61 protein-coding genes, 1 tRNA gene and 1 riboswitch (2 of these 63 running past the window's edge) are annotated in these 53,441 nt (G+C 58.8%); of the genes, 30 read left to right on the forward strand and 32 right to left on the reverse strand.

Annotation, left to right across the window (positions count from 1 at the left end; translation table 11 throughout):
- The 5 genes from ribB to ACR0M9_RS10825 all read left to right on the forward strand — a co-directional run.
- On the forward strand, positions 1 to 11 hold the end of the coding sequence (gene ribB / locus ACR0M9_RS10805; protein WP_267365297.1) for a 3,4-dihydroxy-2-butanone-4-phosphate synthase. 1,111 nt of this gene lie to the left of the window's left edge; the window shows 11 of its 1,122 coding nt (coding positions 1,112–1,122); its start codon lies beyond the left edge, outside the window; the stop codon is at positions 9 to 11.
- Between the two features lie 2 nt (positions 12 to 13).
- A complete protein-coding gene (locus ACR0M9_RS10810; protein ID WP_209504307.1) occupies positions 14 to 565 on the forward strand; it encodes a 6,7-dimethyl-8-ribityllumazine synthase in 552 nt (183 codons plus the stop codon).
- The gene (nusB, locus tag ACR0M9_RS10815; protein WP_480481565.1) at positions 562 to 1,044 is read left to right on the forward strand and encodes a transcription antitermination factor NusB; all 483 of its coding nucleotides are present in this window, start codon (positions 562 to 564) and stop codon (positions 1,042 to 1,044) included. The genes ACR0M9_RS10810 and nusB overlap by 4 nt, the downstream gene beginning before the upstream one ends.
- A gap of 59 nt (positions 1,045 to 1,103) precedes the next feature.
- Complete coding sequence (locus ACR0M9_RS10820; RefSeq protein ID WP_480481563.1) at positions 1,104 to 1,409, forward strand: hypothetical protein; 306 nt, start codon at positions 1,104 to 1,106, stop codon at positions 1,407 to 1,409.
- A gap of 265 nt (positions 1,410 to 1,674) precedes the next feature.
- Positions 1,675 to 2,841 carry an adenylate/guanylate cyclase domain-containing protein gene (locus tag ACR0M9_RS10825; RefSeq protein ID WP_480492680.1) on the forward strand — a complete coding sequence of 389 codons (1,167 nt, stop codon included), beginning with the start codon at positions 1,675 to 1,677 and terminating at the stop codon, positions 2,839 to 2,841.
- Between the two features lie 387 nt (positions 2,842 to 3,228).
- Here the strand turns inward: ACR0M9_RS10825 and ACR0M9_RS10830 are convergent, their stop codons facing one another.
- Both ACR0M9_RS10830 and ACR0M9_RS10835 read right to left on the reverse strand, forming a co-directional pair.
- On the reverse strand, positions 3,229 to 3,654 hold the full coding sequence (locus ACR0M9_RS10830) for an SRPBCC family protein (protein WP_480537534.1): 426 nt from the start codon (positions 3,652 to 3,654) through the stop codon (positions 3,229 to 3,231).
- Entirely contained in the window at positions 3,651 to 3,971 is a 321-nt protein-coding gene (locus ACR0M9_RS10835; protein ID WP_209504303.1) for an ArsR/SmtB family transcription factor, read from the reverse strand. The genes ACR0M9_RS10830 and ACR0M9_RS10835 overlap by 4 nt, the downstream gene beginning before the upstream one ends.
- Before the next feature lie 114 nt (positions 3,972 to 4,085).
- Between ACR0M9_RS10835 and ACR0M9_RS10840 the strand changes: the two genes are divergently transcribed.
- Entirely contained in the window at positions 4,086 to 4,517 is a 432-nt protein-coding gene (locus ACR0M9_RS10840) for an MmcB family DNA repair protein (protein ID WP_209504302.1), read from the forward strand.
- Positions 4,518 to 4,521: 4 nt separating this feature from the next.
- On the opposite strand, the gene ACR0M9_RS10845 is transcribed toward ACR0M9_RS10840, so the two are convergent.
- Complete coding sequence (locus tag ACR0M9_RS10845) at positions 4,522 to 4,710, reverse strand: DUF6324 family protein (RefSeq protein WP_117869403.1); 189 nt, start codon at positions 4,708 to 4,710, stop codon at positions 4,522 to 4,524.
- Positions 4,711 to 4,787: 77 nt separating this feature from the next.
- Here ACR0M9_RS10845 and ACR0M9_RS10850 point away from each other — a divergent pair, with 77 nt between their 5' ends.
- Positions 4,788 to 5,270 (forward strand): GNAT family N-acetyltransferase, encoded by a 483-nt coding sequence (locus ACR0M9_RS10850; RefSeq protein ID WP_480537535.1) that lies wholly within the window; start codon positions 4,788 to 4,790, stop codon positions 5,268 to 5,270.
- A gap of 48 nt (positions 5,271 to 5,318) precedes the next feature.
- Positions 5,319 to 5,395: transfer RNA gene (locus ACR0M9_RS10855), tRNA-His, on the forward strand.
- A gap of 92 nt (positions 5,396 to 5,487) precedes the next feature.
- On the opposite strand, the gene ACR0M9_RS10860 is transcribed toward ACR0M9_RS10855, so the two are convergent.
- From ACR0M9_RS10860 to secG, 11 genes are all read right to left on the reverse strand, one after another.
- The gene (locus tag ACR0M9_RS10860) at positions 5,488 to 6,294 is read right to left on the reverse strand and encodes an ABC transporter permease (RefSeq protein ID WP_480773567.1); all 807 of its coding nucleotides are present in this window, start codon (positions 6,292 to 6,294) and stop codon (positions 5,488 to 5,490) included.
- Positions 6,295 to 6,385: 91 nt separating this feature from the next.
- Positions 6,386 to 7,273: an ABC transporter permease gene (locus ACR0M9_RS10865; RefSeq protein WP_480481688.1), complete on the reverse strand. Its 888-nt coding sequence runs from the start codon at positions 7,271 to 7,273 to the stop codon at positions 6,386 to 6,388.
- 79 nt (positions 7,274 to 7,352) lie between these two features.
- Entirely contained in the window at positions 7,353 to 8,102 is a 750-nt protein-coding gene (locus ACR0M9_RS10870) for a transporter substrate-binding domain-containing protein (RefSeq protein WP_267365285.1), read from the reverse strand.
- Between the two features lie 34 nt (positions 8,103 to 8,136).
- Positions 8,137 to 8,913, reverse strand: coding sequence for an ABC transporter ATP-binding protein (locus ACR0M9_RS10875; protein WP_267365283.1), 777 nt, complete (start codon positions 8,911 to 8,913; stop codon positions 8,137 to 8,139).
- 128 nt (positions 8,914 to 9,041) lie between these two features.
- Complete coding sequence (locus ACR0M9_RS10880; RefSeq protein ID WP_480481552.1) at positions 9,042 to 9,791, reverse strand: phosphate/phosphite/phosphonate ABC transporter substrate-binding protein; 750 nt, start codon at positions 9,789 to 9,791, stop codon at positions 9,042 to 9,044.
- Positions 9,788 to 10,225, reverse strand: a complete 438-nt coding sequence (locus tag ACR0M9_RS10885; RefSeq protein WP_209504296.1) for a tellurite resistance TerB family protein — start codon at positions 10,223 to 10,225, stop codon at positions 9,788 to 9,790. Before ACR0M9_RS10885 ends, ACR0M9_RS10880 begins: the two co-directional genes overlap by 4 nt.
- Positions 10,226 to 10,245: 20 nt before the next feature.
- Positions 10,246 to 10,695, reverse strand: a complete 450-nt coding sequence (locus tag ACR0M9_RS10890; RefSeq protein ID WP_209504295.1) for a tellurite resistance TerB family protein — start codon at positions 10,693 to 10,695, stop codon at positions 10,246 to 10,248.
- Between the two features lie 180 nt (positions 10,696 to 10,875).
- On the reverse strand, positions 10,876 to 11,646 hold the full coding sequence (locus ACR0M9_RS10895; protein WP_480481550.1) for an isocitrate lyase/PEP mutase family protein: 771 nt from the start codon (positions 11,644 to 11,646) through the stop codon (positions 10,876 to 10,878).
- Between the two features lie 160 nt (positions 11,647 to 11,806).
- Positions 11,807 to 12,289, reverse strand: coding sequence for a bacterioferritin (locus tag ACR0M9_RS10900; RefSeq protein WP_267365948.1), 483 nt, complete (start codon positions 12,287 to 12,289; stop codon positions 11,807 to 11,809).
- A 112-nt stretch (positions 12,290 to 12,401) separates the two neighbouring features.
- Complete coding sequence (locus tag ACR0M9_RS10905) at positions 12,402 to 14,045, reverse strand: CTP synthase (RefSeq protein WP_480481546.1); 1,644 nt, start codon at positions 14,043 to 14,045, stop codon at positions 12,402 to 12,404.
- 160 nt (positions 14,046 to 14,205) lie between these two features.
- Complete coding sequence (secG, locus tag ACR0M9_RS10910; RefSeq protein ID WP_480773610.1) at positions 14,206 to 14,565, reverse strand: preprotein translocase subunit SecG; 360 nt, start codon at positions 14,563 to 14,565, stop codon at positions 14,206 to 14,208.
- Between the two features lie 150 nt (positions 14,566 to 14,715).
- Between secG and nthA the strand changes: the two genes are divergently transcribed.
- The 5 genes from nthA to ACR0M9_RS10935 all read left to right on the forward strand — a co-directional run bounded on the left by nthA (position 14,716) and on the right by ACR0M9_RS10935 (position 18,086).
- The gene (gene nthA / locus ACR0M9_RS10915; protein WP_480481542.1) at positions 14,716 to 15,330 is read left to right on the forward strand and encodes a nitrile hydratase subunit alpha; all 615 of its coding nucleotides are present in this window, start codon (positions 14,716 to 14,718) and stop codon (positions 15,328 to 15,330) included.
- Positions 15,327 to 16,004 (forward strand): nitrile hydratase subunit beta, encoded by a 678-nt coding sequence (gene nthB / locus ACR0M9_RS10920; RefSeq protein WP_480481540.1) that lies wholly within the window; start codon positions 15,327 to 15,329, stop codon positions 16,002 to 16,004. Before nthA ends, nthB begins: the two co-directional genes overlap by 4 nt.
- Positions 16,001 to 16,330, forward strand: coding sequence for a nitrile hydratase accessory protein (locus ACR0M9_RS10925; protein ID WP_480486048.1), 330 nt, complete (start codon positions 16,001 to 16,003; stop codon positions 16,328 to 16,330). The genes nthB and ACR0M9_RS10925 overlap by 4 nt, the downstream gene beginning before the upstream one ends.
- 224 nt (positions 16,331 to 16,554) lie before the next feature.
- Positions 16,555 to 17,850 (forward strand): adenylosuccinate synthase, encoded by a 1,296-nt coding sequence (locus tag ACR0M9_RS10930; protein WP_209504287.1) that lies wholly within the window; start codon positions 16,555 to 16,557, stop codon positions 17,848 to 17,850.
- A complete protein-coding gene (locus ACR0M9_RS10935; RefSeq protein WP_480481534.1) occupies positions 17,850 to 18,086 on the forward strand; it encodes a DUF2842 domain-containing protein in 237 nt (78 codons plus the stop codon). The genes ACR0M9_RS10930 and ACR0M9_RS10935 overlap by 1 nt, the downstream gene beginning before the upstream one ends.
- 200 nt (positions 18,087 to 18,286) lie before the next feature.
- Here the strand turns inward: ACR0M9_RS10935 and ACR0M9_RS10940 are convergent, their stop codons facing one another.
- Positions 18,287 to 19,906, reverse strand: a complete 1,620-nt coding sequence (locus ACR0M9_RS10940; protein WP_480773568.1) for an RNA polymerase sigma factor — start codon at positions 19,904 to 19,906, stop codon at positions 18,287 to 18,289.
- A 207-nt stretch (positions 19,907 to 20,113) separates the two neighbouring features.
- On the opposite strand from ACR0M9_RS10940, the gene ACR0M9_RS10945 reads away from it, so the two are divergent.
- A complete protein-coding gene (locus tag ACR0M9_RS10945) occupies positions 20,114 to 20,821 on the forward strand; it encodes a thiamine diphosphokinase (protein WP_480583555.1) in 708 nt (235 codons plus the stop codon).
- Here ACR0M9_RS10945 and ACR0M9_RS10950 read toward each other — a convergent pair.
- Genes ACR0M9_RS10950 through ACR0M9_RS10965 form a run of 4 tightly spaced genes read right to left on the reverse strand, consistent with a single transcriptional unit; the run spans position 20,766 to position 24,239 of the window.
- On the reverse strand, positions 20,766 to 21,680 hold the full coding sequence (locus tag ACR0M9_RS10950; protein WP_480773569.1) for a DMT family transporter: 915 nt from the start codon (positions 21,678 to 21,680) through the stop codon (positions 20,766 to 20,768). The genes ACR0M9_RS10945 and ACR0M9_RS10950 overlap by 56 nt on opposite strands.
- A gap of 45 nt (positions 21,681 to 21,725) precedes the next feature.
- Positions 21,726 to 22,142, reverse strand: a complete 417-nt coding sequence (locus ACR0M9_RS10955) for a GFA family protein (RefSeq protein WP_480773570.1) — start codon at positions 22,140 to 22,142, stop codon at positions 21,726 to 21,728.
- A gap of 20 nt (positions 22,143 to 22,162) precedes the next feature.
- Positions 22,163 to 23,536 (reverse strand): L-serine ammonia-lyase, encoded by a 1,374-nt coding sequence (locus tag ACR0M9_RS10960; protein ID WP_480493463.1) that lies wholly within the window; start codon positions 23,534 to 23,536, stop codon positions 22,163 to 22,165.
- A 1-nt stretch (position 23,537) separates the two neighbouring features.
- Entirely contained in the window at positions 23,538 to 24,239 is a 702-nt protein-coding gene (locus ACR0M9_RS10965; protein WP_480773571.1) for a glutathione S-transferase family protein, read from the reverse strand.
- 167 nt (positions 24,240 to 24,406) lie between these two features.
- Here ACR0M9_RS10965 and rpiA point away from each other — a divergent pair, with 167 nt between their 5' ends.
- The 6 genes from rpiA (at position 24,407) to ACR0M9_RS10995 (ending at position 30,608) form a co-directional block, all read left to right on the forward strand.
- Entirely contained in the window at positions 24,407 to 25,195 is a 789-nt protein-coding gene (rpiA, locus tag ACR0M9_RS10970; RefSeq protein WP_209504279.1) for a ribose-5-phosphate isomerase RpiA, read from the forward strand.
- A gap of 124 nt (positions 25,196 to 25,319) precedes the next feature.
- Positions 25,320 to 26,678 (forward strand): glutathione-disulfide reductase, encoded by a 1,359-nt coding sequence (gene gor / locus ACR0M9_RS10975; RefSeq protein ID WP_480773611.1) that lies wholly within the window; start codon positions 25,320 to 25,322, stop codon positions 26,676 to 26,678.
- A 72-nt stretch (positions 26,679 to 26,750) separates the two neighbouring features.
- Positions 26,751 to 27,893, forward strand: a complete 1,143-nt coding sequence (gene hflK, locus ACR0M9_RS10980; RefSeq protein WP_480773572.1) for an FtsH protease activity modulator HflK — start codon at positions 26,751 to 26,753, stop codon at positions 27,891 to 27,893.
- 3 nt (positions 27,894 to 27,896) lie between these two features.
- Positions 27,897 to 28,793 (forward strand): protease modulator HflC, encoded by an 897-nt coding sequence (gene hflC / locus ACR0M9_RS10985; RefSeq protein ID WP_480773573.1) that lies wholly within the window; start codon positions 27,897 to 27,899, stop codon positions 28,791 to 28,793.
- On the forward strand, positions 28,793 to 28,987 hold the full coding sequence (locus ACR0M9_RS10990; protein ID WP_267363999.1) for a DUF2065 domain-containing protein: 195 nt from the start codon (positions 28,793 to 28,795) through the stop codon (positions 28,985 to 28,987). The genes hflC and ACR0M9_RS10990 overlap by 1 nt, the downstream gene beginning before the upstream one ends.
- A 127-nt stretch (positions 28,988 to 29,114) precedes the next feature.
- A complete protein-coding gene (locus ACR0M9_RS10995) occupies positions 29,115 to 30,608 on the forward strand; it encodes a DegQ family serine endoprotease (protein ID WP_480583571.1) in 1,494 nt (497 codons plus the stop codon).
- Positions 30,609 to 30,826: 218 nt separating this feature from the next.
- On the opposite strand, the gene ACR0M9_RS11000 is transcribed toward ACR0M9_RS10995, so the two are convergent.
- The 5 genes from ACR0M9_RS11000 to ACR0M9_RS11020 all read right to left on the reverse strand — a co-directional run bounded on the left by ACR0M9_RS11000 (position 30,827) and on the right by ACR0M9_RS11020 (position 35,062).
- Complete coding sequence (locus ACR0M9_RS11000; RefSeq protein WP_480773574.1) at positions 30,827 to 31,495, reverse strand: Crp/Fnr family transcriptional regulator; 669 nt, start codon at positions 31,493 to 31,495, stop codon at positions 30,827 to 30,829.
- Between the two features lie 114 nt (positions 31,496 to 31,609).
- On the reverse strand, positions 31,610 to 32,215 hold the full coding sequence (locus ACR0M9_RS11005) for an inner membrane-spanning protein YciB (protein ID WP_267363984.1): 606 nt from the start codon (positions 32,213 to 32,215) through the stop codon (positions 31,610 to 31,612).
- Positions 32,216 to 32,231: 16 nt separating this feature from the next.
- Complete coding sequence (locus ACR0M9_RS11010; protein ID WP_480476492.1) at positions 32,232 to 33,134, reverse strand: EamA family transporter; 903 nt, start codon at positions 33,132 to 33,134, stop codon at positions 32,232 to 32,234.
- Positions 33,135 to 33,222: 88 nt separating this feature from the next.
- A complete protein-coding gene (ftsY, locus tag ACR0M9_RS11015; RefSeq protein WP_480773575.1) occupies positions 33,223 to 34,365 on the reverse strand; it encodes a signal recognition particle-docking protein FtsY in 1,143 nt (380 codons plus the stop codon).
- A 58-nt stretch (positions 34,366 to 34,423) separates the two neighbouring features.
- Positions 34,424 to 35,062, reverse strand: coding sequence for a lysoplasmalogenase family protein (locus tag ACR0M9_RS11020; protein WP_480773576.1), 639 nt, complete (start codon positions 35,060 to 35,062; stop codon positions 34,424 to 34,426).
- Positions 35,063 to 35,202: 140 nt separating this feature from the next.
- Here ACR0M9_RS11020 and ACR0M9_RS11025 point away from each other — a divergent pair, with 140 nt between their 5' ends.
- Complete coding sequence (locus ACR0M9_RS11025; protein WP_480773577.1) at positions 35,203 to 35,598, forward strand: hypothetical protein; 396 nt, start codon at positions 35,203 to 35,205, stop codon at positions 35,596 to 35,598.
- Here the strand turns inward: ACR0M9_RS11025 and ACR0M9_RS11030 are convergent, their stop codons facing one another.
- A complete protein-coding gene (locus ACR0M9_RS11030) occupies positions 35,599 to 36,240 on the reverse strand; it encodes a glutathione S-transferase family protein (RefSeq protein ID WP_480773578.1) in 642 nt (213 codons plus the stop codon).
- A 3-nt stretch (positions 36,241 to 36,243) separates the two neighbouring features.
- Entirely contained in the window at positions 36,244 to 37,728 is a 1,485-nt protein-coding gene (xseA, locus tag ACR0M9_RS11035; protein WP_480773579.1) for an exodeoxyribonuclease VII large subunit, read from the reverse strand.
- A gap of 76 nt (positions 37,729 to 37,804) precedes the next feature.
- Here xseA and purD point away from each other — a divergent pair, with 76 nt between their 5' ends.
- Entirely contained in the window at positions 37,805 to 39,073 is a 1,269-nt protein-coding gene (gene purD / locus ACR0M9_RS11040) for a phosphoribosylamine--glycine ligase (protein ID WP_480773580.1), read from the forward strand.
- A gap of 136 nt (positions 39,074 to 39,209) precedes the next feature.
- Here the strand turns inward: purD and ACR0M9_RS11045 are convergent, their stop codons facing one another.
- The gene (locus ACR0M9_RS11045; protein WP_480486025.1) at positions 39,210 to 39,953 is read right to left on the reverse strand and encodes an FG-GAP repeat domain-containing protein; all 744 of its coding nucleotides are present in this window, start codon (positions 39,951 to 39,953) and stop codon (positions 39,210 to 39,212) included.
- The gene (locus tag ACR0M9_RS11050; RefSeq protein ID WP_209504265.1) at positions 39,953 to 40,276 is read right to left on the reverse strand and encodes a 2Fe-2S iron-sulfur cluster-binding protein; all 324 of its coding nucleotides are present in this window, start codon (positions 40,274 to 40,276) and stop codon (positions 39,953 to 39,955) included. The genes ACR0M9_RS11045 and ACR0M9_RS11050 overlap by 1 nt, the downstream gene beginning before the upstream one ends.
- A gap of 127 nt (positions 40,277 to 40,403) precedes the next feature.
- Here ACR0M9_RS11050 and ACR0M9_RS11055 point away from each other — a divergent pair, with 127 nt between their 5' ends.
- Together ACR0M9_RS11055 and ACR0M9_RS11060 are read left to right on the forward strand one after the other, a co-directional pair.
- Positions 40,404 to 40,775 (forward strand): OB-fold nucleic acid binding domain-containing protein, encoded by a 372-nt coding sequence (locus tag ACR0M9_RS11055; protein ID WP_480486023.1) that lies wholly within the window; start codon positions 40,404 to 40,406, stop codon positions 40,773 to 40,775.
- A gap of 241 nt (positions 40,776 to 41,016) precedes the next feature.
- Positions 41,017 to 41,514 carry a hypothetical protein gene (locus tag ACR0M9_RS11060; protein ID WP_480773581.1) on the forward strand — a complete coding sequence of 166 codons (498 nt, stop codon included), beginning with the start codon at positions 41,017 to 41,019 and terminating at the stop codon, positions 41,512 to 41,514.
- Positions 41,515 to 41,726: 212 nt separating this feature from the next.
- On the opposite strand, the gene ACR0M9_RS11065 is transcribed toward ACR0M9_RS11060, so the two are convergent.
- Positions 41,727 to 42,743: an alpha/beta hydrolase family protein gene (locus ACR0M9_RS11065; protein WP_480773582.1), complete on the reverse strand. Its 1,017-nt coding sequence runs from the start codon at positions 42,741 to 42,743 to the stop codon at positions 41,727 to 41,729.
- A gap of 142 nt (positions 42,744 to 42,885) precedes the next feature.
- Positions 42,886 to 43,584 (reverse strand): glutathione S-transferase N-terminal domain-containing protein, encoded by a 699-nt coding sequence (locus ACR0M9_RS11070; RefSeq protein WP_480773583.1) that lies wholly within the window; start codon positions 43,582 to 43,584, stop codon positions 42,886 to 42,888.
- Positions 43,585 to 43,707: 123 nt separating this feature from the next.
- Positions 43,708 to 43,785: riboswitch (SAM riboswitch) on the forward strand.
- 60 nt (positions 43,786 to 43,845) lie between these two features.
- On the opposite strand from ACR0M9_RS11070, the gene metZ reads away from it, so the two are divergent.
- The 5 genes from metZ to ACR0M9_RS11095 all read left to right on the forward strand — a co-directional run bounded on the left by metZ (position 43,846) and on the right by ACR0M9_RS11095 (position 50,389).
- Positions 43,846 to 45,036: an O-succinylhomoserine sulfhydrylase gene (gene metZ, locus ACR0M9_RS11075; protein WP_480773584.1), complete on the forward strand. Its 1,191-nt coding sequence runs from the start codon at positions 43,846 to 43,848 to the stop codon at positions 45,034 to 45,036.
- Between the two features lie 245 nt (positions 45,037 to 45,281).
- On the forward strand, positions 45,282 to 46,385 hold the full coding sequence (folE2, locus tag ACR0M9_RS11080; protein ID WP_480481445.1) for a GTP cyclohydrolase FolE2: 1,104 nt from the start codon (positions 45,282 to 45,284) through the stop codon (positions 46,383 to 46,385).
- A 283-nt stretch (positions 46,386 to 46,668) separates the two neighbouring features.
- Complete coding sequence (locus tag ACR0M9_RS11085) at positions 46,669 to 47,307, forward strand: hypothetical protein (RefSeq protein ID WP_480773585.1); 639 nt, start codon at positions 46,669 to 46,671, stop codon at positions 47,305 to 47,307.
- Positions 47,308 to 47,366: 59 nt separating this feature from the next.
- Entirely contained in the window at positions 47,367 to 48,815 is a 1,449-nt protein-coding gene (locus tag ACR0M9_RS11090; RefSeq protein WP_480773586.1) for a TrkH family potassium uptake protein, read from the forward strand.
- Positions 48,815 to 50,389 carry a thiamine pyrophosphate-binding protein gene (locus tag ACR0M9_RS11095; protein WP_480773587.1) on the forward strand — a complete coding sequence of 525 codons (1,575 nt, stop codon included), beginning with the start codon at positions 48,815 to 48,817 and terminating at the stop codon, positions 50,387 to 50,389. Before ACR0M9_RS11090 ends, ACR0M9_RS11095 begins: the two co-directional genes overlap by 1 nt.
- 70 nt (positions 50,390 to 50,459) lie before the next feature.
- Here the strand turns inward: ACR0M9_RS11095 and ACR0M9_RS11100 are convergent, their stop codons facing one another.
- Complete coding sequence (locus ACR0M9_RS11100; RefSeq protein WP_480773588.1) at positions 50,460 to 52,199, reverse strand: serine protease; 1,740 nt, start codon at positions 52,197 to 52,199, stop codon at positions 50,460 to 50,462.
- 207 nt (positions 52,200 to 52,406) lie between these two features.
- Between ACR0M9_RS11100 and ACR0M9_RS11105 the strand changes: the two genes are divergently transcribed.
- The gene (locus ACR0M9_RS11105) at positions 52,407 to 53,339 is read left to right on the forward strand and encodes a glycine--tRNA ligase subunit alpha (RefSeq protein ID WP_267363360.1); all 933 of its coding nucleotides are present in this window, start codon (positions 52,407 to 52,409) and stop codon (positions 53,337 to 53,339) included.
- Positions 53,340 to 53,344: 5 nt separating this feature from the next.
- Here the strand turns inward: ACR0M9_RS11105 and ACR0M9_RS11110 are convergent, their stop codons facing one another.
- On the reverse strand, positions 53,345 to 53,441 hold the final stretch of the coding sequence (locus ACR0M9_RS11110) for a MarC family protein (protein ID WP_480773589.1). It continues 536 nt past the right edge of the window; only the last 97 of its 633 coding nucleotides appear in the window; its start codon lies beyond the right edge, outside the window; its stop codon occupies positions 53,345 to 53,347.

Raw genomic sequence — 53,441 nt, forward strand, 5'->3', positions numbered from 1 at the left:
AGGAAGACTGATCATGGCTGCTCAAGACGAACATGGCGTTCTGCCGACACCGACATTTGACAAGCCGGTCAAGCTGCTGATCGTGGCGGCGCCGTTTTATCGTGCGATTGCCGATAACCTGATCACGGGCGCGAAGGCCGAAATCGAAGCCGCGGGCGGAACCTGCGAAGTGGTCGAGGTGCCCGGCGCGCTGGAAATCCCGACCGCCATCGCAATGGCCGACCGTCAGTGCAACTTTGATGGCTACGTCGCGCTGGGCTGCGTCATTCGCGGCGAGACCACGCATTACGAAACCGTTTGCAATGACTCCAGCCGGGCCATCCAGTTGATGGGCCTGCAGGGCCTGTGCATCGGCAATGGCATTCTGACTGTGGAAAACGACGCGCAGGCCGAAGTCCGCGCGAACCCGAAAAAGATGAATAAAGGGGGTGGGGCTGCTGCTGCGGCCTTGCATCTGATCGCGCTCAGCCGTAAGTGGGGCTCTTCCAAAAAGGGCGTTGGTTTCAAACCGCCGTCCGAGTCCATCCTCGTGGCGGGCGACAGCAACGGACCCTCGACAGCATGACCAAGACAGACGCGCCGAAACCGGCCAACCAGAAACGCCTGATGAAATCCGCCGCCCGGCTTTATGCCGTGCAGGCGCTGTTCCAGATGGAACAGTCCGGGCAAACGACCGAAGCTGTCGTGAATGAGTTTCTGGATCACCGTTTTGGCGCTGTCTATGAGGGTGAGGAAATGTTGGACGGTGATATCAGTGTCTTCCGCTCGTTGGTCGACAATGCGGTGAACTATCAGGCGGCCATCGACCAGATGACGGACCGTGCGCTGGTCGCCAAATGGCCGATCGCTCGGATTGACCCGACCTTGCGGGCGCTGTTCCGTGCGGCTGGGGCAGAGCTGACCCAAAGCGACACGCCGCCAAAGGTTGTCATCACTGAATTTGTTGACGTTGCGCGTGCGTTTTTCCCGGAAGGCAAAGAGCCGAAATTCGTCAATGCTGTGCTGGATCATATGGCCCGCGAGGCACAGCCCGAGGCATTCTGACGCCTTTACGAGAACCAGATATGCGCTAACTTGAATGTCATAGCGCAAAGAGGTTCGCCATGCCCAAACTGATCCGCCTTTATATCACGCAAGTTGCCTGGGGCTTTGTCATTTCGGCTGTGTTTGTCGGCGTCCTGTTGGCGCTGAATGTCGCAAACCTGCGCCATCTGATAACCAGTTCGGAAATCGGTCTTATCGCTTTGGTGATGATCTGGTTCATGAACGGCATTGTCTTTGCCGGTGTCCAGTTCGCCTACAAGATCATGAGCATGGCAGAAAAGCCGCAAGGCCCGCGCCGGGGAACACCGGTTTTAGATGATTTGAAACCAGTTGCGATCAAGCAAGAGGCGAGTGTTTCACGCTAATTTTGATGCCAGGCTTTATCACACCAAGCCTCTTATGGGTTCTCTGGCATATCGTGAGATGGTTGCGCCGACATTGACTGTTGCAGCTTCAAAGCAGATGCAGCCGCTGTCACGTTTGTATGCGGTTGATTTCAGCCTATCGCGGATATTCAGAATGGCGTATCTGGGGCCTTGGTCTGAACATATTCCTTCAATATAGCGCTTTGAATAACCTGCTAATAGGAAGGGACTTTGATCATCTTGTCCAAGCGACTAGTTTGACAACATGGCCTCCGTACCACAATTAACCGACTGGATGATTACCGAAGGACGCCGCTCAGGCGACCCCGTGAAAGTAGTTTCTCATTTCTGCTCGTCATTAGTTGACGAAGGCGTTCCACTCTGGCGAGTCAATATTGGTCAGCGGTTCGCCAATCCGTTACTTATTGCATGGGGGATAGTCTGGACCCCTGACCGGACCGACAGCTACGACGTAACTCATGAAACGATGTCGACAGACGGGTATGTTGGCAGCTCATTTGAGTACATTCTGGAGCACAGAAAGCCACTTCATAAAAGTCTGCGACAACTTGATCCAAGGACCGAGCATTCATCGTATCTTGAATTCGCTGAGTCGGGTGGCACAGACTACTATGCCACCCTTATGTATTATGGTGATGGATCTCTGCACGGATGTACATTTGTTACACAGGACCCAGACGGTTTTTCACCGCAACATCTGGAATTGATTGAGGAAGCTCTGCCTGCTCTATCGTCCGCCTTGGAACCCGTCACAATGCGCAAGTCAGCCAAGGGGCTTCTACGAACATATCTTGGTGATGGGCCCTCTGATGCGGTTTGGAATGGGCGGATCAAGCGGGGCGAACGAACGACAGTTGATGCAGTTGTCATGTTTTCTGATTTGCGAGGTTTCACGGCTCTTTCGGAAGCCGCTCCCGAGGTGGATGTTTTTGACGCGCTGAGCGGTTACTTTGATCTGGTTGTGCAATCCGTAGAAGAGAACGGCGGCGATGTTCTCAAGTTTATGGGTGACGGTATTCTCTCGATCTTCACCATCGCAACTCAGGTTGACCACGCCGACCGATGCCGAAAGGCTGCGCAAGCCGCACAAAGTGTATTGGCCGGTTTGACGACGCTCAACAGTCGCCGCGTTGAGGCTAATAAGTCGTCTTTGGATGTAGGAATCGGGATCAATGTTGGGCAAGTCAGCTATGGCAATATCGGCAGTCCGGGAAGGCTTGATTTCACGGTTCTCGGGGGCGCAGTGAATGTTGCCAGTCGCATAGAAGGTCTAACCAAGTCTATCGGTCACAGAGTGTTGGTAACATCAGCGATTGCTGGGACCTCACCTGATCTGTTTTTGCCTTGTGGGGTTCACGAAGTTCGTGGCCTTGCTAATCCAATCGAATTGTTTTCTCTCATCGAAGGATAGCCTTGAACCAGTTTGCATGAATATTCTTGGGGCCAGGGAATGGGTGCTATGTTTCAACAGGAAGGCTGGTACACTAAGTTAGCATTGCTTTTGGAAGAATTGGGCTATCAGAGCGGATTAATTTGATCTGCATGGCATCCAGGCGTGTAAAGACCGACGTTGGTGGTGCTCTGAGCCAATTCAGCAATGTGGCGGGACCACCAAACAACCGTGTGGTTTGATTCCCGAGGACCTGTATATACAGGTGGGCGCCAGGTAATCAGGCCAGGACCTGAACAGAGCCAGCCCCCTCGGAATTGCTTAAGGCCACCAGAATGCTACCTGTCACAAGAAGGGCAGAACCCGCCACGCGCTTAAGTAGGGCGTCTGACGGGTTCGCACAAGGGGTCAGGCATCAACAGTTTCGTGCAATGCCGTGCGCATCTTGCCAAAGTGCTCGTCCCAACCCTTGTCCAGCGCCAGGATCAGGCCAAAGGCATCGGCCCCCTGCGGCAGGCCTTCATGCCGCAGGTCAAGGCGCGTCCCGCCTGCGACGGGTTCCAGGGTCCACTTGACGACGCTCACCGCGTCGCCCATCGGTTTTACGGTGAACGTGTATTCCAGATATTTGGGAGGGTTGGCAACGCGAACCTCACCCCAGATCAACAGTTCGCCGCTTGTTGTGCCAAACATCTCCAGCTTTTGACCCGCGGTCAGAGGATGTTTCGGTTTGTGGAACCATTCCGCCAGGCGATCCGGGTCTGTAAGATAAGCCCATACCGTTTCCGGTTCGGCCCTCAGAAAGATCGATTTCTTCAGAACTGCATCGGTCATTTCGATTTCCTTTCAACAGCTTCCTTGAGAGAGTTGAGGCGATCGTCCCAGAACTGGTCAAAATACCTGAGCCAGTCCAGAACGGGGGCCATCCCCTGTGGTTCAAGACGGTTAATGCGTTCGCGGCCACGGGTTTCGACGGTGATCAAGCCGCCGTCGGATAGCACGGTCAGATGCTTTTTGACCGCGGCCCGAGTCATGTCGAACTGGTCTGTCAACTGCCCGATGGTCATGTCCTGAGACGAGAGCAATTGTACAATGTCCCTACGTGTGGGATCGGCCAGCGCACGGAACGCGTTTTGAGTTCGGTTATCCATAAGCAACTCCAGAAGAGATACCATTTGGTATCGTATTAATATGATGCCAAATGGTATTATGTCAAGCGCGATGGAGCACTTTACTTTTGTTCACCAATTGTTCACATTTGGGGTATGTTGTTAGATTTGCAGCCCGGACAGAAACTGGCGCGTGGCGTCGCACGCCACCTTGCCGCGCATGGTTTTGTTTCTGTTGAAGAATTCGTTCCGGCACGTGGTTTGCGTGTCGATGTGATGGGGCTGGGTCCCAAAGGTGAGATTTGGGTGATCGAATGCAAATCCAGCCGTGCCGATTATCAATCGGATGCCAAATGGCAGGGCTATCTGGAATGGTGTGACCGATTCTTCTGGGCCGTGGATACCGAGTTTCCGACCGATCTGTTGCCTGACGAAACGGGCTTGATCATTGCTGACGCCTATGATGCCGAGATCGTGCGCATGGCGCCCGAGGACAAGCTTGCCCCGGCGCGGCGCAAGAAGATGATCCAGAAATTTGCGACAGATGCAGCACGCCGACTGCATGCGCTGCGCGATCCGCGCTTGTAAAAGCTCAGCCTTTGACGGCGAGGGCGGCCTGTATTGCGGCGCGGATCTCGTCGGCGATTTCTTCGGCTTCCTCGGGGTCGAAATCCATCGGAATCTCGATGCCGTCGGCTTCGATGAACAAGCGTACCATCCCCTGATCGGTCGGACCGATTTGCAGGTTGGCCTGAATATCGCGTTCGGTATTGATGCCCATCGATGCCTCCGAGACTGAGCATTCGTGCTAGCGCGCACGGGGTTGAGAATCAAGTCACCTTTGCGGTCAGATAAGACATGGATAAAGTGGTTCTCAGAACGTTTCGCCCCGATGATGCCGCGTGGCTGGTCGAACAGCACGGGTTACTCTATGCGCGCGACGAAGGATTTGATGACAGCTTTGCCCCATTGGTTGCGCGCATCCTTGAGGAGTTCATTGCCAACAATGACCCGTCCTTTGAAAAAGGCTGGATTGTTGAACGGGCTGGGCAAAGATTGGGTAGCATCTTCTGCGTGCGTGTTGACCAGACAACCGCCAAACTACGCCTCTTCCTGCTTGTCCCCGAAGCGCGCGGACTTGGGTTGGGGAAACGGCTGTTACAGACCTGTACAGACTTCGCACGCGAGGCTGGATATCGGGAAATGGTTTTGTGGACCCATGAAAGTCATACGGCTGCCCGCGCGCTTTACAGGGCGTTTGGCTGGGAACTGATCGACAGCAAACCGGTGCATTCCTTTGGCGTCGATCTTGTCGAACAAAGCTGGAGAATTAGGCTTTAATCCTCTTGCATTCCCCCGGCGCGTTCGGTACATCGCCCCTCACAAAGTGCCGCCTTAGCTCAGTTGGTTAGAGCGCTGGATTGTGGATCCAGAGGTCCCCTGTTCAAGCCAGGGAGGCGGTACCATTCCCCCCAAATCGACTGTCCGTGTTCGCATCACCAAGCGTATTACAAGCGTAGTGTAGGCTTGAACGCCGGAATTTACGGCGCGCTGTCCTTTAGCGCGCCAGGTTCAGTTTGAACCGCATTTTTGCCCGTTTGGCGGTGGGCAGGTGGCGGTTCAGGCGTTTGTTGATCAGGCCAAATCCCCCGACAATCACCAATGTCAGCAGGATGAAATAGAACGCCAGAATTGGATAGGGGATGAAGGGGTTGAACGTTTTGTCCGCGAAATAGCTGGCGTAATAGAGCGCGTCGCCACGTTGTTGCCAGGCCGGAAAGGCCGAGAAGAAGACCAGCGTGGTGGCATGGAACAGAAAGATCGCTTCGTTCGTATAGGCCGGCCAGGCCAGACGCAGCATGGTGGGCCAGACGATCCGCCGAAACCGCGACCAGCCGGACATGCCATAGGCATCTGCCGCTTCGATATCTCCCTTGGGGATCGAGCGCAGGGCACCGTAAAAAATCTCACCCGAATAGGCTGAGGTGTTCAGGAACAGCACGATCAGCGCCCCCAGCCAGGCCGAGGTGAAGGCGTCGAACATCGGATATGTTTTCTTCAGCGACAGGAAGAAGAAATAGGCAAAGAAGAACTGGATAAAGAGAGGCGAGCCCCGGAACAGAAAGATGAACCATTCGGCAGGTTTGCGCAGCCATTTGTTGGTCGAGGCTTTGCCGACGGCCAGCGCGGTGGCCAGAAAGAACCCGGTCGCCAGCGCCATGACGCCGAAATAGATGTTCCAGATCATGCCCGAGCCGATCAGGGTGAACTGTTCGCACAGGGTGAAATCGGTTTTAGGCAGCAGGCGCTCGCCAAAGCCAAGCGACCGCAGGCCGTAATCCTGAATGGTCTGGATGCAACTCATGATCGGGCTCCTTGGAAAGGAGATTGCGGGCGCGAGAGAGATTGCTGTGCAATCGCGTGCGGCACCCGGTTGCGGTCTTGAACGCGGATCATCATGCCGTGGTCTCCTTGCGCAGAAGCTCTCCGCCGGAAGTGGCCTGTCCGTGGGACAATCGCCGCATCAGTTTTTCAAGCCCAAGTTCCGAGAAACGGGTCATGCCAAGGTAAAAGATCAGCAGGAACAGGAAATACCACATGCGCCAGTCGCCATGCGGGTATTGCGTGAATTTCGAGGTTTTGGTGCCGCCCAGTTCGCGCGCCCAATACACGATATCTTCGACGCCCAGCAGGAAGAGCAGGGGTGTCGCCTTGATCAGCACCATCCACAGATTGGACAGGCCGGGCAGCGCGTAAACCCACATCTGAGGTACGAGGATTTTCCAGAAGGTCTGGCGGCGATTCATGCCATAAGCTTCGGCCGTTTCCAGTTGCGCATGTGGTACGGCGCGCATTCCGCCGAACAGGACATTGGCCGCGAAAGCACCAAAAACGATAGAGAAGGTGATGACCGCAAGGAAAAACCCATAGGTTTCATGCACCCATTCAGGCGCGGTTCCAAGTGGCAGCTTGGCGGCCTGACAAACGAGGAAGTCATTGCCCTGGCGGATTGGGTCGGTCCAGTCCGGGCACAATATCTTATGCCGCGTCCACTCAAACGCCTGATCCAACGCGATGACGAAGAACAGGAAAAACGCAATGTCGGGCACGCCGCGCACAATCGCGATATATCCTTTGCCCAACCAGCTGAGGGGCGGGAAATGCGAGCGCGCCGCCATGGCTCCAGCAAACCCGAAGCCAAGAGCGACGGGCGCGGTCACAGCCAGCAAGGCCAAAACCTTGATGAAAGACAGGTAGAACGACCAGTGGACGCCATTGGTCAGGTAGCATGAAAACCAGCGGAACGTGCCCAGCGTGTCAGGATCAGCGCAGTACGAGAACATATGGCGTCTTTCCAACGTCTGTTCCGGCTAGGCCGGAAGCGGCCCGGCGCCAAAGCACCGGACCGGGATTGGTCAGGTCTTAGTTGGTGACGACCGAACCGTCAGTACCGTATGTGGCGGTGCCCTCACCGAACCACTTGATCAGCATCTCGTTCAGCGTGCCGTCAGCTTTCATCGAAGTGATGGCTTCGTCGAATTTGCCGCGCAGTTCACCGTCGCTTTCACGCAGGCCCATGCCGACACCGCCGCCCAGCGGAACCGGATCGCCGATAAAGACCAGCTCACCGCCCGATTCCTCGACCAGCGGCACCAGATAGTCGCGGTCGGCCAGAACGGCATCGGCTTCACCGTTACGGACGGCTGCAATGGTTTCTTCCGGGGTCGCGAATTCGACCAGGGTTGCACCGGATTCGGCAACGTGGCCTGCCTGGATCGTGGCGGTTTGCGCAGCAACGACACCGCCGGTTACGTCTGCCGAGTCAGAGGTCGCGACATAGGCCGACGCGGTCGGCGGGTAATAGTCTTGGGTAAAGTCGATGACCTCATCACGTTCGGCTGTGATCGACATACCGGCAATGATGGTGTCGTAGTTGCCCGAGACCAGGTTCGGAATGATCGAATCCCAGTCGTTCTTGACCCATTCACACTCCAGGTTAGCGCGTTTGCACAGCTCGTCGCCGACTTCACGCTCGAACCCGTCGATTTCACCTGCATCGTTGATGAAGTTGTACGGAGGGTAGGCGCCCTCGGTGCCCATGCGGACCGTGTCGGCCATCGCGATACCAGCAGTCAGCGCCAGGGCTGCAGTGGACAGAATCAGGTTTTTCATTGGTTACTCCCCAGTTTTGGTTCTGTTCTTGAAGTTAAGCCGCTTGAGTAGCGGAGAGAAAGCCCCGAAGCCGTTCGGATTCGGGTGATGTAAAGATATCTTCGGGCAAACCTTCTTCCTCGATCAGGCCCTGATGAAGAAATACCACGTGGCTCGAGATATCTGCCGCCATTTTCATGTCATGGGTCACGATGATCATGGTGCGCCCTTCTGCGGCCAGATCCTTGATCACCTTGATCACTTCCTGTTCAAGTTCGGGATCCAGCGCCGAGGTCGGTTCGTCGAACAACAGCGCCTGCGGTTCCATGCACAGCCCCCGCGCGATCGCGGCACGCTGTTGCTGACCGCCGGACAATTGCGCCGGATAGGCGTCGCATTTGTCGCCAATCCCAACTTTCTCAAGGTATTTGCGCGCGCTGTCTTCCACTTCGGCCTTGTCGCGGCCCAGAACGGTCACGGGGGCTTCCATCACATTTTGCAGGATGGTCATATGCGCCCACAGATTGAACTGCTGAAACACCATCGACAGGTTGGTGCGGATGCGCAGAACCTGCTTGGGGTCCGCGGGGCGGCGCCCATGGCTATCGCCCGACCATTTGACAGGTTCGCCTTTGAACAGGATTTCACCCTGCTGGCTGTCTTCCAACAGATTGCAGCAGCGCAGCAAAGTTGATTTTCCTGACCCCGACGACCCGATCAGCGAGACTACGTCGCCGCCATGCGCTGTGATATCCACCCCCTTCAACACTTCCAGATTGCCGAAGCTTTTGTGAAGGTTTTTGATTTCGATGACGGGAGCGATTTCTGTCACGGGCAGTCCAGTAGTTTGTGGTGTTGGTGCGGTAATAGGGCCGAAAAATTTGCTCAATGCAATGCGCAATTCGCAAATTCAGGGTCGGAAACAGCCAAAATGACCAAATGCACCGGACAATTTGGTCATCAGATTATCCGCTGTGCGCATGGCGGTGGCGGGGTCGGTACGGACAGGTACTCCTCCGCCGGGATGTCGATCAGCCCCTGAATATGCAGCGTTTTGCGGTCGTGTTCGGCAAGGCCGACTATTGCGGTTCGAACTGCGTCTGCGACCAGATCCGCGTTTTGGTCGGGTCCAGTAATATAGGGCAGGGTTGGTGTAGGAGAGGTTTTTGCCAATTCGCGCAGGCTTTTGCCCAGATCGGTATGTTCCTGCAACATCATCCAGGTCAATGCATCCAGCGCGGCGAAATCTGCCTTCCCGTCCGAGACCGCCTGCGCTGACAGCGCGTGACCGCCTGTTTCCAACAACGACGCAGGATTCAGGTTCTCTCGGGATAGATGCGTGATCGGTGCTGCCCAGCCGGATTGAGACAGCGCTTCGTTATACGCGAAGATACCGTCAGTCATGCCCGCCAGCGTGCGGTTGTCGTCGCGCCGCGCCACAAAGACCGAGCAATAATGCCCGGCAGGACAACCGGGCAGGCCGTAATCCGGGGTGCCCACCAGTTGAACCCGACCATGCAAGCGTGTGCGATAGGGCATTCCACAGGTCTGCGCCAGCACCAGTTCGGGATCAAGCCAGACCTGCCAAACATCGGTGTCTCGGGTCAGCTGTTCTGGCCCGCATCCCAAATGCGCACGAATCAACCCCCAGAACCGATCATTGGCGGCCTGAACCTCGGGCATGTCATACATGCCAAGCATGGCGATCAAGATTTAGCGGCCTTTTGCCGGGCCAAAGCCGAATCCACGTCGCTGACCCCTAGTAAGCTGACAACCAGACGCAGCAGCGAGTCCTCCTCACCCGTACGGTGGCCATCAGCCAGCGCCACCGACCACAGCGCCTGAACCACCGCCAGCCGGTTTTCATAAGCGACAGCTTCTTTGATGGCACGGGTAAAACGGACCGTGTCGGGGGCCTCGGCCTCAAGATCTTCGGCGCGGGCGCGCAAAGCCGCGCTTTCGAACGGGGACAAACCGTATCGTTCAGCCGAGATGCGGTCGATGCGCGCCATCTCAGAATCAGAATAATCGTTGTCAGATCGTGCCAGACGCACCAGCAGGGCCGTCAGGGCCAGGCGGGCATCATCTTCGACAAGCGGGTCGGGCTTGGGCTGTGTGAGCCTGGAAAGAAAGTCGCTGAACATGGGTAAGATATAGCGGGCGCTTAACTCACATCCAAGCGGCTTTGGACGCGCTCGCGCGCTGCCTGACTGTCATTATAGCTCAGGCCCATGGCAATGCGGGCTTCTTCGACGATCTTTATCTCGCCCTCGTCCGAACTGCCATCTGCCAGAACGATTTCCCACAACGCGTCAAGGGCTGCCAGCCGCTCTTTTAGGTCCGTGGTTTCCCGGATCAGTTTGCCGAACGTATCAGTTTCCGGTGCCGCAGCATGGAGCTTTTCGCAGGTGGCCCGAACCTTGGCCGCCTCAATCGCGTTATGCTGGTAAAGACGAGCCAGTATCTTGTCGATCAGACTGATCTCTTCCAGCTTATAATCGCGATCTGCCTGCGCGACGCGCACCATCAGAGCACCCAGAGCAAGTTCTGCATCCGGGTCCGGCAATTGTTCATGATGAGGCGGTCTGAGCGCCTTAAAGAACCTTTTCAACATAACAAACACCTAGACGACAGGTCGTGATCGGCCAAGCACGAAATGCCGGTCTTGCTATAGTATTGCGTGTGTCCCGCGCTGAACCAGAGCTGCGCGGCACCGGGTACACACCGGCCAACAATCAATCATTGCCCAATATCCATGAGTTTCAATTTGTCCTTAAGAAACAAAGGCCTGCGTTTACCAGGTCAGCGCCTCTTTGGTTGCGTTCTGCAACCAGGCCAGCATCTGGCGATAGGGGACCGGGCCGTAGCTGATCCGCGCGACCCCGAGCTTTGCCAGAGTGGCCGTATCCGGCGTGCCGGGCAGGGCGATGATATTGACCGGCAACGTGGTGGATTCGCAAAGCCGGGCGATCAGGGCTTCGTTCTTTAGCCCGGGGGCAAAGAATCCGCTGGCGCCTGCGTCAGCATAGGCATTGGCACGGGCAATGGCCTCATCCAGCATCGTGTCGTCATGGGTGTCCGCTGCGGCCTTCAGGAAGATATCTGTGCGCGCATTGACATAGCCGGGAATGCTTGCGCGCGCGCAAGCGTCGCACATCGCTTCAACGCGTTTGGCCTGAGTGGCGATATCGTAGAGACCGTCACCACCGATGATCTGGTCTTCAAAGTTGAACCCGACAACACCGCAGTCAAGTGCGCGCCGAACGTTTTGCGCGATCCCTTGCGGGTCTTCGGCATAAGCCCCCTCGAAATCCAGTGTTACCGGCAAATCAATCGCCGCAACGATGCGGCGTACATTGTCCAACGCGGCCTCAAGTGGAATGTTCTGCCCGTCGCCATAGCCCTGCGCCATGGCAACAGGGGCACTGCCGGTCGCGATGGCCTGGGCACCAGCGTCCCGAACGGCGCCAGCGCTGCCAGCGTCCCAGATATTGAACAGAATGACAGGATCGCCCTTCTTGTGAAGGCTGGTAAAGGTCACGGCTTTCTGGGACTGGCTGGTCATCGGAACTCTCCTGTTGTCACGTATCCTACAGCTAACGCTGAGAAAATGACCCGGCCAGAGTTTTTGCACCCAGCCAGGTCAATTTAAGGTGACGGCACAGGCACAGATTGCGTCAGCTTCGCAAAGCACCTGTGACATCCACCGGTTTGAAACCAAGGTCTCAGGCGTCGCCCGCAGCGCCAGAGACGAATTTCGCGCTAAACGCAGATTCGCCCAGACGTTGCAGAAGGCTCAGCTGTGTCTCCAGCCAGGCTTTATGACCTTCTTCTTCCATCAGGATGCGTTCGAACAGTGTACGCGAACCAACATCACCAACTTCGGCCGCCTGTTGCGCTGCATTGGTGTAGAAGTCGACGGCCTCACTCTCGTCTTTGAGATCAGAGGCGAACATCTCTTCCAGCGTGCCCGCTGCGGCTGGGCTTTTCTGAAACGCAAGCTCGGGGGTTCCACCCAGAAACAGGATACGTTCGATAAAGGCGTCAGAATGCACCAACTCTTCCTGCATCTCGCCCCGCATTTTCTCGGCCAGAATATCAAGGCCCCAGTCGTCCAGAACATGCGCGTGCAACTGGTATTGGTGCGCGGCAGTAAGCTCCATATGAAGCGCTTGCTGAAGGTTGGTGATCGTTGTTGCGTTGCTCATCGGAAATCTCCTGAAACCGTGAAATGCAAAAGCAGAAAACCTGCCTCTCCACACAGTTAAGAGGTCAGCCCCCACGAAACAACGTGGGGTGACAGTCCGACACAGTCAGGGATCAAACCAGGCGCGAGGTGTCTTTCGCGGCCCGCACAAATTCGCGAAACAGCGGATGCGGGTCAAACGGCTTGGACTTCAATTCCGGATGGTACTGAACGCCAATGAACCACGGGTGATCCGCCCATTCCACGATTTCGGGCAGACGTCCGTCCGGCGACATGCCCGAAAACTTCAGGCCCGCTTTTTCAAGCTTGTCGCGATACTTGATGTCCACCTCATAGCGGTGGCGGTGACGTTCCTCGATCTGCGTGCCGCCATAAACCTCGGCCACTTTGGATCCATCCGCCAATACTGCGTTGTAAGCCCCAAGGCGCATTGTGCCGCCCTTGTCGTCGCCGACCTTGCGCTCGACCTTGTGGTTGCCCTGTACCCACTCCTTGAGGTGATAGACCACCGGTTCAAACCGTTTCTTCCCGGCCTCATGGTCGAATTCCTCGGACCCGGCTTCGGCGATTCCCGCAGCGTTCCGCGCAGCCTCGATCACCGCCATCTGCATGCCAAGACAAATGCCCAGATAGGGAACCTTGTGCTCGCGCGCATATTGCGCCGCCTTGATCTTGCCTTCGGTGCCACGCTCGCCAAACCCACCGGGGACAAGGATGGCGTGGAAGCCTTCCAGATACGGGGCCGCGTCTTCGGTGTCGAAAACCTCGGCATCCACCCACTCGATCTTGACCTTCACGCGGTTGGCCATACCGCCATGGGTCAGCGCCTCGGCAATCGACTTATAGGCGTCCTCAAGCTGCGTATATTTGCCGACAATGGCCACTTTCACTTCGCCCTCGGCGTTGTGGATGCGGTCGCTCACATCTTCCCATTTGGCCAGATCGGGCTTGGGAGCGGGGCTGATCTGGAAGGCATCCAGAACGGCCTGATCCAGCCCCTCGCGGTGATAGGCCAGCGGCGCGTCGTAAATGGTGGACAGGTCCTGTGCCGCGATCACGCTGTCTGGGCGCACGTTACAGAACAGGGCCAGCTTTTCCCGTTCCTTGGTCGGGATCGGCCCTTCGGACCGGCAGACCAGAATATCGGGGGCCAGACCGATCGAACGCAGTTCTTTCACCGAGTGCTGGGTCGGCTTGGTTTTCAACTCACCCGAGGCCTTGATGTAAGGCAGCAGCGTCAGGTGCATGAAAATGCACTGCCCGCGCGGCTTGTCCTGACTGAACTGGCGGATGGCTTCAAAGAAGGGCAGGCCTTCGATATCGCCCACAGTGCCGCCAATCTCGCACAGCATGAAATCAACCTCATCCTCGCCTATGGCGATGAAATCCTTGATCTCGTTTGTGACGTGCGGGATCACCTGAATGGTCTTGCCAAGGTAATCGCCACGGCGTTCTTTCTCGAGCACGTTCGAATAGATCCGCCCGGAACTGACCGAGTCGGTCTTGCGGGCAGCCACGCCGGTGAACCGTTCGTAATGGCCCAGGTCCAGATCGGTCTCGGCACCATCATCGGTGACAAACACTTCGCCATGCTCAAAGGGCGACATCGTACCAGGATCGACGTTCAGATAGGGGTCCAGCTTGCGCAGACGCACCGAATAACCGCGGGCCTGCAACAAAGCGCCCAAAGCTGCCGAAGCCAGCCCTTTGCCCAAGGACGAAACCACACCACCGGTGATGAAAATAAAACGTGCCATAGTTTTTCGGCTGCTCCCGTGAGACGTCAAAATCAGCTGCCCGGCGGCTCCGAAAAACCGCTGCATCACGGGACTTCACGTATAAAGGATTCGCGCCAAAAGCGCAAGAGAACCGCAAGATGCTGTTGCAGTCCTCTCTCAGGTTTCTAGGTTTTGTGGATCAATCCGCCTGCGGGATCAGCGGCGCGTTGTCGTCCTGTGCCGGCGGCAGAAGATCATCAACCGACGGAATCGCCGGTGTGGTTTCTTCTGTCGAAGCTGGCGCTGGAACACCCAGACGGTCGATTACCGAGCTGCCCGAAGATTTCTGAGCCGCAAGAATGGTCAGCGTGATCGAGGTGACGATGAAACAGGCCGCCAGAATCCAGGTCACCTTGCCCAATGCCGTCGCTGCTGCGCGACCAGCCATGGCACCGCCACCACCCATACCCAGGCCGCCGCCTTCGGACCGCTGCATCAGGACAACGGCGATCAGGCCCAGAGCCAGAAGAAGATGGATGATGAGAACGACGTTTTCCATGGTGGTCCTGTACAGCGTGGCGTGTATCGCGTGGTACTTATGCAAGTTTGCCAGCGGGGGCAAGTCAGGAGTTGGCATCAACTTCTTTGATGTATCCCATCACGTCAAAGGGACTGGACAGTGTGTCGATTTGTGACGCAGGCTGCGGCCATGCCACATGACGATCACGACCACCCGCATGCCCTGTTACCACCTGAACCCGCATTGCGCGTCAAAGCGCTCGAGACGATTTTAACCCGCAAAGGGCTGATCGATCCGGCGGCTCTGGATGAGATTATTGACACTTATCAGAACAGGATCGGGCCGCAAAACGGCGCGCGCGTTGTTGCCAAAGCCTGGAGCGACCCTGCCTTCAAAGCTGCCCTGCTTGAAGACGCCACTCCGGTCGTGGCCGACCTTGGCTATTATGGCCGCCAGGGTGAACATATGGTAGTGGTTGAGAACACACCGGACCGGCACAATATGGTCGTCTGCACGCTGTGCAGCTGTTACCCTTGGCCGCTGCTGGGCATACCGCCCGGATGGTACAAATCCGACGCCTACCGCGCCCGCGCAGTGCGAGAACCGCGCAAGGTGCTGGCCGAATTCGGCGTCACCTTGCCCCAAGACACATCTGTACGGGTTTGGGATTCGACAGCCGAGGTTCGCTATCTCGTCTTGCCCATGCGCCCTGTAGGCACAGACGGGATGAGCGAAGAGGGGCTTGCCGCGCTTGTGACGCGCGACAGCATGATTGGCACGGGCCTTCCAAGGGTGCCCGCATGACCCGCGTTCACGATATGGGAGGCCGTTTCGGTGATGGTCCGATAAACCCCGAGACAGAGGATGCGCCGGTCTTTGCCGAAGACTGGCACGCCCGCGCTCTTGCGGTGACACTTGCATCTGGTTTTCTGGGGCAGTGGAACATCGACGTTTCGCGCCACGCGCGCGAACGCCTGTCCCCGAAGGATTACACCCGGTTTTCCTATTATGAGAAATGGATATCCGGTCTGACCGATCTGCTGGTCGAAAAGGGTGTTCTGACATTGGATGATCTGCGTGGCGTGAGCGGCGACGAACCGCACCCCTTGGCGGACAGAGCACTCAAGGCGGAAGCGGTGTCCGCTGCGCTGGCCAAAGGCGGGCCTGCGGACAGGCCTTCCAATGTCGCGGCGCTGTATTCTGTGGGGCAAGAGGTTGTCACGGTCCGACCGGCGGCAAATCGCCTCGTGGATGGAGGTCACACGCGCCTGCCTGTCTATGCATCCGGTGCCAGGGGCCGAATCCTGCGCCTGCACGGAACCCATGTTCTGCCCGATTCCAATGCGCATGGGTTGGGTGAGGCGCCAGAGCCGATTTATGCAGTGGTCTTTGCGGCATCAGAACTCTGGGCCGCCCCCGAACATCCCGCTGACCAGGTGGTTCTGGACCTCTGGCAAAGCTACCTGCAACCGGAATGAACGACTGCATCACATACGGAGCCCCCGAGCCGGTTTTTGCTGAGCCCTGGCACGCTCAGGTCTTTGCCGTCACAGTCGCGCTGAACGAGGCCGGGCGGTTCGAATGGGCGGATTGGGCGGCGCGTTTTTCAGCGACATTGAAACGCAACGGGCTTGCCCGGGAACTGGATGGCGGTGACGATTACTTCCACGCATGGCTGGAAACGCTTGAGGCATTGCTGGCCGAACAGGGCGCTGCCATGCCGAAGGATGTGCTTGATCTGCGTAAGGCCTGGGAAGAGGCTTACCTGACCACTCCGCACGGACAACCTGTCCACTTGCGATGACAGGGTAGGGGGGCTCTGCCCCCGCCGCCCGTTCCGGGCGCCTCCCCCGGGATATTTAAAGCCAGGTGAAGTAGGGGATCCGCTCTTCATCTGGCTACAAATATCCCCGCCGGAGGCATCGCGCGCCTGCGCGATTTTCCTCTGCGGCGAAATATCGGTTTCCCTGCCGTTTTTGCCCCGCTATATGAGCCGGGTTTGATCACTCAGCACGAAAAGGACCGGATATGGCCAACGTGGTTGTTGTCGGCGCCCAATGGGGCGACGAAGGAAAAGGCAAGATTGTCGACTGGCTCAGCGAAAGGGCGGACGTAATCGCGCGTTTTCAGGGCGGTCACAATGCCGGTCATACGCTGGTGATCGACGGCGAGGTCTATAAGCTGCACGCGCTTCCTTCGGGTGTGGTACGCGGCGGCAAGTTGAGCGTTATTGGCAATGGGGTGGTTCTGGACCCCTGGCATCTGGTCAATGAGATCGCAACCATCCGGGCGCAGGGTGTTGAGATTACGCCCGACACGCTGATGATTGCCGAAAACACGCCGTTGATTCTGCCGATTCACGGCGAGTTGGATCGTGCGCGCGAGGAAGCTGCGAGCAAAGGCACCAAGATCGGAACAACCGGTCGTGGAATTGGCCCGGCCTATGAAGACAAGGTTGGGCGGCGTTCCGTTCGCGTTGCCGATCTGGCGGACGAAGCCACGCTGGAGGCCCGCGTGGACCGCGCATTGCAACATCACGATCCGTTGCGCAAGGGTCTGGGTATCGAACCGGTTGACCGCGACGCGCTGATTGCCCAGCTCAAAGAGATCGCGCAACAAATTCTGCCGTTTGCGGCACCTGTCTGGAAAGTGCTGAACGAAAAGCGCAAGGCCGGGAAACGCATCCTGTTTGAAGGGGCGCAGGGCGCGCTGCTGGATATCGATTTTGGCACCTATCCCTTTGTGACGTCGTCGAACGTGATTGCGGGGCAGGCGGCAACCGGTGTTGGAATCGGACCGGGCTCGATCAATTTCGTGCTTGGCATTGTTAAGGCCTATACCACCCGCGTTGGAGAAGGGCCGTTCCCGACCGAGTTGGAAGACGCAGACGGTCAGCGTCTGGGTGAACGCGGGCACGAATTCGGCACGACAACAGGCCGCAAGCGCCGCTGCGGCTGGTTCGACGCCTGTCTGGTGCGCCAGACCTGCGCCACCAGCGGCGTGAACGGCATTTCGCTGACAAAGCTGGATGTTCTGGACGGGTTTGAGACCCTTAAGATCTGCACCGGGTATGAGCTGGATGGCGAGCGTTTGGATTACCTTCCAACCGCAGCTGATCAGCAAGCCCGCTGTACCCCGATTTATGAAGAAATGCCGGGGTGGAGCGAATCGACCGAAGGCGCGCGCAGCTGGGCCGATTTACCTGCAAATGCGATCAAATATGTACGTCGGGTCGAAGAACTGATCGAATGCCCGGTGGCACTTTTGTCCACCAGCCCGGAGCGGGATGACACCATTCTGGTGACAGACCCCTTTGCCGACTGATGAGCGAAAAACAGAAGACAGGGTTGAGTTACAAGGCACGCCGGCGCTGGTCGCTGGTGATCCTTGTGCTTGGCCTTCCGCTGTACATCATCGCTGTTGTGACGATCGTGAACTTGCTGGGGCGTCCTCCGATCTGGATTGAGTTGCTGGTCTATATCGTGCTGGGCATCCTTTGGGCCCTGCCGTTCAAGTTTGTGTTTCGCGGCGTCGGTAAAGAAGACCCCGATCAGTCCTAGCGCTCGTCAGGTACGTGTAAATGACCGGGCCTGCTGAGCACTGCGCAGGATTACGCGCGGTCCTCGGAGGTATATTGTCGGCTGTCTGGTATCAGTCGAAACGCTCGGGCTTTGTCATTCAGGGCAGGCGTATGGTCCAATGGCAAAAAGCAAAAAGGCCGGGGGCAAACCCGGCCTTGCTTGGAAACCTTGTGGCGTGATCAGCCTACGGCACGCTCGTCATCGGGGCGAAAACCGATCAGGTTGGACGCCGCGAAACGCCCACCTCCGGCTTTCTCGATTTTACCATCGCGCAGCAACTGTCCAAAAGAACGCAGGCTTTCTTCGCGATTGAACTCGTCCTGTTTCAGTGAACGCACCTTGTTCATCAGCTGCGGGCGCGAAAACTGCTCCTGACCTTCGATGAAGGACAGATATGCGGCAGCCGCTTCCAGAAGATCAGGCAGCGATTGCGCACCCTGTTCCTGTGCAAACTGTGCGAAACCGCCTTCCTCCGATCCGGTTGCGTCCTGGTCTGCGGTGACACGACGTGGCGAGACCGGGCTTGCGGATGTTCCGTGTTCATCCACCCGCTGCTCGGCCACCAGCTTGAGCGGCGCTGGAGCTTCCGGTGCCGGACGCATGCTGGTTACCTTGATTTCGGGTCGCCGTGGGCTGACCACGGATGCCAGATCGCCGCGATATTCCCGGTCGGCCGCCTCTTCCGAGCGTGCCTGACCGTCGCGGTCGGCTTCGGTGGCTGCGACGGCGGTGCGCAAGTGCGAATAGGTTTCGCGCGCATCGCTGCTGCTGGGGTCATCCATATGCTCGCCGGTCTTTGCCATCAGGCGCGACATATCCTGATCGGGATCCGCATCGTCCGCCAGTTTTTGGCTCGAACGACCGGACAGGTGCTGTTCGATCTCGGAAATTTCGGTCAGCAGGTGCATTTCGTCGTCTGCCGTCAAAACACCCTGCGCCAGGTCTTCCTCGACCGGTTCGTCGTCGGATTCAATTGCTACGTCTTCTACGTTGAGGATGTTGGGGGCATCCTCTTCGTCGAAATCGTCTTCGGCAACGTCTGCAAGATCAGCGAACAGAGGCTCGGCGGCGGTCTGATCCGCCACCGGTGTGTCTTCGATCTCGTCGATTTGCAAGGGCTGGGGGGTCAGGGGCGCCTGCAGGTCAACGTCTTCTTCGATCTGAGTTTCAGCAACTTCGGGGATCAGCGCATCAGCTGTCTCAGCCGCTTGCGGTTCTTCAGCTTCCTGATCCTGCATCTCGTCAATCGCAGGTGCCGCAGGCACTTCGGTTTCCTGGGCTTCAGGCTCTGTGGGCTCGGCAAAGTCTTCCGCGCTGAGCGCACCGGCCTCAAACGCGGCGGCCACTGCATCTACCGGGGGGGCGGTATTGGCCAACAGCGGTGAGTCTTCGTCTTCGGAATACTCGGCCGCGGGCACATCGGAATGAGAGACGACTGCGCGAATGCGTTGCAGTTTCGCCGCGATGCTGTCAGCGGCCGGGGGTGGGGTGTCCGCGACAGGTTCCGCTTCGGCGAACCCGGTCTGCGCAGGGGCCGGTTGTGGCTGAACGTGAGCGGGAGTTTCGGCAACATTGATCGTGGCCGTGTGCGGGGCCGGCTCTTCAGCAGCGACAGGGGTTTCGGTTGTCTGAGTGGCGCGCAGCAACAGGCCGGATTCGTTCTGACGGGCTTCGACGCGCTGCGACGCATCGCGCCGGGCGATGCGGGTCAGCATTTCGGCATCAGGTTGCGGGGGTTCCGAGCCGAAGTAACGATCATCCGCTGCGAGATCGCGGAAATATTCGGCGATGGCTTTCATCGTTTCAAAGGAATCATCGAATCCTTCCAAAGTGCAGGAGAAGGTTCCATATGAAACGGTTAGTACCTTGTTATTCTGTACCATCAGACGCACGTCCTTTACAAACTACGAGAGCCCACTTACCCGGAATCGGGAGCACACGAAGGCTCTGAACTTTATGCATGAACCTATCATTTTGTGGTCTTAATGTGTCCAAATCCGGGAAAAATGGCCAATCTTAGGGAAATCGAGCCAATTGTACGCTCTGCCGATCCAATTGGGCTGTTCGGAGGGGGATTTATCGGATCTGGAGACCTGAATCTGGTGCTGAATCGCGTCAATTCGGTCGTTGCCGCCGATGGCGGAGCGGACGTTTTGACAGAATCAGGCCGGATTCCCGATGCGGTGATTGGTGACTTCGATTCGCTGAGCAAAGCGACGCAAGCGAAAATTCCCGCGGATCGCCTGTTTGCCATCCGCGAACAGGACAGCACCGATTTCGACAAGGCTCTTCGCAATCTGCACGCTCCGCTGGTTCTTGGGGCCGGGTTTCTTGGCGGGCGACTTGATCATCAACTGGCCGTTCTGAACGTTCTGGTCCGGCGGCAGGATCAGGCCTGCATATTGCTGGGCGAACGTGAACTGGTTTTTCACGCGCCGCCAGAGATCAAGCTGCCGGTTGCACCCGGCGATGTGGTCTCGCTGTTTCCGATGCAGCCCGTGACGGGGCGCAGTACCGGGCTGGAATGGCCGATTGACGATCTGGCCTTTCGACCGGACGGGCAGGTGGGGACATCCAACCGCGCATTGGCGCCTGTCGAGCTGAAGATGGACGGGCCGGGCCTGTTGGTGATGATCCCGCGCGCAGCGCTTGATCCGCTTATGCAGGTGTTTCTGTCGGGGCGGACCGGGCGCTGGCCCGCTCGCGCAGAATGACATACAGGCCTGCGGCAATGGTTATGACGATGCCAACCGCAGCCAATCCATCGGGCAGGTCGTTGAAAATCACCCATCCGATCAGGGTTGCAACCGGGATTTCCAGGTATTGCATCGGGGCCAGAGTGGCAGACGGCGCATAGCGCAGCGACCACGTCATCAACAGATGCGCGACCGTACCCAACACCCCGATCGCAATCAGCAGCCAGTTCAGATCGCTGGATGGCAGGGTCATCGAGAGCTCCGGAATGTTCATTTGCGTGCCAATCAGAAGGACCGGAGCCAGAAGGACTGTCGCAAATACGCCGGACACAGCCTGCAACGACACCGGGTCGGTCTCTTTCGCGACTTGCCGGGTGACCAGCATGAACAAGGCAAAGACTACGGCAACGATCAGTGGCAGCAACGCAGGTGCACCTACCTCGGCAAAGCTGGGTTGAATGACCAGTAACGTGCCAATGAACCCGACGATGCAGGCGGCAAGACGGCGGGAACCGACCTCTTCCTCCAGAACATATTTGCCCAGCAGCAGCATGATGAATGGCATGACGAAGGCAATAGCAACGGCATCCGCCAATGGCAGGAATTGCAGCGCGCTGAACATGGCTGAAATGCCGATGATATGCAGCAGCGTCCGTAGCAGGGTCAGCCGCAGGATGCGTCCGCGCATCCGCCAGGGTCGCCCGGTCACCGCAACCAGCGGGATCAGGATCACCGCTTGCACCGCGAAACGGACCATGACCAGCAGACCCAGCGGTGTGGTCTCGCCCAACAGCTTCGCCATCGCATCCCCCAAGGGTGCGAGCACGCAAAAACCAAGCATCAAAAAGATGCCAAAGACGGGTCTGTCCTGGGTCATGAGCGCGACGCTATCTGTTTCGCGACGCAGAGGGAAGCGCTGTTGTCAGCGGTCGGGCAGGGGCTGAACCTTGGTGTAATCCGGCCCGTTGCAGGTGGGCAGACCATCCTCCAATTTCAGCCATTTCAGCTTTTCTTCATGCGCGACATGCAACGTTGGTTCCAGCGCTTCAGGAGCGCCCAGCGTCGCGACATATAGGTGCACCACATCCGACATGGCGGTTGAACGGAAGGACATTGGCGTGCCGCAGTGCGGGCAGAAGCTGCGCTCGACACCGGGAGAGGAGTTGAAATGCTTGGGCTCTTCACCGGTCCACCGCCAATGGCCATCCCGAACTCCGAAATACGTTGTCATCGGCGCTGCGCATTGGCGACGGCAACTGTCGCAATGGCAGGTGACGCATGAAAGTACCGGAGGGTCGACCTCGAACCGGATCTTGCCGCACAGACAATGCCCACGCATGTCGCCCCTCGCTTTCTGTTTCAACAGTTCGGTACGTTCACAGCCAGACCACCCAGCGAGGTTTCCTTGTATTTCTCATGCATGTCATGGCCGGTTTGGCGCATCGTCTCAATCACCGCGTCCAGCGGCACGAAATGCTGACCGTCCCCGCGCAAGGCCAGTGAGGCGGCTGAAACTGCTTTGATAGCGCCTAACCCGTTTCGTTCGATACAAGGAACCTGAACCAGTCCGGCAACAGGGTCGCAGGTCATGCCCAGATGATGCTCCAGCGCGATCTCGGCGGCATTTTCCACCTGTTCAGGGGTTCCCCCCATCACGGCGCAAAGCCCGGCTGCCGCCATGGCAGCGGCGCTGCCAACTTCGGCCTGACATCCCGCTTCGGCACCCGAGATTGAGGCGTTGTATTTCACCAACCCGCCAATGGCCGCCGCGGTCAGCAGGAAATCCTCGATATGGCTTTCGGACGCGCCCGGTACGTGGTCCAGATAGTAGCGTAGAACAGCGGGCAGAACACCTGCGGCCCCGTTGGTTGGCGCAGTGACAACTTGCCCGCCTGCCGCGTTTTCCTCGTTGACCGCCATGGCATAGACGCTCATCCAGTCGTTGATCGTGTGCGGCGCGGTCAGGTTCATGCCGCGTTCGGCCATCAGCGCATCATAGATGCCTTTCGCGCGGCGGCGCACTTTCAAACCGCCCGGAAGGATGCCGTCAGTGGTCAAGCCGCGTTCGATACAGGCATTCATGACGTCCCACAAACGGGCCGATCCTTTCGCGAAACTGTCGGCGCAGCCCCGCGCGATCTCGTTCGCGCGCTTCATCCCGGCTATGGTCTTGCCACTGGATTTGGCCATCTCAAGCATTTCTGCGGCGGATTTGAACGGGAACGGGACCGGGTCGCCTTCATCGGTGTCTTTCCCCTCGGCCAGTTCTTCCTCGGTCAGGACAAAACCGCCGCCGATCGAATAATACACCTGCCGCAGGATCACATCGCCCTGTGCGTCGGTGGCCATCAGGATCATCCCGTTAGCGTGCCCGGGCAAATTGTTGTCGTAGTCAAAGATCAGATCCGCCTTGGGATCGAAATGAAGCGTCGGCAGGCCTTCGGGCGTTACGGTGTGCGTGCGTGCGATATCGGCCAGCGCGGCCTCGGCCTTTTCGTTGTCATAGGTGTCGGGAACAAAGCCCGCCAGACCCAGAATGGTCGCCCGATCGGTCGCATGGCCGACGCCGGTGAAGGCCAGCGAGCCGTGCAGTGAACCTTTCAGACCCGTAAATTCAAAGGGGGACGCGCGCATCATGTCCAGAAAGCGCGCCGCGGCCACCATCGGGCCCATTGTGTGAGATGAAGACGGGCCAATGCCCACTTTGAACATATCGAAGACAGATAGGAACATATCAGATAGCCGAGCCTTCCGGGGGATTAGCGTAAGTAGGGGATGTGAAGGGTGTAACGCCCAAACCTTCCGCAGCGATTGCCGAACGGGTGGCGGGGCATGTCTCAAGGTGCAGAAGCACTTTCTGCAAATGCGGCGTGTCGGCCAATTGATACCAGCTGTGGTCAGCACTTACAGGGTACAGGGCCATCCAGCGCATCATGCAGGCGACATAATAGGTCAGAACCGATGGGACACCTGCGCGAAACCACTCAGGCCCGCGTTGCGCCAGCGCATCCAGCAACCGCAGATGCTGCAGCAACCGGGGTCGGATGCCCGCGCGCAGCGTGTCGGCCTGTGAGGCGTCTATGTATTTTTCAGCGTAGAACAGGATGCGCAGATCCGCATGCAACGTGTTGGACGCGAAGAACAGCCATTTCAGAAATCCGGCGCGTTCAGGATCATCCGCCGTCGGGGCCAGTTGACCATGGCGCTCCGTCAGCCAAAGCAGGATCGCCGCAGTTTCAAAGATCGGGCCCTGCGGCGTTTCCAGAACCGGGATCAGCCCGTTGGGATTAAGCGACCGATACGCGTCGCTGTCCTGCTCGTTCTGGCGGCGGTCCACCAGCACGGTTTCATAAGCCATGCCCATCTCGTCCAGCGCCAGCCGGATCACCAGCGAGGCGTTGTCAGGGGCATAGTGCAGGCGGTACGGGGTCAACATGCGCGCAACTTACAGCGCAAAGATGTGGGTGTAAGACATGATTGCGACTTTTCCGACAGGAAACGCGTAGTCCTGAGACATCTTAACACCTGTCGGATCGCAAAATGGGGTCGCAGTCGTCTGACGCATTCCCTATAACTCCGTCAGAATAAACTGGGAAAGCTGCCATGACCAGAGATCTGTCGCCAATCGACACCGCGAAATATGTTGCCGCGTACCGTGCCGCCGACATGGTCGAAGACGGGATGCGCGTGGGCCTTGGCACAGGATCGACAGCCGCCTGGCTGGTGCGCCGTCTGGGTGAACGGGTGCGCGAAGACGGACTGCGGATCAAGGGTGTTCCAACCTCGACCCGCACGGCGCAGCTTGCCCGCGAGGTTGGTATCGACGTCATCTCACTGGATCAGGCCGGTTGGCTGGACATGACCATCGATGGCGCGGATGAGTTCGATCAGGACCTGAACCTGATCAAGGGCGGTGGCGGTGCGCATCTGCAGGAAAAGATTGTGGCCACGGCCAGCGACCAGATGATCGTCATCGCCGATGCAGGCAAAGAAGTTGAAACTCTGGGGGCCTTTCCGCTGCCTGTCGAGGTCATTCCCTTTGGCTGGCAGACAACGCGCACATTGATCGAGGAAGCCCTGGATACGATGGATGTGCTTGGGACATCCTCGGCGCTGCGCATGAATGGCGAGGCGCCGTTTGTGACGGATGAGGGCAACCACATCCTTGACCTGCACCTCAAGCGCATCGGCAACCCGCGCCAGATGGCGCTGATCCTGAACCAGGTGCCCGGTGTTGTGGAAAATGGCCTGTTCATCGACATCTGCGACAAGGTCGTGATCGGCCATGGCGATGGCCGGGTCGAGCTGCGTGATATCAACGCGGGCACGGTCGAACTGGATCAGCTGCTCAGCGGGTCGCGCGATAACCTGTTTTCCGATTTTTCGGACTGAGTATCGTGCAGGTCCCTTCGGCAAGTGGCTATGAAAGTTCGAATTTTCCGCGCCGGGGGTTGGCACAGGGTTTTTTACGCCCAGATATCCAGAGAATTTTGCAAGTTGAATGAAGGAACCCGGCATGAGCTTTGACTATGATCTTTTTGTCATCGGCGGAGGTTCGGGCGGGGTCCGCGCGGCGCGTGTTGCGGCGGGCGAAACCGGTGCCAAGGTCGCGCTGGCCGAAGAAGACCGGTATGGCGGCACCTGTGTGATCCGGGGCTGCGTGCCAAAGAAGCTGATGGTCTTTGCCAGCGAATACTCGGGCATGGTCGGGGATGCGCAGGCCTATGGCTGGGACATTCAGCCCGGCGCGTTCAACTGGAACACTTTCCACGGCAAGCTGGTGGCCGAGCTTGATCGGTTGGAAGGGATATATCGCAATATCCTGAAGAACAACGGCGTCGAAAGCTTTGACCAGCGTGCGCGCCTTGTGGATGCCCACACGGTCGAGCTGGCCGACGGAACCCGCAAAACGGCCAAACACATTCTGGTCGCCACCGGCGGTCGCCCGGTTGTTCCGGATTTCCCGGGCTCGGAACTGGCGATTACGTCGAACGAGATATTCCACCTGGACAAGCTGCCTGAAAGCATCCTGATCGTAGGGGGCGGTTATATCGCCTGTGAATTTGCCGGGATCATGAACGGGCTGGGGGTCAGGACGACTCAGTTCTATCGCGGCGCACAGATCCTTCGGGGGTTTGATGACGAGGCGCGTGGACTGATCAGCGAAGAAATGTGTCAGAACGGCATCGACCTGCATCTGGGCACCAATGTGCTCGAGATGAAAAAGCAGGGCGACAAGATCTGGGTCAAGGCCACCAACGGCTCCGAGCAGAGTTTTGATGTGGTAATGTATGCCACGGGCCGTGCGCCGAATGCCGATAACCTTGGGCTGGAGGCTTTGGGCGTTGAACGCGGCCGTAAGGGCGAGATCATCGTGGATGAATACAGCCAGACCGCTGTGCCTTCGATCTTTGCCATTGGCGATGTGACGGACCGGGTGAACCTGACACCGGTTGCGATCCGCGAGGGGATGGCCTTTGTGGAAACCGTGTTCAAGGGCAATCCGACACCGGTGGATCACGACTTGATTCCGACCGCGATCTTCACTCAGCCTGAGATGGGAACTGTCGGCCTCAGCGAAGAAGAGGCAGCAGAACAGGAACCGATTGAGGTTTATGCCACATCTTTCAAGCCGATGCAGAAATCCTTTGCTGGCGGCACGCAGCGGGTACTGATGAAACTCATCGTCTCTCAGGCCACGCGCAAGGTGCTGGGTTGCCATATTGTCGCCCCCGGTGCCGGCGAGATGATCCAGCTGGCGGGAATCGCCGTAAAGATGGGCGCGACCAAGGAAGATTTTGACCGCACGGTTGCAGTTCACCCGGTCATGGCCGAAGAACTGGTGACAATGCGGCAACCTGTGCGCACGGCTTGATTTGCAAGCGCGCGCACACAGGTTACAAGGGAACCCGTGATCACACGGTCCAAAACGAAGGAAAAGATACATATGGCGGGCAACAGCGGCGGCCCCTGGGGGGGCGGAGGCTCATCCGGTGGCGGAGGAAATCAGGGTAACAACGGGAACGGGCGCAAGCCTCCCGAAAGCGATGGCCCGCATATTCCCGAGATCGATGAACTGATGAAAAAAGGCCAGGAGCAGCTGCGCGTCCTCATGGGCGGCCGTGGCGGCGGTGGCCGTGGCGGTAGCGGTGATCAGGGCGGTGGCGGTCCGGCCTTTACCAAGGGCACCCTGCTGCTGGGTGGCGTCGCCGCTCTGGTGATGTGGGGCGTGGCCAGCGCCTATACGGTCAAACCCGAAGAGCAATCAGTTGAACTGCTGTTTGGCCGCTTCTCGGGGATCGGTACAGAAGGTCTCAACTTTGCCCCATGGCCGGTTGTGACGGCCGAAGTTATTCCGGTGAAGGTCGAACAGACGGAAACCATCGGCTCGGGTGGTCGTGGAAGCGATGCGGGTCTGATGCTGACGGGTGATGAAAACATCGTCGATATCGATTTTCAGGTGGTCTGGAACATCTCCAATCCGGCAGATTTCCTCTTCAACCTGCGCGATCCCAGACAAACGATTCAGGCGGTTTCGGAATCCGCGATGCGCGAAATTATCGCGCAATCTTCGCTTGCGCCGATCCTGAACCGCGACCGTGCGGTTATCGCGGAACGGCTTGAGGAGCTGATTCAATCCACGCTCGACAGCTATGGTTCAGGCATCAATATCGTTCGTGTGAACTTTGATGGTGCCGACCCGCCAGAACCGGTCAAGGACGCATTCCGCGAGGTTCAGTCAGCGGGTCAGGAACGTGACCGGCTTGAAAAACAGGCTGATGCCTATGCCAACCGGGTTCTCGCCGGTGCGCGTGGTGAAGCGGCACAGGTTCTGGAAGAAGCCGAAGCCTATCGCGCCCAGGTCGTGAACGAAGCACAGGGTGAGGCCAGCCGCTTCAGCGCGGTTTTGGCGGAATACGCCAAAGCGCCGGACGTGACGCGCAAGCGTCTCTATCTTGAGCGGATGGAGCAGGTTCTTGGCGACGTAAACAAGATCATTCTGGATGAGAATGCCGGTGGGCAGGGGCAGGGCGTTGTCCCGTATCTGCCGCTGAACGAATTGCGCCGCAACTCGGGCGAGGGGAACTAAAAGATGCGTAAATCAACTTTTGTTCTGCCTGTCATTTTTGTTCTTGTGGTGGCTGCGCTATCGTCGATCTTCATCGTCGACGAACGTGAAAAAGCACTGGTTCTGCGATTTGGTCGCGTTGTGAGCGTCAAGGAAGATCCCGGTTTAGCGTTCAAACTGCCAATCTTCGACGATGTGGTTCGTTACGACGACCGTATTCTGAGCCGCGAGGTCGGACCACTGGAGGTGACACCTCTGGATGACCGTCGTCTGGTGGTTGACGCGTTTGCACGCTATCGGATTACCGATGTGCGCCAGTTCCGCGAAGCGGTGGGTGCGGGCGGCATCGATACCGCAGAACAGCGGCTGGATTCCATTTTGCGGGCGAAAACGCGCGAAGTTCTGGGTTCTGTCAGCTCGAACGATATCCTCAGCTCGGACCGGGCGGCGCTGATGCTGCGCATCCGCAATGGGGCCATTACCGAAGCGCGCGACCTGGGTCTTGAAGTGATCGACGTCCGGCTCAAACGCACTGACCTGCCGCAAGCCAACCTCGAAGCCACCTTTGCGCGTATGCGTGCCGAACGCGAGCGTGAAGCGGCAGATGAAGTGGCCCGTGGTGAGGAAGCTGCACAGCGTATCCGCGCGCAAGCCGATCGTACAGTGGTGGAACTGGTGTCGGATGCCCGCCGCGAATCTGAAATTGTTCGTGGTGAGGCCGACGCCGAACGCAACGCGATCTTTGCGGATGCCTACGGAGCAGACCCCGAGTTCTTTGAATTCTACCGCTCTCTGTCTGCCTATGAAAATGCGCTTCAGGGCGGAAACAGCTCGTTGGTGCTAAGCCCGGATTCGGACTTCTTCAACTACCTCAGCTCGCCAACAGGTCGGCGGGCACCGGTGGCGGTGCCGTCCGAATGATGGGTATGATCCTTCTGGCCTTCGGGCTGGTACTGATTGTCGAGGGGCTGGCCTATGCGCTGGCCCCTTCGCTTATCGAGCGGATGCTGGAGGCGTTGCGCGCCATGCCCGAACAGGCCCGGCGTCTGGCCGGGTTGCTTTGTGTTGTCAGCGGTTTGATCCTGCTCTGGGGGGCATATCAACTGGGCTTTTGACGGGGCGGTTTCACGTGCGGGTGATTTCCCTGCGATCCCGAGTTGCTCACCGGGTTAAACTGACTACATTGGAAACTAAGAAAGGCCGAAACAGGCCTTGGCAAGATTGTCGACAAGGAGAGCTCAAGTGCAGGCGAAAGCGCGCAGTTTATCCGTCCGGTGGGACGACGTGAGTGTTTGGATGCGGCTGTTGTGGCTGGCCTTTGCCGGTACGCTGCTTGTGCTGGCGCAGTCGGTTTCCGCTCAGGCCAGAGGCGAAAGCCTGGCGCCCTTGGCCGAAAAGATCAGCCCGGCCGTGGTGAACATCACCACAAGCACCCTGATCGAAGGTCAGACAGGTCCGCAGGGTATCGTGCCCGAGGGGTCTCCGTTCGAGGATTTCTTTCGCGAGTTTCAGGATCGCAACGGCGGCAATGACAACAGCCCGCCCCGACGCAGCAACGCCCTTGGGTCGGGTTTTGTGATCTCTGAAGATGGTTACATTGTCACCAACAATCACGTCATTGCGGAAGCTGATGAAATCCTTGTGGAATTCTTCCCCGGCGACGGGCAGCCCAAAAAAGAACTGGTGGCCAAGGTCATCGGAACCGATGAGAAAACCGACATTGCACTGCTCAAGGTCGAGGCGTCCGGCCCCTTGAAATACGTGCAATTTGGCGACAGCGACGTGGCGCGTGTGGGTGACTGGGTTATTGCCATGGGCAACCCGCTGGGCCAGGGCTTTTCTGTATCCGCTGGTATCGTATCGGCCCGCAACCGGGCGCTCAGCGGATCTTATGATGACTACATCCAGACAGATGCGGCGATCAACCGGGGCAACTCGGGCGGTCCATTGTTCAACATGGACGGCGAAGTGATCGGCGTGAACACCGCGATCCTGTCGCCAAATGGTGGCTCGATCGGTATCGGCTTTTCGATGGCGTCGAACGTGGTGGTAAAGGTCGTCGATCAGCTGCGCGAATTTGGCGAAACCCGGCGCGGCTGGCTGGGCGTCCGCATTCAGGACGTGACCGAGGATATGGCCGAGGCGATGGGGCTGGAAAAACCCGGCGGCGCGCTGATCAGCGATGTCCCGGAAGGCCCCGCCCAAGAGGCCGGTCTGAAAGCGGGCGACGTGATCATCAGCTTTGACGGGGTCGAAGTCGAAGACACCCGAGGTTTGGTCCGTCAGGTCGGCGAAACAGAAGTCGGCAAAGCTGTCCGGGTCATTGTGCACCGCGATGGCGGCACACAGACAATTCTGGTCACGCTGGGACGCCGCGAGGACGCAGAAAGCAAAGAAGATGACGAAGAAGAAACGCAGGATGCTCCGGTCGAAGAAAACGCCGATATTCTCGGGCTGACCATCTCCCCGCTCACAGATACGCTGCGTGCGGATATGGGATTGGACGCAGATGCCGAAGGTCTGGTGATTTCGAATGTTGACGAAGCGTCTGAGGCTTACGCGAAAGGGTTGCGCGCGGGTGACCTGATCACGGAAGCGGGTCAGCAGAAAGTGGAAACCATCGCGGACCTGGAAGCCCGAATGGACCAATCGCGAGAGGCTGGGCGGAAATCCCTGCTGCTTTTGGTCCGCAGGGGGGGCGAGCCGCGATTTGTGGCGCTAAGCCTGGAAGAGTGATTTGAAAAGGCCGGGCGCTTGTCCCGGCCTTTTTCATTGCCTGAACACCTGAAGAGGCATGCAGAAAGAAAATGAGCCATACGCTGAAATTGCGTATGGCTCAGATACAGGGAGAGATCAGTGGACAGATATCGGGGATGATTCTCTGACCTCCTACGGTAACAACTTCACCTTAGGTCAACACCGGCCCCTTCGTATGTGAACCAGATCACACTGGTTCAGATAAGTTCGGAATCGGCCAGTTCCCGCAATGCGTCGAAATCCTGAATCAACAAGCAGCCGCGCGAGGATTCGACAATATTGTCGCGTTTCCAGATCGAGATTGTCTTGGAAACGGCCTCGCGCGTAGCCCCGACAAATTCGGCAAGTTCGCTCTGCGACAGGGTGATGCGCTGCGTTGGGTCGTCCTGCAATTCCGACAGATGCAGCAGCTTTCGGGCCAGTCGAATGGGCATGGGCAAAAAGACCTGCTCGTTCAGCTGCAACCCCATCCATCGCATCCGCAGCCCGGCCAACCGGATCAGATCCACGGCAAGGTCAGGCTGTTTTCTGATCTGGTTCATGACGTCATTGCGACGCACACGCAGGACGCGCGATGGCTCGGCCGCCGCAATAGTCGCCGTGCGCGGGCCGTTGTCAAACAGCGCAATCTCGCCAAAAACTTCACCTGGGCGCATCAGCGTCAATGTCAGTTTCCGGCCGCTCATCGCCAGAAAGGACACTTCAAGCGTGCCTTCCAGAATGGCATAGAGCGAATCCCCTTCATCGCCTTGTTCGAAAAGGGTTTCTCCTTGAGCCAGCGAGATGTCGGTCGCTTGCGCCGAAAGCATCTCTCTAAGCCCGTCGGAGGCTTCGGAAAGGAAGCCGCTGGTGGGAAAGGCCGTCATGTATACACCGATCTTGGGCAAGGTGTGAGTGTGGGTGGTGATACAACTTCCCATAGCTCGGCGGCTAAGCCAAGAATTTTGTTTGTTTTTGCAGGTATGGCGACGTCAGGGCAGTTATTTCTGTTCCGGGTCGTCCATGTAGCGTTGCAAGATGCTGAATTGCAGCATCAGGAAGGCCATCAGCGCGATGGGAAATCCGAAGGTTTCGATCTTGACCCAAAGGTCGGTCGACATGGTGCGCCAGACAAACTCGTTTGCGGCGGCCAGAACAGCGAAACAGGCGCATAGGCGGCGCGTCAGAATCATCCAGCCCTCGTGCTTCATCGGCAGCATTTCATCCAATACGTAGGCCAGATAAGATTTCTTTTGCAGCAAGCCGATGCCAAGGATCAGGGCGAACAGGCCATAGACAAGCGTGGTTTTCATCTTGAAAAACCGCTCGTCATTGAACCATGCGGTCAGGCCGCCAAAGAAAATGACCATGAAGGCCGTGAAAATCTGCATCCGGCTGAGTTGGCCGGTGAGGTACCACAGGATACCCATTGCCCCCAGCATCAGGGGGACGAAGATAATCGTGGCGATGATAAAGCCGGAATATTCGGTACCACCGATCAGAAAGCTGTCATCACGCAAGCGCAGGTAGATGAAGAAGAAGGCCAGCGGCGGGCCAAGCTCCAGCACCTGTTTCAGAAATGGGTTGATGTCTTTTTTGCCTGTCATCGGTATGTCCTGCTGCTTACCCGCCCATTTCAACTATTACTGCGCCGAGTGCAATCAATGCCATCAATGCAATGCGTCTTGGGCCAACGGTCTCCTTCAGGACAAGCCAGCCGATCAGCGCCGCAAAGACGGTTGAGGTTTCGCGCAGCACGGCGGCTTCGCCGACTTTGTCCAGCCGCGTGGCCAGCATGATCGAACCGAAGGACAAAGGCGCGATGATGCCGCCGGCCAGACCCCGCAGCATCAGCGGGCCGGGCGCAGGGCGATGTGTCATCGCGCGCCATCTGAGGAAGGCGTAGACCGGCATCGCCGCGCCGTCGATCATGAAGAACCAGGCCAGGAATGTGAACGGGTCGGCAGTGGCACGTATGCCATAGGCGTCATAGGTGGTGTAAAGGGCGACAAACAGCCCCGTGATGATCGCGAGGACCAGCGCAATCCCCAGCGTGTCCCGGTTGGTTTCGAGAAACCGGAAATTATAGGCGGCCAGGCCGAATATCCCGGCCAGCAGGGTTGCGACGCCCAGCCACTGCACGGTCGAGAATGTTTCACCGAACAGAAGATAGGCACCAATGACCGTAAACAGCGGGCCTGTCCCGCGCACGACGGGATAGACGACCGTGTAGGACCCTTTGGTGTACGCCGCGGCCTGCAGCGTCTTGTAGGCAATGTGGATCAGCCAGACGAGGGCGAAGATCGGCCACATATGAGGTTCAGGCCAGGGCACCACGAAAAAGGCAAACGGGGCGGCCATCAGGCCATAGCTGGCGTCAATGGCACCGCGGGACAGCCATGGATCATGACGGCCTTTCTGCAGCGCCCCGAACGCGGCGTGCAGGAAAGCGGCCATCAACGCCAGTGCCAGCGCCAGTTGGTGACCGGCTTCGGTGCCTTCAAGTGAGATCAGCCAGTCGCTCAAATACGCAGACCTTTTGTAGGGCGGAGAGGGGTGGGGGCTGTCTGCCCCCACACCCCCGAGGATATTTGGGGCCAGATGAAGTGGCGGATCAGCCCTTGTCGAGCCCGGTCAGGGCGGCGGCGAATTCTTCGGGATCGAAGGGGGCAAGGTCATCGATCTGTTCTCCCACCCCGATAGCGTGGATCGGCAGGCCGAACTTGTCGGCCAGCGCGACCAGCACACCGCCCTTGGCGGTTCCGTCCAGCTTGGTCATGATCAGGCCCGAGACATCGGCCAGCTTGCGAAAGGTTTCCACCTGGCTCAGCGCGTTCTGACCTGTGGTGGCGTCAAGGACCAGCAAGGTGTTGTGCGGTGCGGTCTCGTCGACCTTGCGGATGACGCGGACGATCTTGGCCAGTTCCTCCATCAGGTCGGTGCGGTTTTGCAGGCGCCCGGCGGTATCGATCATCAGCAGATCTGCGCCTTCGGCCTGAGCCCGGGTCAGCGCGTCAAAGGCGAGGCTGGCGGGGTCCGAGCCCTCGGGCGCGGTCAGAACCGGAACCCCGGCGCGGTCGCCCCAGACTTGCAACTGTTCGACGGCCGCAGCGCGAAAGGTGTCACCGGCGGCGATGACGACTTTTTTGCCAGCCTGCTTGAACTGGCTGGCCAGTTTGCCGATGGTCGTGGTCTTGCCCGAGCCGTTGACGCCGACGACCAGCACCACTTGCGGGCGTTTGGGATAGATCGGCAGGGGCCTGGCCACGGGCTCCATCACGCGGGCCACTTCCTGCGCCAGCAACTGTTTGATTTCCCGGGTCGAGAGTTTGCGCCCAAAGCGCCCCTCGGCCATGTTCGAGGTGACACGCAGGGCGGTGTCGACGCCCATGTCAGAAGCGATCAGCAGCTCTTCGAGTTGCTCGAGCATGTCGTCATCCAGCGTGCGGCGCATTTCTGTGGCAGCGCTGCCACGGCTGAACAAGCGGTTCAGGATGCCTTTGGATTCAGGGATTTCTGGTGGCGGGGCAACTGGTGTGGGATCCGCCGGGGCGGGGGCAGGTTGTTCAGCCGGTTCCTGCGCCGGTTCAGGGGTCGGGATTTCGGGAACCGGTTGCGGTTCGGGCTCAGGTTCGGGGAGGACAGGGTCGGGAACGGCGGTTTCCTCGCCACCATCCTCGACGATGGCGTCCAGCCCCTGTTCGAGGCGGGATGAGGATTTGAACAGCTTGTCCTTTAGCTTTGAGAAAAACGCCATATTTGGTCTCCGCAGGTGTTCCTTTCACCTAATGCGGATTTGCGGCAGTTGCAAAGGGTCACGCAAAAGCAAAGACGAAACCAAATTGCGCGCCCCAGTAGAGCGGCCAGATCAGATAGGGCGTCAGCTTGTGGGCGGGGTGGTTCGCAGGCAGCAGGAACTTTTCCGTAGCAAGGATCAGATCGGACGCGATGAAGGCGATTGCAGCCGGGAATGCCCATCGCAAGGCACCTGTCTGGGGCAGCGCCAGCACGGTGATCCCCATGCCAAGGATGATCGGGATATAGGCCAGAACAGGGCCTTTCAGGTCTCCGGCGCGGGGGGCAAGCAGTGTGGCCATGACAATGCCCAGAATGACCAGAGACCACACGATCGCGGGGGCATCCCAGATCAGGCTGGAGGAGCTGGCAGGATGCGACAGGAACAGGGCGATATAGGCCAGATGCCCGGCGGCAAAAGCGGCAATGCCGGCCATGAACGTGGCATCCGTTTCACGCGACAACAGCGCGTCCCCGGTTGCGCACAGGGCAAGCGCAGCGGCAAGCATCCATGGGCTGCCCTGCAGAACCGCAATGACTGCCAGCGCGGCGACCGAGGAGGTTTTCAGCACAGTGCGCAAGGAACTGGCTGGTCGGGCCGTCAGGGGCAGGTATCCCAATGCGCAGCCAAGGGCGATCCAGAAGAGAAAGGTTGTCATGTCACCTCACCGCGGTTTTCGAATACCTTCATCCCGAGCGCGGCATATAATCAAGCGCTTACGTTGAGTTAAGCGTGTTTCCCCAAGCCCTGGCCAAAGGGTGAATGGCATAGCGGGATCGCATCTGACACAATGGGCGTATGTTCCGAGCGCTGATGATTCTCGCCTGCTTTGCCGCACCGCCCGCTGCGGCCCAGACCCCTTTGTCCGGCCCCGAATTCGACACCTATACGCAGGGCAAGACCCTGTTTTACGGTTTCGAAGGGCAGTTTTACGGGGTCGAACGCTATTTGCCCAACCGCCGCGTGATCTGGTCATTTCTGGATGGCGATTGCAAGGAAGGTGTATGGTATCAGCAGGAAGAGCAGATTTGTTTCATCTACGAAGACCGGTTTGATCCGCAATGCTGGGTCTTTACGCGATCCGGCGGTGGCCTTGTCGCGCAGTTTGAAGGCGACCCGCAGGCGACCGAACTGTACGAGGCGGAAGATATCGGGGAAGAAATGGTGTGTTATGGCCCCGACGTCGGTGTCTGACTAGGTCACCCGAAGCTCATCATAGCTGAGCATGACATGCTGCTGATATGCAGGTCTTTCTGTCAGCTTATCGTAATAGCGCCGCAGGTTGGGCAGGACCGCGCGGGATATCGCGATGTCGTAATAGCGATAAAGGATATGTCCCAGCTGAATATCGGCCAGCGTCAGATCGGGCCCGCACAGGTAGGTGTTTTCTGACAGCCGGGTATCGGCAAGTACCAGTTTGCTATCCAGCGCGGCAACGGCCTGCTCAATCGCGTTTTGGTCCTGCTCTGCCGGGGCGGTCCGGACAACCTGCCAGAACACGGGCACCGTGAAATCCATCGCAACGTTGATCTTGGCCCATTCCGCCCATTTGTCGATTTCAGCCCGTTGGACCGGGTCGCGTGGCCAGAACGCATTCCCGCCATAGGCATTCGCCAGGTAGCGCAGGATTGCGCCGGTTTCCCACAGCGGTGGGTGATCGCCATCCTGTAGCACTGGGATGGTGCCGTTCGGGTTCAGCTTGCGAAAGGCATCGGTGTCCAGCCCGCCGAATCTGTGCCCTGCATCGTGGCGGTGAAAGCGCAGATCCATCTCTCCGACGCACCACATCAGGGCCTGAACATTCGATGACGTTTTGCGGCCCCAGATTGTCAGCATGGCTTAGAACAACGATCCTTGATCTGGTGTATCCGGTTTGGATTTCCGGTTGGTCTGCTTTGCGGCTGTCCCGGTGCCAAGAATGCCATCGGCGAATTCGATGTCCAGCACCGTGTGTTTTGCGGCCTCGGCCTTGGTCGTGATGACATTCCCATCTGCGCGAACCACGGCATATCCGCGTTCCAGCGTCGCCTTGTAGCTGAGCGTTTCGCGCAGGCGGTCTGTGGCCTCAAGCTGATGTTTCAGACGATCCAGCCGCGTGGTCTGCGCCGCGTTCATCCGGTCACCAAGCCGGGCAAGGTTTTGCGCGTGCTGGCCGATCTCGCGTTGAATTGGGCGCAGGGACAGGCGCGACGACAGGTTGCGCAGTGATTCCTGCCGGGCCGAGACCAGACCGCGCAGAGTTGACGGGCGCAGATGGGCTGACAGTTCCACAACTTGCAGGCGGCGGTTTTGCACTCCTCGCGTCAAAGCCGGGGTCAGGCGATCCGCAATCAAATCAAGGCGTTGCCGGGGGGAGTTCAACAGGCTGTCCGGGCGCGGCAGGGCGCGGGACAAATCGCGCAGCCTTTGCGAACGGCGCTGCACCGCGTCCGTTGCCGCGCGCGACAAGCGGGCGCCTTGCTCGCCGGTCCAGGCGAGCAGTTCGATGCGGACCGGCACGGCCAGCTCTGCCGCAGCTGTGGGTGTTGGCGCGCGGCGGTCCGAGACAAAATCGATCAGGGTCGTGTCGGTTTCATGCCCGACGGCCGAAATCAGCGGTATGTCCGATGCGGCGGCGGCGCGCGCGACACTCTCTTCGTTGAAGCCCCAAAGATCTTCGATCGACCCACCGCCACGGGCCACGATGATCAGGTCAGGACGGGGCAGTGCGCCGCCGGGTGTCAACTGGTTGAACCCTTCGATGGCGCGGGCAACCTCGGGGGCGCAGTTTGCGCCCTGCACGGCCACGGGCCAGATCAGCACCTTTCGCGGGAACCTGTCCCGAAGCCGGTGCAGAATGTCACGGATCACCGCGCCCGAAGGCGATGTCACGACGCCGATGATCTGCGGCAGATACGGAAGGGGCTTCTTGCGCTCGGGCGCAAACAAACCTTCGGCCTCAAGCTGTTTCTTGCGCTTTTCCAGCAAGGCCATAAGTGCGCCCTGACCGGCAACGGCAACTTCATCGACATTCAGGTTGTATTTGGATTGCGCGCCAAAAGCGGTCAGGCGACCGGTGACGACTACCTCCAGCCCTTCCTCTGGCACGACCGAGAGGCTGGAAACCTGACCTTTCCATGTCGTGCAGGCCAAAACGTTCCGGTCGTCCTTGATGTCGTAGTACAGGTGCCCGGACCGGGCCTTGAACACGCGCCCGACTTCGCCGCGCACGCGGATTCGCCCGAACGCGCTTTCCAGCGTGCGCTTCACCTCGCCCGATACCTCGGAAACCGTGTATTCAGGGGTGTTTTGGCCCGGAATCGGGTCATCAAGCAGGTCGGACATTTCAGCGCCTTGTTTCAATTGCTCACCCAGCTTAGAACGCCGCGCAGGCGAGGCCAAGCAGATCGGAGACGACCCCATGAACATCCTTATTCTCGGCAGCGGCGGGCGCGAACACAGCCTGGCCTGGGCGGTGATGCAAAACCCAAAATGCGACCGTCTGATCGTGGCGCCGGGCAATGCCGGGATCGCTCAGATCGCGGAGTGTGCCGCTCTGGATATCGAAAACGGTGGGGCCGTCGTCAGCTTTGCCGAGGAAAACGCGATTGATTTCGTGATTGTCGGCCCCGAGGCCCCCTTGGCCGCCGGAGTGGCGGATCGCCTGCGCGAAGCCGGGGTGCTGGTTTTCGGACCGTCTGCCGAAGCGGCCCGGCTGGAAGCCTCAAAAAGCTTTACCAAGGAAATTTGCGACGCGGCACATGCGCCCACCGCTGCCTATGCGCGGTTCACCGCGCCCGAACCCGCCAAGGCCTATATCCGCGAACAGGGAGCGCCCATCGTGGTCAAGGCCGATGGTCTGGCCGCGGGCAAGGGCGTGATCGTGGCCATGGACGAAGACACGGCGCTTGACGCCATTGACGACATGTTCGGCGGTGCTTTTGGCGGGGCCGGGGCCGAGGTCGTGATCGAAGAGTTTATGGACGGCGAAGAGGCGTCTTTGTTTGTTCTGTGCGACGGCCAAGACATCCTGTCCATCGGCACGGCCCAAGACCACAAGCGGGTGGGCGAAGGGGATACCGGCCTGAACACCGGGGGGATGGGTGCCTATTCTCCGGCGCCGGTTCTGAGCGCGGAAGTTGAAGCGCGTGCGATGGAAAAGATCGTGCGCCCCACCATTGCCGAGATGAAGCGCCGGGGCACGCCGTTTCAGGGAATTCTCTATGCCGGGCTGATGATCAAGGACGGCCAGCCGCGCCTTGTGGAATACAACGTCCGTTTTGGGGACCCGGAATGTCAGGTCCTGATGATGCGTCTGGGCGCGCAGGCGATGGACCTGTTGCATGCCACCGCCGAAGGGCGGCTGGGCGAGATGCGGGTCAACTGGGCCGATGATCACGCGATGACGGTCGTGATGGCGGCCAAAGGTTATCCGGGAACCTACGAGAAGGGCACGGTCATCAAAGGATTGGACGGCTTGCCCGAGGACAGCAGCAATATGGTGTTTCATGCCGGCACTAGCGAGGCTGCGGGGCAGGTGCAGGCTGTCGGCGGGCGCGTTCTGAACGTGACCGCGCGCGGAAAAACGCTGCAAGAGGCGCGCGACCGGGCGTATCAGATGGTTGATGCCGTGGATTGGCCCGAAGGGTTCTATCGCAGCGATATCGGCTGGCGCGCTTTGGAGGGATGATCGGGCAGGGGGCTTTGCCCCCTCGGCCTTGCGGCCTCCCGGCGCTGCGCGCGTTCGCGGTTGAAATCGTCCACTGGACGATTTCCTTTCAACCGCTCACCCCCTCAGGGTATTTATGGCCAGATGAAGAAGCGGATCAGCAATTCAGGGCTGATGTGAGATTGTCGCGGTGTTTGAGCGGACCGAGGTCCGTCAGATGCCAGCCATCCTGATAGGAAACACGGATGATCCGCGACCAGTCTGCGCTGGCGAGGATCATTTCGGGATGGTCGCCACAGCTCCTCAGGCCGCCGGAAATGAAATCCTCACCGATCTTGTGGTTGGTCAGGCCGGGCAGAACAGCGATTTCGGTCAGTCCACCATCCTTGAAGCGCCAGATGCGCAGGGTTTTGGCCAGGTGGGGGCGGTCGATATAGGCGATCTCGATATTGCCGTCACCATCCAGATCAGCAGCACCGACCGGGGCGAGCCAGCGGAAACGTGCGCCGATATGAGGTGTGGCTGCGATTTTTTCGCCAGCGGCGTTGTAGATCGCAAGCTGAGCGCCTGTTGTGTTCTGCGTTTCGACGACAACTGCTTCAACCGCGCCGTCCCTGTCGATGTCTGCCAGACGCGGCGCGAGGTCTTCGAATACACGGTCCTGTGGCAGACGAACCGTTACGACTGTATCATCGACCACAAGTTCCAGCGCGCCGTATTCGATATTGTCGCCCAAAACACCATGCGCGTATCGCGTGGTTGGTTCCGTGAAGCGGGCGTCGGTGATGGTATCCGCCGCGACAGCGATTGGCAGCGCGCACCACAGGCCAAAAGGGAGCAAAGCGCTGCGCACCCGACATTGCCACAGGCGGGCGGGCTGACGCGGCGCTTTGTTGGGCATCAGATCTGCTTTTCGGGCATCTGGACAATCAGACCGTCCAGCGCGTCGGTTACCTTGATCTGGCAGGTCAGGCGCGAGCGGGCCGGGTCGGGCTCATAGGCGAAATCCAGCATGTCCTCTTCCATGTCGTCCTTGGCCGGGATCTTTTCGACCCAGTCGGGGTGAACATAGACATGGCAGGTCGAGCAGGCGCAGGCACCGCCGCAATCGGCCTCGATGCCGGGAATATTGTTGTCACGGGCCCCTTCCATGACGGTCAGTCCGTTGGCGACCTCGACAGTGTGCTCGGTACCGCCATGCTCGACATAGGTGATCTTTGCCATTGCGTGCGTCTTCCTTTTGCGATGTTCGAAACCTTCCTTAGTGAAGGGAGTTAGGTGTTTCCAGCCTCATTTGCGACTCCTTGCGCCGTGTCTGGACTTTCCTGTATTTTGTTCTATTTTTGTTCTTATGTTTACTGCCCCTTTTCACCGCGCGATTTCAAACCGGGACTGGCCGCGACCGCCGTCCTGTCTGCCCTCCGCCCAGCTGGAGGCCCCGCCCGAAGGGGCGCGTGTGGCCGTGGCCGGGCTGGTGATCCTGCGGCAGAGGCCGGGGACGGCCAAAGGCGTGATCTTTCTGACGCTTGAGGATGAGACCGGGATCGTCAACGTGGTGGTCTGGCGCAAAATCTACGAACGCTTCCGCCGTGCGGTGATCTCGGGGCGGTTGCTGAAGGTGACGGGCCGGATGCAGCGGGCGCATTCGGTGACCCACGTGATCGCGGAAGAGATCGAGGATATCTCGGACATGCTGGACCTGCTGGTGCAGGGGCAGGGTTAGGTCTGTCGTGCGGATCAATCCAACATTGTTCGTCACAGTGCCACAAACCCGCGCCTGGAGAGCGGGGCGATATGTTTTCTTTGCCTCAAATGTGTGTTTAAGGCGCTTTTCCGCCACTTGAACGCGGGATGGTCGACTCTCCGGCGCCGGGCGCGTAGTGACACGCATCTTTGCGCATCGGCTTGCGTCAAAGCTCGGGCCGGATTGCGCATCACTCAACGTCTTTTCAGAGTCAGTTCGGATGCCCAACGCAACACACCAAGGATCGCTCGAAAAAACCGTCTCACGGGACGAAAGCCGGATTTCCGACCGTCTGGCAGAGCTCTCGGAACTCACACGTTCTGCGGGGTATGTTCACACCGCCCGAATGATTGATGAGGCGTTAAGCGCTTATTCCTTTGAACGCAGGCAGGTTGAGACTGCAAAAAAGCTTCGGTCGGAGTTGCAGCAACTCAAGCGGATTGAAGTGTCGCGCTCGTCTGACGAAACGGATCGAAAGCCGCATTTGGTTCCGAACTTTCGGTCCCGGCGGTCGGCAAAACCCGATGGTATGCTTTTCGACGGGGCCGAGCGTTCTGACGGCGCAGCCCAGAAAGCCGGAGCGAACAAAGGGCAGGCCGCATTTGTCCTGACAACCCGGATGCGTGTTGACGGGCGGAACGTTGCAAGGCTGCGCAATGGGCACTGGACAGGTATTTCCATGTCTTTCCCCGCGGAACCTGAATTCCAGTTTCGCTGACAGGTCGCCCCACGCCAAGGATTCTCCGCCGGGGGCGTTGCAGGGCCGGATGCAGAGGGCGCATTTGGTAACCCATGCGATCGCGGCAAGGATCGAGGATATGCCGGGGATACAGGATGTGTTGGTGTGGGGGAGAGGGTTAGTCCGCTTAGCGGGACGAAGTTGCCGTTTGCTGCGGCTGCGCCAATGGCTGCTTTCCCACCAGGAGGTGGTCAAGCTTCACGTTTGCTTACTGTCGTCCTTAGGCTTTGAATTACGATTTCTATTGTCTGTTTATGAATTTTTCTTCTGTCCACACTTTCATGATCTGAAAAGATGTCCTCTTTCCCAATGAGCGACTTGTCAGAAGGGAAATCCAAGAACGTGTAGTGTCCCACGTGTCGGCCAAGGCAGCAGAGATGGAACTTGTCGTTCTGTGAAGCAAGCCAATCGGCACAATGCTCTGATGGCGCTTCATCATCGGCACCTCCGGTAAGGATAACAGCAGGCAACTGAATTTCAGTGATTGAGGTGGAAACGAATGAACGGATTGGTGGCGCTGGCGCAATCGTAACAACAGACTTAATCCGAACGTCTGAGTAATCATTGCTATGACGTGCCCAAGATACGCGGAATGCATCCGAAGTTTCCATCAGCGTTGAAATTTGTTCCGCTGCATCCGGAAACTCTCTCGGGCCACCTTCAGTATTCTCGTTGGCCCTGCGCCATGCGTCAAACTCATCCAAAGAAGTTCGCGCACCTGACAGGGCCAAGACCGTATGTCCCCCAAGAGAGAACCCGAGTGCTGCTACTTGATCGAGGTCCAATCTGTTGGCGAAGAAGCCCTTCGACCCAACCTCCGAAAGCAGTATTGACAGGTCGGTCGCTCGTTCCCACCAGCAAAGAAAGCCCTCGGCGCGATAAGGCTCCAAGCCAGTGTTGCCATGGTGATTTGCGCCCAAGACCACATAGCCTTCCGATGCCAGCGCGCGGGCGATCCAACCAAGGCTTTCAGCTGTGCCACCAGTACCATGTGATAACAGTATGACGGGAAAAGTCTCCTTCGGGGCCAGTGTGGCTTCCCAGATAACTTCTCCAAGTTCAAAGAATTGCCCCGGAGGCCGTTCAGTTGTCTCTACATCTTCGACTGGATACCATGCTGACCAAGCGATTGGGCGGTCTGCATTGTTTTGCCAATTTGAGCGCGTCACATCCCAAATCACGCCGGTTCGATAACCACAGTTTACCATCGTGAGTCTCCTTCATCGGCAACGCTCTGGAAATTTCTAGGAATTTTCAATAAACATTCTGCTCAGTTGGTAAGTTCCTCGAAGCCGGCATTCGCCCACACCGCAGCATCGGTCAAAGTGGGCTCAAAGCAGCCCATAAGTCTTACCGCTTGAACAAAACGCTCTGCGCCTGCTTGTCCCGGTGATCCCCTCGCAACTCGGCATACAACGCGCGTCCGGCCTGAACGGCTGGGCGGGCGCTGACGGTCTCCAGCCAGCGGGCAAAGTGCGGTTTGTCCTCCAGCACCTGCTGCTGGCCTTCCCACAGGCTGGCCCAGCCCCAGATCGACATGTCGGCGATGGAATAGAAATCGCCCGCGACATACTCGTTTTCGGCCAGCCGCCTGTCCAATACGCCGTACAGGCGCGCGACCTCGGCGCGGTAGCGGTCCTTGGCATAGGGCAGGTCCTGCGGCGGGTCCAGTTGCGGGGCGTATTTCAGGAAGTGATGCGCCTGACCCGCCATCGGGCCAACGCCGCCCATCTGCCACATCAACCATTCCTCGACCGCGATCCGGTCACGCTCGGACGTGCCATAGAACCGCCCGGTCTTGCGGGCCAGATACATCAGGATCGCGCCGCTTTCGAAAACCGAAATAGGTGCGCCACCCGGCCCGTCAGGATCGACAATGGCGGGCATCCGGTTGTTGGGGGCGATCTTCAGGAATGCGGGATCGAACTGGTCACCCTTGCCGATATTGATCAGATGGGTGGTATAGGGCAGCTCCATCTCTTCCAGGGCGATGGAAACTTTCCAGCCATTCGGTGTCGGCCAGAAATACAGATCAATCGGGTCAGCCATGCATTCTCCTGATGTTGACAGGGATCATGCGGGTTTCTGCCGGTTCGGCAAGTACCGCTTACGAAAGCGTGACCGAAGCGCAGGCCGGGCTTGACCGCGAACCGCCCGAGGCGTATTGCGATCCTGAAGCTACGTGGCGATTTGTTACCGGATTGCGGGCCACGCTAAACAACACCGCTAAAAGGTCAGGATGAAAGACCCCTTTCGCTTGGCCGCGTCTGGGGTTTTTTGTTTGCCTCCCCCGAGGCTGAAAGGAATGAGATGAGCGAGAACTGGAACAAACGCACCCAAGCCGTCCATGGCGGCATCCGTCGCAGCCAGTATAACGAGGTGAGCGAGGCGATTTTCCTGACGCAGGGTTTCGTCTACGAAAGCGCGGAACAGGCCGAGGCCCGGTTTCTGGAATGTGGCCCCGACGAGTTCATCTATGCCCGTTACGGCAACCCAACCGTGTCCATGTTCGAACAACGCATCGCGGCGCTGGAAGGTGGCGAAGATGCCTTTGCGACGGCCTCGGGCATGGCCGCCGTCAACGGCGCTCTGACCTCGATGCTGAAAGCCGGGGACCATGTCGTTTCGGCCAAGGCGCTGTTCGGCTCGTGCCTCTATATCCTTGAAAACATCCTGAGCCGCTATGGCGTGGAAGTGACCTTTGTGGACGGCACCGATCTGGAGCAGTGGAAGGCTGCAATCCGCCCGGACACCAAGGCCGTTTTCTTTGAATCCATGTCGAACCCCACGCTTGAGGTGATCGATATTGCTACTGTGGCCGATCTGGCCCATGCGGTCGGTGCTGTTGTGGTGGTGGACAACGTGTTTTCGACCCCGGTGTTCTCACGCGCGATCCAGCAGGGCGCGGATGTGGTCGTCTATTCAGCGACCAAGCATATCGACGGGCAGGGCCGTGCGCTGGGCGGTGTGATCATCGGAACCAAGGACTTCATCCGCGGAACCGTTGAACCCTATCTCAAGCATACCGGTGGCGCGCTGAGCCCGTTCAATGCGTGGATCATGCTCAAGGGCCTTGAGACGATGGCGCTGCGGGTCAATGCACAGGCCGAAAGCGCGCAAAAGATCGCCGAGGCGCTGGAAGGGCACCCGGCATTGGAACGGACGCTTTACCCCGGTTTGAAAACCCATGCCCAGAACGCGCTGGTTCAGACCCAGTTGGGCGGCAAGGGCGGGACTGTGCTATCGCTGGACATCAAGGGCGGCAAGGATGCAGCGTTTGCCTTCCTGAATGCGATGACCATCCCGGTGATTTCGAACAATCTGGGCGATGCCAAATCCATCGCGACGCACCCGGCGACAACAACGCACCAGCGTCTCAGCGACGCGCAGAAGGACCAGTTGGGCATTACACCGGGCCTGATCCGCTTTTCCGTCGGGCTTGAGGATGCAGGTGACTTGCTGGCCGACCTTCGGCAAGCGCTGGAAGCCTCGCAGAAATAAACCAAAGCCCCCCGCGTCCTTTTTGTACTGGGGGGCAGGCTGCGTGCCTAAGCGGCCACTTTGTTTCGGGCGGCAGCCAGGCGTGCCGCCCGCTGTTCCCACCTTCAAAAGGCGCTAACTGTTGCAAGATGACGGTTTTGCGCCGGATTTTTCAATCCGGGCTGCTATTGCCGACGTATCGGGTTAGACTGGTATTAGACCATCAGTCATATATAGTCCGACGACCAACCAAGGAACCGCCGCTGATGAACGTTCACCCGCGTGACATTGATGAAAAACCGGATCGGGACAAGGCTGCCGAGGCTTTGAACGTTCTGCGGCAATGGGCCAAATCTGCTTCGGAAGCCGAGATAAACCAGCTTGACCCGGCTGTGGCCCGGCTGCTGCCCGGTTTGGCAGCGGGCAACTATCCGCCTTTTTCGCGCGCCTACCCCGATGACTTTACCGTCGATGCGGCGTACCGCGCATCCTTGCCGGATTTGCAGAACGGCCCGTCCAGCCTGATCCGTGGGGCCAAACAGCAGATCCAACATGTGGGTATTTCGAACTTCCGCCTGCCGATCCGGTTCCACCGGAAAGAGGGCGAAGACCTGACGCTGGAAACCTCGATCACCGGCACGGTCAGCCTTGAGGCCGAGAAAAAGGGCATCAACATGTCCCGGATCATGCGGTCTTTCTACAAACATGCGGAACGGACGTTCAGCTTTGAGGTTATGGAATCCGCTCTGGACGATTACATGTCCGATCTGGACAGCTTCGACGCCCGTATCCAGATGCGCTTTTCCTACCCGGACAGGATCAAAAGCCTGCGCTCGGGCCTTGAAGGCTACCAGTATTACGACATCGCGCTGGAACTGGTCGAACAGAACGGTGTGCGTCAGAAGATCATGCACCTTGACTATGTCTATTCCTCGACCTGCCCCTGTTCGCTGGAACTCAGCGAACATGCCCGGTCGATGCGTGGTCAGCTGGCGACGCCGCATTCGCAGCGCTCCGTCGCGCGGATTTCGGTTGTCGTGGATTGCGATGCGGATTGCCTGTGGTTTGAAGACCTGATTGCGCTGTGCCGCCGTGCGGTTCCGACGGAAACGCAGGTCATGGTGAAGCGCGAAGATGAACAGGCTTTTGCCGAATTGAACGCAGCTAATCCGATCTTCGTCGAAGATGCCGCGCGCCTGTTTTGTGCCGAGTTGCTGGCAGATCATCACGTCGGTGATTTTCGCGTTGTCGCAAGCCATCAGGAAAGCCTGCACAGCCATGACGCCGTGTCGATTCTGACCGAAGGCCCAACCTTCGCCGCGTCCAGCCTTGACCCGAAACTGTTCACGACCCTGTTTCACGTTGGCTGAACGTCTCGGGTAAGTGGCTAGAATTTAATCAGAGATTTACCTGATCGGCGCTCATTCGCCGCAGCGCAGCAAAAATGCTGCAATTGCGTGAAGAACTCCTGTATCCTGACGGGGAATGCAGCTTCGGCACACCGGCGCGCTCAATGGTGTGTCACCCGAAAGGAAGCCGAGACGTGAGACGCCTTGGACTGCAAGACCCCAACCTCCGCCCGGACCCCCCGAGCGGGCAGGGCGCTTTACCCTTACTTTTCTGGCTGCATCGTTTTCACAGGAGATCTATGGAATGAATCCGATTACCCAACCGCTGGAGCTTCAGGCCGCGGCTATACGCATGGCTGGCTATGCGATCGTCAACCAGATCAAGATTGCACAGATCATGACCCGTTCGGCGCTTGAACTGCCGATGGTGCCGGTCCACGCCCTGCATCTGGCAGCATCAGCACCGGGTCCAGTGGTGGAAGCTCCGGCGGAAAAACCGGCGGCCAAACCCAAACCTGCCGTGGCGCGTGCGAAACGCTTGCCGGTGAAATCATCAACGGCCAAGAAAAAGCTGGCCCGCAAACCTGCGCCGGCCAAGCCGGTAGCCAAACCTGTTGAGTTTTCAGCCAGTCCGCGGCCCACGGCGGCACCCCCGGCGGCAGCCAAACCGACACCAGCGGTTAGTGATGAAAAAGCAGTGAAGCCTGTTGAATCCGCGGCGACACCTGCGACCGAAAGCGTGTCGCCCGTAACGCCCAAGCCCACCCCTGCGACACCGGCGGCTGTTCAGGCAGCGCAGGTCAAGCCGACACAGGCCGATCCTGCCCCGGCCAAGGTGCAGGCGAAACCAGCCCCGGCGACGGAACCGCGCAAACCGCAGGCGCGAAAATCACGCGCCCCGTCAAAACCGCCTGTGATGCCCGGAACAGATGTCAAAAACTGACGGGTAAACCGGGATCATCTGCTTGACACGGTCGAGTTGGCACGCCAACCCTGCGCGTCATGATGGATCTTCGCCCGGTCGGATATGTGATTGGCTTGCTGGTCGCCATTCTTGGGGCGACCATGCTGCTGCCTATGCTCGCGGACCTGATCGAGGGGCGCGGCGAATGGCCGGTATTTCTGGAAAGCGCCATTATCACGACGCTGACCGGGACCGTTCTGGCGATGAGCTGCTCGAACGGTGTGGGCGAAGGGCTGACCATCCGCCAGACCTTCCTGTTGACAACCGGTGTTTGGGCGGCGTTGCCCCTGTTTGGGGCAATTCCGTTTCTGTTCGGTGAAACCGAGCTGCGCTTTGTCGATGCGTATTTCGAGGCGATGTCCGGCCTGACAACAACAGGTTCAACGGTGATTTCCGGGTTGGATACCCTGCCGCAGGGGCTATTGCTGTGGCGTGGTATCCTGCAATGGCTGGGGGGTATCGGGATCATCGTTGTCGCCATGGTGTTCCTGCCCGAACTGCGTGTCGGCGGCATGCAGATCTTCCGCTCGGAAGGCTTTGAAACAATGGGTAAAATCCTGCCTCGCGCGCAAGAGATCGCGGGTCAGATTTCGCTCATCTATGTTTTCCTGACACTGGTTTGCGCGCTGGTTTACGCCGGTCTGGGAATGAACTTTTTCGATGCGCTGGTACATGCGTTGACAACGCTTTCGACCGGTGGGTTCTCGAACTATGACGCTTCGTTCGGAACCTTCTCAGGCCCCGCTGAATATGCGGCGTCGGTGTTCATGATTTTGGCGGCGCTTCCTTTTGTGCGCTATGTCCAGCTGGCAAACGGCCATACAGCGTCCCTGTGGAAAGACAGTCAAATTCGCGCGTTTCTGGCGACCATTCTGGTTCTGGTCATCATCATGTCGATATTCCTGACATCGGTCTTTCCGCATCACTGGGAACAGGCATTTCGGGAATCTCTGTTCAACATCACCTCGATCATCTCGGGGACCGGCTATGCCAGTGTCGATTACATGGGCTGGGGCAGCTTTCCGATCATGATGTTCTTCCTGATCGGCCTGATTGGCGGCTGCGCAGGATCGACCGCATGTTCGATCAAGATATTCCGCTACCAGCTGCTGTTTGCCTCGATCAAAAGTCAGATCAAACGGATCAGGTCTCCGCATGGCGTGTTCGTGCCGCTCTACGATGGGCGGCCCGTGGGGCAGGGTGTTCTGACCTCGGTGATGAGCTTTTTCATGTTCTTTGTTCTGTCGATGGGCGTGCTGTCCTGGGCGCTGGCGCTGACAGGTCTGGACTTCATCACAGCCGTTTCCGGGGCGGCGACCGCGCTGGCCAATGTTGGTCCCGGTCTGGGCGATCAGATCGGACCAGCGGGCAATTTCGCAAATCTCAACGACACGGCCAAATGGTTTCTGACAATCGGGATGCTGGTCGGGCGGCTCGAGCTGTTGGCCGTTTACGCGATCTTCACCGTTCAATTCTGGAGAGGCTGATGAAAAGACCCCTTGGCGCGCAGATTTCGCATATGCTCAAGGATCGTGGCGTAGACGTGATTTTCGGCATACCCGGCGTTCACAATCAGGAAATGTACCGCGGCATCGAAGAGGCTGGCATCCAACATGTTCTGGCCCGTCACGAACAGGGGGCGGGGTTCATGGCCGATGGGTATGCCCGCGCAACCGGCAAGCCGGGGGTTGCCTATGTGATCACCGGGCCCGGCCTGTGCAACATCATGACGCCGATCGGGCAAGCCTACAGCGACTCGGTGCCGATGCTGGTGGTGTCGTCCTGCCTTGATGAAACACAGGCCTTGCGCGGCCAGTTGCACCAGATGAAGGACCAGCGCCTTGCGGCCGGAACCGTTGCCGACTGGTCGGCACAGGCCAATACGGCCGAGGCCGCCTATGCGCTGGTCGAACGCGCTTTTGAAGAATTCGAGCTGTCGCGCCCGCGCCCCAAGCACATTCAGGTGCCAATCGCGCAGTTGCAGGCCGAGGCTGATCCGGCACCTTTCCCCAACCAGCCCGCGTTGCGCACCAAAGCATTGCCGCCTGACGTATCGCCTGTTGTCTCGATGCTGAACCTTGCGCACAGGCCGCTGTTCATTCTGGGGGGCGGTTGCAAGTCCAGCGACTGGCGGCAGATTCTGACACAGCTTGGGGCTGCCTGCTTTACCTCATACGCAGGGCGCGGACTGCCGGGCATTAACTATCCGCTGGATTTCGGCGCGTCGCTGCCGCGCCCCGGCAGCGCCGAGGTTATCGCCTCAGCGGATCTGGTCATCGCGGTCGGCGCAGAACTGGGCGAGGTCGATCTGTGGCGCATCGACCTTGGGCATTCGGCAACGCTGATCCGCGTTGACCTTGATCCCGAAGTCCTGTCCGACCACCATCGCGCCGCGATCAAACTGCAAACCGACAGCGAAAGCTTTGCCCGCGCCTTGTGGCAGGCGACCGAAAACCTGAAACCGGCAACCGGCTGGTCGCCCGATGAAATTTCCGAAACCCGCGCCCGGTGGCGGGCCGAGGTGGATGCCGAACGGCCCGGAATTGTAGCAGTGGCCGATGCGCTGCGCGCGGCGATGCCCGCAGATACCATGATCTATTCCGACATGACCCAATTCGCCTATGTCGCGAAAGAAGTGTGGGACATGGCCTATCCGCATCACTGGCATCATCCGACCGGGTTCGGAACGCTGGGCTATGGTTTGCCGGCTGGAATTGGCGGCGCGGTGGCGCGGCGCGGCAAACCAACGGCGGTTATCGCCGGGGATTACGGGTTCCACTATACGATGCAGGAACTGGGTGTTGCGGTCGAACTGGGTTTGTCGCTGCCGATCATCCTGTGGGACAATGGCAAGCTGAAAGAAATCGAAGACAGCATGGTCCGCAGCCAGATCGCGCCCAATGCGGTGGTGGCGCATAACCCGGATTTCTGCAAACTGGCCGAGGCTTTTGGCGCGCGTTCCTCAGCCCCTTCATCTCTGGCTGAGATGCAGAGCGCAGTTCGCGCGGCTTTCGATGCACCTGTCCCGACCTTGATCCACGTGACCCCGGACATTCTGTAAAAAAAAGAAGCGCCGCAAGTTCATGCGGCGCTTTGGTGTTTCAATGTCTGGTTTCAATATCTGCGCGGGCTCAGTCCCAGCAGTGCACCAGAACCGTCATTCCGGTTGCGCGCCGGTTCAATTCGTTGGGGGAAATCCGGGTGGTTTCCTCGCTCGACTGCCCGGAAACACCGGCTTTCGTCAGGATTTCTGTCAACCGCTCGACCGTTGCCGCAAGGCTGACAGACGCGGGCAGCGTGCGCCCCTCTGACGGTGTCGGCAGCAACATGCCAACCACGTTGCCACTGTCGTTGAAGACCGGTCCGCCCGCATCGCCGGGCTGTGCGTTCAGGGCCAGCCGTTTGATACCTGTCTCGCCGTTCAGGCCACGGATATCCGCGATTTGACCGTAGGTCAGCGTCGGTGCGCCCAAAGCCCCCTGATAGGAAAAGCCGGATACGGCCACTTCGGACTGAATGCGCGGCTGGGTGGTGCTGAAAGCAGCAACACTCATGGGTGCAAGGGCTTTTGCAGGGCGCAGGACCGAAACACCAAGCTCCTGGTCCGTCAGCGCCAGTTTAACCTCCTGATCCCCCTCCAGGGTGATCCGGGTGCAGCTTTCGGCGGCTTCCGACACCGTCAGAACCGTGCCGTCCGCACCAGCGAAAAAGCCCGACCGCGACAGCCGCGGCTTGCGGATCTGAAGACCCGAGACCAGATCGATGCGCTGTTCCGCATCCGCACCGGCGGCGGCATCCAGAACCGCGTCCGTTGTGCTCAGGCTGGTCGCCATCGCAGCCAGAACACGCAGGCGGCGCGCCTCGTCCCCTTCGGGCCAGACCAGCGTAAAGCCCTTGATCATTCCATCGGCCAACCGCGCCTGCGTGAATGAAACGATCCCATTGCCGCGCCCTTCAAGGGTAAACTGGTCGCGGCCCAGCTCACGCGGGCCGTTCAGCGGAACAATTTCAAGCGACTGCATCACCTCGTAAAGGGCGCGCAACGTGTTCTTGTCACCCTCCTGACTGATCAAAAGGGCCTGGGCGTTCATATCCGAGGCGCTTTTGAAATGTACGAACGGAGCTTCATAGCGGTCAAAGCTGACTGTACCCAACGGCATGTCCAGCGCAATTCCGGCCGCGTCGTCGGAATACCGGTCCATCCCGGCCGAGATCAGCGGCGCGTTGTATTCATCCATCAGGGCCTTGCGCTGCACCGTGGTCAGAACGCCCGTCGCCTCATAGCCGTTGAACCGCTGCCAATCGCCCATCGACCGGCGGGTTCCCTGGCCGAAAGCGCCATCGATGGTCGAATTATAGAAACCCGCCGCCTGAAGGGCCGTTTGCAGGTCTTTCCGTTCCTGCGCGGTCAAAAGGCGCTCGGATTGCAGCGCCTGTGCGCGGGTTTCATCCGAAACCTGTGGGGTCGTAACCGCCACGGGTTCTTCCGCCTGTGCTGCCGGTTCCGTTGGCGCGCTTACGACGTCGCGGTTTACCGCGTTTTCGCCGACGGGCCAGAATTGCTGCCCCAACGCGCTTGAAAACGCGACAAAGCTGTCACGCGGGATCTGCCCCTCGGCCCGGTATACGCGCAAAACCTGCTCGGCATCGCCGCGCGAATAGGGGCCAATGACGATGGCATACCAGCCACTGTTCAGCCGAAACCCGTTCACATCGGGCAGGGTGCTGGCATAGGCTTGCGCCCGGTCCTGCGCTTCGCGCAGCGAGGGCTGCGCCTCGACCTGAACCCAGACGCCGGGGTCTTGTTGTGCGGTCGCGGCGCGCAGGCCGACCAGAAGAAACAAAAGAATTGCTGAAAATACGCGTGTCATTGTCTGCCCGTGTTATGCGGTGTTTGTACTGAGGTGCAGAATACGCGATTTCATTTGCCAAATACCATGCCGAGAATGCGGGGAATTTGTGGTGTGGCCGCGCAGATACAGCCACAGCCCAAAGCCCCGTTGACGCCCCTCGGCCCCTTGCATAGGAAGGGCCAAACCGACCGGAACCGGGCGCACGGGGCGCCCAGAGGGAATGTCATGACCGAACCGACCAGCGCACCGCGTTCATTTCAGGAAATCATCCTCAGGCTTCAGTCCTACTGGGCCTCGAAAGGCTGTGCGATTCTGCAACCCTATGACATGGAGGTCGGGGCAGGGACGTTCCATCCCGCAACCACCTTGCGGGCGCTGGGATCCAAGGCATGGGCCGCAGCCTATGTTCAGCCGTCGCGCCGTCCCACGGATGGGCGTTATGGCGAAAACCCCAACCGGCTTCAGCATTACTACCAGTATCAGGTGCTGATCAAACCCAGCCCTCCGGATTTGCAAGAGCTGTATCTGGGCAGCCTTCAGGCCATTGGCATCGACATGGATCTGCACGACATCCGCTTTGTCGAAGACGATTGGGAAAGCCCCACACTGGGCGCATGGGGGCTTGGCTGGGAGGTTTGGTGTGACGGAATGGAAGTCAGCCAGTTCACCTATTTCCAGCAGGTCGGCGGCCATGACTGCACGCCTGTCTCGGGCGAGCTGACTTATGGTCTCGAGCGTCTGGCCATGTATGTGCTGGGCATCGACCACGTAATGGACATGCCGTTCAACGATCCGCAATCGCCCAGCCCACTGAAATACGGCGATATCTTCAAGCAGACGGAAGAGGAATACGCCCGCTGGAACTTTGACGTGGCCAATACCGAGGTTCTGTTGCGCCATTTCGAAGAGGCCGAGGCTGAATGCGCCACTATCCTGGCGCAGGCGCATGACGATCCGAAAACTGGCAAGCGCATCATCATGGCGCACCCGGCTTATGACCAATGCATCAAGGCGTCACACATCTTCAACCTGCTGGATGCGCGGGGCGTGATCTCGGTCACCGAACGGCAGGCCTATATCGGGCGCGTGCGGGCGCTGGCCAAGCAATGCGCGGATGCCTTTGTGCAGACCGAGGCGGCCGGGTTCAGCGCCGGATGAGGCGATCAGGCCAGTCCCGGCAACAGGGCTTTCAGGCCGTCCGCGATCATGCTGACGGCGATAGCCGCCAGAATCATCCCCATAAAGCGGCTCATGATCACG

It is taken from the genome of Ruegeria sp. CH2, from assembly GCF_056537065.1.

What these genes read in the sequence shown, in the direction of transcription:
- ACR0M9_RS10935 (WP_480481534.1), top strand. Translation starts at nt 17,850, where the DNA reads ATGAGCGAAAAACAGAAGACAGGGTTGAGTTACAAGGCACGCCGGCGC.
- ACR0M9_RS10845 (WP_117869403.1), bottom strand. Translation starts at nt 4,710, where the DNA reads ATGGGCATCAATACCGAACGCGATATTCAGGCCAACCTGCAAATCGGT.
- ACR0M9_RS10945 (WP_480583555.1), top strand. Translation starts at nt 20,114, where the DNA reads ATGGCCAATCTTAGGGAAATCGAGCCAATTGTACGCTCTGCCGATCCA.
- ACR0M9_RS11105 (WP_267363360.1), top strand. Translation starts at nt 52,407, where the DNA reads ATGACCGAACCGACCAGCGCACCGCGTTCATTTCAGGAAATCATCCTC.
- ACR0M9_RS11055 (WP_480486023.1), top strand. Translation starts at nt 40,404, where the DNA reads ATGTTTACTGCCCCTTTTCACCGCGCGATTTCAAACCGGGACTGGCCG.
- ACR0M9_RS10950 (WP_480773569.1), bottom strand. Translation starts at nt 21,680, where the DNA reads ATGACCCAGGACAGACCCGTCTTTGGCATCTTTTTGATGCTTGGTTTT.
- ACR0M9_RS10820 (WP_480481563.1), top strand. Translation starts at nt 1,104, where the DNA reads ATGCCCAAACTGATCCGCCTTTATATCACGCAAGTTGCCTGGGGCTTT.
- secG (WP_480773610.1), bottom strand. Translation starts at nt 14,565, where the DNA reads ATGGAAAACGTCGTTCTCATCATCCATCTTCTTCTGGCTCTGGGCCTG.
- ACR0M9_RS11030 (WP_480773578.1), bottom strand. Translation starts at nt 36,240, where the DNA reads ATGCTGACAATCTGGGGCCGCAAAACGTCATCGAATGTTCAGGCCCTG.
- ACR0M9_RS11045 (WP_480486025.1), bottom strand. Translation starts at nt 39,953, where the DNA reads ATGCCCAACAAAGCGCCGCGTCAGCCCGCCCGCCTGTGGCAATGTCGG.
- ACR0M9_RS10835 (WP_209504303.1), bottom strand. Translation starts at nt 3,971, where the DNA reads ATGGATAACCGAACTCAAAACGCGTTCCGTGCGCTGGCCGATCCCACA.
- ACR0M9_RS10885 (WP_209504296.1), bottom strand. Translation starts at nt 10,225, where the DNA reads ATGTTCAGCGACTTTCTTTCCAGGCTCACACAGCCCAAGCCCGACCCG.
- ACR0M9_RS11065 (WP_480773582.1), bottom strand. Translation starts at nt 42,743, where the DNA reads ATGGTAAACTGTGGTTATCGAACCGGCGTGATTTGGGATGTGACGCGC.
- ACR0M9_RS11090 (WP_480773586.1), top strand. Translation starts at nt 47,367, where the DNA reads ATGATGGATCTTCGCCCGGTCGGATATGTGATTGGCTTGCTGGTCGCC.
- rpiA (WP_209504279.1), top strand. Translation starts at nt 24,407, where the DNA reads ATGACCAGAGATCTGTCGCCAATCGACACCGCGAAATATGTTGCCGCG.
- ACR0M9_RS10840 (WP_209504302.1), top strand. Translation starts at nt 4,086, where the DNA reads ATGTTGTTAGATTTGCAGCCCGGACAGAAACTGGCGCGTGGCGTCGCA.
- ACR0M9_RS10955 (WP_480773570.1), bottom strand. Translation starts at nt 22,142, where the DNA reads ATGCGTGGGCATTGTCTGTGCGGCAAGATCCGGTTCGAGGTCGACCCT.
- ACR0M9_RS10990 (WP_267363999.1), top strand. Translation starts at nt 28,793, where the DNA reads ATGGGTATGATCCTTCTGGCCTTCGGGCTGGTACTGATTGTCGAGGGG.
- ACR0M9_RS10865 (WP_480481688.1), bottom strand. Translation starts at nt 7,273, where the DNA reads ATGTTCTCGTACTGCGCTGATCCTGACACGCTGGGCACGTTCCGCTGG.
- ACR0M9_RS10905 (WP_480481546.1), bottom strand. Translation starts at nt 14,045, where the DNA reads ATGGCACGTTTTATTTTCATCACCGGTGGTGTGGTTTCGTCCTTGGGC.
- ACR0M9_RS11000 (WP_480773574.1), bottom strand. Translation starts at nt 31,495, where the DNA reads ATGACGGCCTTTCCCACCAGCGGCTTCCTTTCCGAAGCCTCCGACGGG.
- ACR0M9_RS11095 (WP_480773587.1), top strand. Translation starts at nt 48,815, where the DNA reads ATGAAAAGACCCCTTGGCGCGCAGATTTCGCATATGCTCAAGGATCGT.
- purD (WP_480773580.1), top strand. Translation starts at nt 37,805, where the DNA reads ATGAACATCCTTATTCTCGGCAGCGGCGGGCGCGAACACAGCCTGGCC.
- nusB (WP_480481565.1), top strand. Translation starts at nt 562, where the DNA reads ATGACCAAGACAGACGCGCCGAAACCGGCCAACCAGAAACGCCTGATG.
- folE2 (WP_480481445.1), top strand. Translation starts at nt 45,282, where the DNA reads ATGAACGTTCACCCGCGTGACATTGATGAAAAACCGGATCGGGACAAG.
- ACR0M9_RS10870 (WP_267365285.1), bottom strand. Translation starts at nt 8,102, where the DNA reads ATGAAAAACCTGATTCTGTCCACTGCAGCCCTGGCGCTGACTGCTGGT.
- nthA (WP_480481542.1), top strand. Translation starts at nt 14,716, where the DNA reads ATGCCACATGACGATCACGACCACCCGCATGCCCTGTTACCACCTGAA.
- ACR0M9_RS10860 (WP_480773567.1), bottom strand. Translation starts at nt 6,294, where the DNA reads ATGAGTTGCATCCAGACCATTCAGGATTACGGCCTGCGGTCGCTTGGC.
- ACR0M9_RS11070 (WP_480773583.1), bottom strand. Translation starts at nt 43,584, where the DNA reads ATGGCTGACCCGATTGATCTGTATTTCTGGCCGACACCGAATGGCTGG.
- ACR0M9_RS11100 (WP_480773588.1), bottom strand. Translation starts at nt 52,199, where the DNA reads ATGACACGCGTATTTTCAGCAATTCTTTTGTTTCTTCTGGTCGGCCTG.
- ACR0M9_RS11050 (WP_209504265.1), bottom strand. Translation starts at nt 40,276, where the DNA reads ATGGCAAAGATCACCTATGTCGAGCATGGCGGTACCGAGCACACTGTC.
- ACR0M9_RS11020 (WP_480773576.1), bottom strand. Translation starts at nt 35,062, where the DNA reads ATGACAACCTTTCTCTTCTGGATCGCCCTTGGCTGCGCATTGGGATAC.
- ftsY (WP_480773575.1), bottom strand. Translation starts at nt 34,365, where the DNA reads ATGGCGTTTTTCTCAAAGCTAAAGGACAAGCTGTTCAAATCCTCATCC.
- ACR0M9_RS11085 (WP_480773585.1), top strand. Translation starts at nt 46,669, where the DNA reads ATGAATCCGATTACCCAACCGCTGGAGCTTCAGGCCGCGGCTATACGC.
- gor (WP_480773611.1), top strand. Translation starts at nt 25,320, where the DNA reads ATGAGCTTTGACTATGATCTTTTTGTCATCGGCGGAGGTTCGGGCGGG.
- ACR0M9_RS10830 (WP_480537534.1), bottom strand. Translation starts at nt 3,654, where the DNA reads ATGACCGATGCAGTTCTGAAGAAATCGATCTTTCTGAGGGCCGAACCG.
- ACR0M9_RS11025 (WP_480773577.1), top strand. Translation starts at nt 35,203, where the DNA reads ATGTTCCGAGCGCTGATGATTCTCGCCTGCTTTGCCGCACCGCCCGCT.
- hflC (WP_480773573.1), top strand. Translation starts at nt 27,897, where the DNA reads ATGCGTAAATCAACTTTTGTTCTGCCTGTCATTTTTGTTCTTGTGGTG.
- ACR0M9_RS11060 (WP_480773581.1), top strand. Translation starts at nt 41,017, where the DNA reads ATGCCCAACGCAACACACCAAGGATCGCTCGAAAAAACCGTCTCACGG.
- ACR0M9_RS11005 (WP_267363984.1), bottom strand. Translation starts at nt 32,215, where the DNA reads ATGACAGGCAAAAAAGACATCAACCCATTTCTGAAACAGGTGCTGGAG.
- ACR0M9_RS10960 (WP_480493463.1), bottom strand. Translation starts at nt 23,536, where the DNA reads ATGTTCCTATCTGTCTTCGATATGTTCAAAGTGGGCATTGGCCCGTCT.
- ACR0M9_RS10965 (WP_480773571.1), bottom strand. Translation starts at nt 24,239, where the DNA reads ATGTTGACCCCGTACCGCCTGCACTATGCCCCTGACAACGCCTCGCTG.
- ACR0M9_RS10825 (WP_480492680.1), top strand. Translation starts at nt 1,675, where the DNA reads ATGGCCTCCGTACCACAATTAACCGACTGGATGATTACCGAAGGACGC.
- ACR0M9_RS10895 (WP_480481550.1), bottom strand. Translation starts at nt 11,646, where the DNA reads ATGACCAGCCAGTCCCAGAAAGCCGTGACCTTTACCAGCCTTCACAAG.
- ACR0M9_RS10925 (WP_480486048.1), top strand. Translation starts at nt 16,001, where the DNA reads ATGAACGACTGCATCACATACGGAGCCCCCGAGCCGGTTTTTGCTGAG.
- ACR0M9_RS10850 (WP_480537535.1), top strand. Translation starts at nt 4,788, where the DNA reads ATGGATAAAGTGGTTCTCAGAACGTTTCGCCCCGATGATGCCGCGTGG.
- metZ (WP_480773584.1), top strand. Translation starts at nt 43,846, where the DNA reads ATGAGCGAGAACTGGAACAAACGCACCCAAGCCGTCCATGGCGGCATC.
- ACR0M9_RS10940 (WP_480773568.1), bottom strand. Translation starts at nt 19,906, where the DNA reads ATGAAAGCCATCGCCGAATATTTCCGCGATCTCGCAGCGGATGATCGT.
- xseA (WP_480773579.1), bottom strand. Translation starts at nt 37,728, where the DNA reads ATGTCCGACCTGCTTGATGACCCGATTCCGGGCCAAAACACCCCTGAA.
- nthB (WP_480481540.1), top strand. Translation starts at nt 15,327, where the DNA reads ATGACCCGCGTTCACGATATGGGAGGCCGTTTCGGTGATGGTCCGATA.
- ACR0M9_RS10890 (WP_209504295.1), bottom strand. Translation starts at nt 10,695, where the DNA reads ATGTTGAAAAGGTTCTTTAAGGCGCTCAGACCGCCTCATCATGAACAA.
- ACR0M9_RS10930 (WP_209504287.1), top strand. Translation starts at nt 16,555, where the DNA reads ATGGCCAACGTGGTTGTTGTCGGCGCCCAATGGGGCGACGAAGGAAAA.
- ACR0M9_RS10900 (WP_267365948.1), bottom strand. Translation starts at nt 12,289, where the DNA reads ATGAGCAACGCAACAACGATCACCAACCTTCAGCAAGCGCTTCATATG.
- ACR0M9_RS10810 (WP_209504307.1), top strand. Translation starts at nt 14, where the DNA reads ATGGCTGCTCAAGACGAACATGGCGTTCTGCCGACACCGACATTTGAC.
- hflK (WP_480773572.1), top strand. Translation starts at nt 26,751, where the DNA reads ATGGCGGGCAACAGCGGCGGCCCCTGGGGGGGCGGAGGCTCATCCGGT.